General features: G+C 35.2%; 36 protein-coding genes and 1 riboswitch (1 of these 37 cut by a window edge). Of the genes, 24 read left to right on the forward strand and 12 right to left on the reverse strand.

Annotation, left to right across the window (positions count from 1 at the left end):
- A protein-coding gene (locus J3U13_RS08700; RefSeq protein ID WP_038517432.1) for a helix-turn-helix domain-containing protein crosses the window boundary here: on the reverse strand, positions 1 to 107 show its 5' end (the start). It extends 118 nt beyond the left edge of the window; the window shows 107 of its 225 coding nt (coding positions 1–107); its start codon is at positions 105 to 107; its stop codon lies beyond the left edge, outside the window.
- A gap of 146 nt (positions 108 to 253) precedes the next feature.
- Here J3U13_RS08700 and J3U13_RS08705 point away from each other — a divergent pair, with 146 nt between their 5' ends.
- From J3U13_RS08705 to J3U13_RS08740, 8 genes are all read left to right on the forward strand, one after another.
- Complete coding sequence (locus J3U13_RS08705; protein WP_267341507.1) at positions 254 to 940, forward strand: LexA family transcriptional regulator; 687 nt, start codon at positions 254 to 256, stop codon at positions 938 to 940.
- Positions 941 to 1,196: 256 nt separating this feature from the next.
- Positions 1,197 to 2,315, forward strand: a complete 1,119-nt coding sequence (mnmA, locus tag J3U13_RS08710; protein WP_267341508.1) for a tRNA 2-thiouridine(34) synthase MnmA — start codon at positions 1,197 to 1,199, stop codon at positions 2,313 to 2,315.
- Position 2,316: 1 nt separating this feature from the next.
- On the forward strand, positions 2,317 to 2,964 hold the full coding sequence (gene hflD, locus J3U13_RS08715; RefSeq protein WP_267341509.1) for a high frequency lysogenization protein HflD: 648 nt from the start codon (positions 2,317 to 2,319) through the stop codon (positions 2,962 to 2,964).
- A 47-nt stretch (positions 2,965 to 3,011) separates the two neighbouring features.
- Positions 3,012 to 4,379: an adenylosuccinate lyase gene (gene purB / locus J3U13_RS08720; RefSeq protein ID WP_267341511.1), complete on the forward strand. Its 1,368-nt coding sequence runs from the start codon at positions 3,012 to 3,014 to the stop codon at positions 4,377 to 4,379.
- A gap of 124 nt (positions 4,380 to 4,503) precedes the next feature.
- Positions 4,504 to 5,427 (forward strand): hydroxymethylbilane synthase, encoded by a 924-nt coding sequence (hemC, locus tag J3U13_RS08725; protein WP_267341512.1) that lies wholly within the window; start codon positions 4,504 to 4,506, stop codon positions 5,425 to 5,427.
- Positions 5,424 to 6,152 carry a uroporphyrinogen-III synthase gene (locus tag J3U13_RS08730; RefSeq protein WP_267341514.1) on the forward strand — a complete coding sequence of 243 codons (729 nt, stop codon included), beginning with the start codon at positions 5,424 to 5,426 and terminating at the stop codon, positions 6,150 to 6,152. Before hemC ends, J3U13_RS08730 begins: the two co-directional genes overlap by 4 nt.
- Before the next feature lie 226 nt (positions 6,153 to 6,378).
- Positions 6,379 to 7,815, forward strand: a complete 1,437-nt coding sequence (locus J3U13_RS08735; protein WP_267341515.1) for a uroporphyrinogen-III C-methyltransferase — start codon at positions 6,379 to 6,381, stop codon at positions 7,813 to 7,815.
- A gap of 7 nt (positions 7,816 to 7,822) precedes the next feature.
- On the forward strand, positions 7,823 to 8,725 hold the full coding sequence (locus tag J3U13_RS08740) for a heme biosynthesis HemY N-terminal domain-containing protein (RefSeq protein ID WP_267341516.1): 903 nt from the start codon (positions 7,823 to 7,825) through the stop codon (positions 8,723 to 8,725).
- Between the two features lie 47 nt (positions 8,726 to 8,772).
- On the opposite strand, the gene J3U13_RS08745 is transcribed toward J3U13_RS08740, so the two are convergent.
- Both J3U13_RS08745 and J3U13_RS08750 read right to left on the reverse strand, forming a co-directional pair.
- Entirely contained in the window at positions 8,773 to 9,096 is a 324-nt protein-coding gene (locus J3U13_RS08745; RefSeq protein ID WP_267341517.1) for an AzlD domain-containing protein, read from the reverse strand.
- On the reverse strand, positions 9,093 to 9,788 hold the full coding sequence (locus tag J3U13_RS08750; RefSeq protein ID WP_267341519.1) for an AzlC family ABC transporter permease: 696 nt from the start codon (positions 9,786 to 9,788) through the stop codon (positions 9,093 to 9,095). Before J3U13_RS08750 ends, J3U13_RS08745 begins: the two co-directional genes overlap by 4 nt.
- A 245-nt stretch (positions 9,789 to 10,033) precedes the next feature.
- Here J3U13_RS08750 and gmk point away from each other — a divergent pair, with 245 nt between their 5' ends.
- Positions 10,034 to 10,657: a guanylate kinase gene (gmk, locus tag J3U13_RS08755; protein ID WP_267341520.1), complete on the forward strand. Its 624-nt coding sequence runs from the start codon at positions 10,034 to 10,036 to the stop codon at positions 10,655 to 10,657.
- 156 nt (positions 10,658 to 10,813) lie between these two features.
- On the opposite strand, the gene gloA is transcribed toward gmk, so the two are convergent.
- Entirely contained in the window at positions 10,814 to 11,221 is a 408-nt protein-coding gene (gene gloA, locus J3U13_RS08760) for a lactoylglutathione lyase (RefSeq protein ID WP_267341521.1), read from the reverse strand.
- A gap of 236 nt (positions 11,222 to 11,457) precedes the next feature.
- Positions 11,458 to 11,958, reverse strand: coding sequence for a glycine zipper 2TM domain-containing protein (locus J3U13_RS08765; RefSeq protein ID WP_267341554.1), 501 nt, complete (start codon positions 11,956 to 11,958; stop codon positions 11,458 to 11,460).
- A gap of 377 nt (positions 11,959 to 12,335) precedes the next feature.
- On the opposite strand from J3U13_RS08765, the gene J3U13_RS08770 reads away from it, so the two are divergent.
- Positions 12,336 to 12,848 (forward strand): hypothetical protein, encoded by a 513-nt coding sequence (locus J3U13_RS08770; RefSeq protein ID WP_267341523.1) that lies wholly within the window; start codon positions 12,336 to 12,338, stop codon positions 12,846 to 12,848.
- 101 nt (positions 12,849 to 12,949) lie between these two features.
- Positions 12,950 to 14,587 carry a phosphoglucomutase (alpha-D-glucose-1,6-bisphosphate-dependent) gene (gene pgm, locus J3U13_RS08775; protein WP_267341525.1) on the forward strand — a complete coding sequence of 546 codons (1,638 nt, stop codon included), beginning with the start codon at positions 12,950 to 12,952 and terminating at the stop codon, positions 14,585 to 14,587.
- Between the two features lie 410 nt (positions 14,588 to 14,997).
- On the opposite strand, the gene J3U13_RS08780 is transcribed toward pgm, so the two are convergent.
- The 4 genes from J3U13_RS08780 to ubiG form a co-directional block, all read right to left on the reverse strand.
- Positions 14,998 to 15,303 carry a DUF6694 family lipoprotein gene (locus tag J3U13_RS08780; RefSeq protein WP_267341526.1) on the reverse strand — a complete coding sequence of 102 codons (306 nt, stop codon included), beginning with the start codon at positions 15,301 to 15,303 and terminating at the stop codon, positions 14,998 to 15,000.
- Between the two features lie 555 nt (positions 15,304 to 15,858).
- Positions 15,859 to 17,325, reverse strand: coding sequence for an IMP dehydrogenase (gene guaB, locus J3U13_RS08785; RefSeq protein ID WP_267341528.1), 1,467 nt, complete (start codon positions 17,323 to 17,325; stop codon positions 15,859 to 15,861).
- A 139-nt stretch (positions 17,326 to 17,464) separates the two neighbouring features.
- Complete coding sequence (gene gntT, locus J3U13_RS08790) at positions 17,465 to 18,787, reverse strand: gluconate transporter (protein ID WP_267341529.1); 1,323 nt, start codon at positions 18,785 to 18,787, stop codon at positions 17,465 to 17,467.
- A 102-nt stretch (positions 18,788 to 18,889) separates the two neighbouring features.
- Positions 18,890 to 19,606: a bifunctional 2-polyprenyl-6-hydroxyphenol methylase/3-demethylubiquinol 3-O-methyltransferase UbiG gene (gene ubiG / locus J3U13_RS08795; RefSeq protein ID WP_267341530.1), complete on the reverse strand. Its 717-nt coding sequence runs from the start codon at positions 19,604 to 19,606 to the stop codon at positions 18,890 to 18,892.
- 334 nt (positions 19,607 to 19,940) lie between these two features.
- On the opposite strand from ubiG, the gene J3U13_RS08800 reads away from it, so the two are divergent.
- The 8 genes from J3U13_RS08800 (at position 19,941) to J3U13_RS08835 (ending at position 31,272) form a co-directional block, all read left to right on the forward strand.
- Entirely contained in the window at positions 19,941 to 21,302 is a 1,362-nt protein-coding gene (locus tag J3U13_RS08800) for a sodium-dependent transporter (protein WP_267341531.1), read from the forward strand.
- Between the two features lie 310 nt (positions 21,303 to 21,612).
- Positions 21,613 to 23,490, forward strand: a complete 1,878-nt coding sequence (gene htpG, locus J3U13_RS08805; RefSeq protein WP_267341532.1) for a molecular chaperone HtpG — start codon at positions 21,613 to 21,615, stop codon at positions 23,488 to 23,490.
- 221 nt (positions 23,491 to 23,711) lie between these two features.
- On the forward strand, positions 23,712 to 24,560 hold the full coding sequence (gene licT, locus J3U13_RS08810; protein ID WP_267341533.1) for a BglG family transcription antiterminator LicT: 849 nt from the start codon (positions 23,712 to 23,714) through the stop codon (positions 24,558 to 24,560).
- 200 nt (positions 24,561 to 24,760) lie between these two features.
- Positions 24,761 to 26,665: a beta-glucoside-specific PTS transporter subunit IIABC gene (locus J3U13_RS08815; RefSeq protein WP_267341534.1), complete on the forward strand. Its 1,905-nt coding sequence runs from the start codon at positions 24,761 to 24,763 to the stop codon at positions 26,663 to 26,665.
- A gap of 3 nt (positions 26,666 to 26,668) precedes the next feature.
- Entirely contained in the window at positions 26,669 to 28,060 is a 1,392-nt protein-coding gene (locus J3U13_RS08820; RefSeq protein WP_267341535.1) for a glycoside hydrolase family 1 protein, read from the forward strand.
- Positions 28,061 to 28,150: 90 nt separating this feature from the next.
- Complete coding sequence (locus J3U13_RS08825; RefSeq protein WP_267341536.1) at positions 28,151 to 28,978, forward strand: histidine phosphatase family protein; 828 nt, start codon at positions 28,151 to 28,153, stop codon at positions 28,976 to 28,978.
- A 166-nt stretch (positions 28,979 to 29,144) separates the two neighbouring features.
- Positions 29,145 to 30,485 (forward strand): OprD family outer membrane porin, encoded by a 1,341-nt coding sequence (locus J3U13_RS08830; RefSeq protein WP_267341538.1) that lies wholly within the window; start codon positions 29,145 to 29,147, stop codon positions 30,483 to 30,485.
- Positions 30,486 to 30,501: 16 nt separating this feature from the next.
- Complete coding sequence (locus tag J3U13_RS08835) at positions 30,502 to 31,272, forward strand: histidine phosphatase family protein (protein ID WP_267341540.1); 771 nt, start codon at positions 30,502 to 30,504, stop codon at positions 31,270 to 31,272.
- Positions 31,273 to 31,345: 73 nt separating this feature from the next.
- Here the strand turns inward: J3U13_RS08835 and J3U13_RS08840 are convergent, their stop codons facing one another.
- Positions 31,346 to 32,632, reverse strand: a complete 1,287-nt coding sequence (locus J3U13_RS08840) for an MFS transporter (protein WP_267341541.1) — start codon at positions 32,630 to 32,632, stop codon at positions 31,346 to 31,348.
- Positions 32,633 to 32,794: 162 nt separating this feature from the next.
- On the opposite strand from J3U13_RS08840, the gene J3U13_RS08845 reads away from it, so the two are divergent.
- The 3 genes from J3U13_RS08845 to J3U13_RS08855 all read left to right on the forward strand — a co-directional run bounded on the left by J3U13_RS08845 (position 32,795) and on the right by J3U13_RS08855 (position 35,512).
- Positions 32,795 to 33,334, forward strand: coding sequence for a methylated-DNA--[protein]-cysteine S-methyltransferase (locus J3U13_RS08845; RefSeq protein ID WP_267341543.1), 540 nt, complete (start codon positions 32,795 to 32,797; stop codon positions 33,332 to 33,334).
- A gap of 311 nt (positions 33,335 to 33,645) precedes the next feature.
- Complete coding sequence (locus tag J3U13_RS08850; RefSeq protein ID WP_267341545.1) at positions 33,646 to 34,758, forward strand: hypothetical protein; 1,113 nt, start codon at positions 33,646 to 33,648, stop codon at positions 34,756 to 34,758.
- Complete coding sequence (locus J3U13_RS08855) at positions 34,751 to 35,512, forward strand: DeoR/GlpR family DNA-binding transcription regulator (RefSeq protein WP_267341547.1); 762 nt, start codon at positions 34,751 to 34,753, stop codon at positions 35,510 to 35,512. Before J3U13_RS08850 ends, J3U13_RS08855 begins: the two co-directional genes overlap by 8 nt.
- Before the next feature lie 37 nt (positions 35,513 to 35,549).
- Here the strand turns inward: J3U13_RS08855 and J3U13_RS08860 are convergent, their stop codons facing one another.
- Both J3U13_RS08860 and clpB read right to left on the reverse strand, forming a co-directional pair.
- A complete protein-coding gene (locus J3U13_RS08860) occupies positions 35,550 to 36,353 on the reverse strand; it encodes a Cof-type HAD-IIB family hydrolase (protein ID WP_267341549.1) in 804 nt (267 codons plus the stop codon).
- 553 nt (positions 36,354 to 36,906) lie between these two features.
- Positions 36,907 to 39,480 carry an ATP-dependent chaperone ClpB gene (gene clpB / locus J3U13_RS08865; RefSeq protein ID WP_267341551.1) on the reverse strand — a complete coding sequence of 858 codons (2,574 nt, stop codon included), beginning with the start codon at positions 39,478 to 39,480 and terminating at the stop codon, positions 36,907 to 36,909.
- A 284-nt stretch (positions 39,481 to 39,764) separates the two neighbouring features.
- Positions 39,765 to 39,810, forward strand: a riboswitch (PreQ1 riboswitch).
- A 3-nt stretch (positions 39,811 to 39,813) separates the two neighbouring features.
- Here clpB and queD point away from each other — a divergent pair.
- Positions 39,814 to 40,242 (forward strand): 6-carboxytetrahydropterin synthase QueD, encoded by a 429-nt coding sequence (queD, locus tag J3U13_RS08870; RefSeq protein ID WP_267341552.1) that lies wholly within the window; start codon positions 39,814 to 39,816, stop codon positions 40,240 to 40,242.
- Positions 40,239 to 40,853, forward strand: coding sequence for a 7-carboxy-7-deazaguanine synthase QueE (locus J3U13_RS08875; RefSeq protein ID WP_267341553.1), 615 nt, complete (start codon positions 40,239 to 40,241; stop codon positions 40,851 to 40,853). The genes queD and J3U13_RS08875 overlap by 4 nt, the downstream gene beginning before the upstream one ends.
- Positions 40,854 to 42,033 lie beyond the last annotated feature (1,180 nt).

A 42,033-nucleotide genomic window follows, 5' to 3' on the forward strand; every position in this document is an offset into this window, starting at 1 on the left:
TCAGCTTGTAAGCCACTTGATCTTGATAGCGCTCTTAAGTTTCCACCTCTAATTTTAATTTCACCTACAACTCTTGATGGTGACCAATCTTGATCTTGTTCGCTCATTATGAGATCCTCTTCAGGTTAATTCTTTGCTATTGTAATGATTATCGGCATTACAATGATGGTAAAGTGTTACCGCAAAAAGAATAACACATAAAAAAACGAAACAAAACTATAAAAACGAAAAAATTTATAAAATGGAATAAAAAATGAATGAAAACAATTTTAAAACGCTAAATGAGCACGAAAAAACGAGCATTTTAACGAAAACGGGCGTAATTAACTTTAAAAATAGATTAACTTTATTATTAGAAGGACTATCCGGTAACGCTTTTGCCAAAAAAGTTGGCATGTCAGAAGCTGTAATTCGTGATTATTTATCAGGCAAAACCTATCCATCTTTAAATCGATTAGCAATCATTGCACAAAAATGTGATGTACCCATTGAGTGGTTAGCGACAGGAAAAGGAGAATGTCGTTTACTTACCAATTCTATAGGTACAGAATTAATTCGTATTCCTTTTCATGATCTAACTAAAAATGTTAATCCATTATCACGAATTGAATCCATTCCTTTTGAAATAAATTTGATAAAAAATCAAGGTTGTAAAAGTGAAGATTTAACTGCAGTTTGGGCTAAAGGTGACAGTATGGATCCGACTATATCCAACCATGATATTTTGATCATCAATAAAGCATATTGCAAACCAATAGATGGTTATCTTTACGCGGTACAATATGATGATCAAATTTGTGTAAAGCGAATTCAAAATCAAGGAACTAACTTAGCATTATTATGTGATAATTCTAAGTATCCAACAATATTGGTTGATAAAAACTCACCACAAAATTTTGAAATTATTGGGCATGTTATCTATTTATTAAAGGATTTTTAATAAAAGCCTTCAGATGATATCTTAATAACTCTGTCGTTAAATCATTCGACAGAGTTATTAAACAAATATTAATGCTTTTTTTCTTTTCTCATCAACTTTAAAATCAGTTACAAAAAATATGAAAAAGTTTAAGGCTAACCCTATGTTTTAGTGAAAAACACTCATGTTCAAACATACTGCCATGGGTATAACTTTATGCTTTTTTAGTGAGGTATGATAAAATTATCGTAATTCTTAAGCCTATTATTTTGTTATTATGTCAAAGATAAATACATCTAAAAAAGTTGTTGTCGGCATGTCCGGCGGCGTTGACTCATCTGTTTCAGCTTATTTATTACAGCAACAAGGTTACCATGTTGTTGGCTTGTTTATGAAAAATTGGGAAGAAGATGATACCGAAGAGTATTGTTCTGCGTCCGTCGATTTAGCCGATGCTCAAGCTGTTTGTGATAAATTGAATATCAAATTACACACTATTAACTTTGCAGCTGAATATTGGGATAATGTATTTGAACATTTTTTATCTGAATATAAAGCAGGCAGAACACCAAATCCTGATATTTTATGTAATAAAGAAATTAAATTTAAAGCCTTTCTTGAATATGCTGCAGAAGATCTCGGCGCAGATTACATTGCAACCGGTCATTATGTGCGCAAACGAGAAAGTAATGGTAAAGTTGAATTATTACGTGGTGTCGATAACAATAAAGACCAAAGTTATTTTCTTTACACACTTAGTGAAGCCCAAATTAAGCAAAGCCTATTTCCAGTGGGTGAGCTGGAAAAGCCAAAAGTACGAGAAATTGCCCAACAATTGGGTTTGGCGACGGCAGCTAAAAAAGATTCAACGGGTATCTGTTTTATTGGAGAACGAAAATTTAGCGACTTTTTAGCGCGCTATCTACCGGCAAAAGCAGGCGCAATTCGCACTGTCGATGGTGAAATAATTGGTAAACACCAAGGGCTTATGTATCATACATTAGGGCAGCGTAAAGGCTTAGGCATCGGTGGTTTAAAGCAAGCTGATGATACTCCTTGGTATGTAGTAGATAAAGATTTACACAATAATGAATTAATTGTTGCACAAGGACACGACCATCCTGCTTTATTTTCTGATGGATTAATTGCTAGCCAATTGCATTGGGTTGATCGTCAAGTTATCAGCAAACCATTTACATGTACCGTAAAAACACGTTATCGCCAACAAGATATCGCTTGCCAGGTTACTCCTTTATCCGAAAATAAAATTGAAGTGATATTCACCCATCCTGTTGCTGCGATAACACCAGGACAATCAGCCGTCTTTTATCAAGGAGAAGTATGTCTTGGTGGTGGCATCATTGAAGAGCGAATTATAGGCAGAAAGGAGTCATAGAATGGACAGCAAATATCATCATATTGCAATTGCTCTTGCCGGCATTGCGCAAAGTGCAATATTAATTCCGCAATTAGCAAATTCAGGAATTTGTAATACAACATTATATGAACGCTCGATCAGAAGTGTATTTATAACCTCACCAAAAACAACATTAGAGGTTTATGGTGGCATTAGTAACATTAAAATTGGGTTACAAACACTTATTGAGCTACTTTCATCTGGACAAAAAGAACAGATGGAGATAATGCGTTATATTTTTAGTTCCTTAAATATTACCAATAAATTGCTTAAAAAGCATGATTCATTAAGTAAGATATCTCAAAGATTAACACACATTACTAGTCTTTATCCCGATTTGAATGATGAAATAATTGGTAGTAGTATTGAAGATTTATCCTATTCATTGGCTGGAATCTATTCTGATATTGTAAGCCCTATTTCCACCAAAATACAGATAACAGGTAAAGCCAAATTTTTACAAAATGCTTTTGTTCAGGCTAAAGTGAGAACGGCACTTTTAGGTTGTATTCGATCGGCCATTTTATGGTATCAAGTCGGTGGAAGCCGTTTACAATTTTTGTTTCATCGCAAACGTATTTGTGATGCAGCACAGCAATTATTACAAACAATGAATACAGCTTATTAACGTATATCTTATATTTGATATTTCAAAATAGTCACGGAGTTAAACCGATGGAATTATCCGCACTTACTGCTCTTTCGCCTATTGATGGCCGTTATGGAGAGAAAATAACACAATTACGTACCATTTTTAGCGAATATGGTTTATTAAAATATCGCGTTCAAGTTGAAGTCCGTTGGTTACAAAAATTAGCATCTCAAGAAAATATTCCTGAAGTCCCAGCATTAAGCCAATTAGCGATTGAACACCTTAATCAAATTATTGAAAACTTTAATGAGCAAGATGCATTGCGAATTAAAGAAATTGAAAGAATCACCAATCACGATGTGAAAGCGGTTGAATATTTTTTAAAAGAAAAAGTCAGCAGTAACGAAGAACTACATGCTATCAATGAGTTTATCCATTTTGCCTGTACATCCGAAGATATTAACAATTTATCCTATGCTCTGATGCTAAATATAGCCAAAGAAACGGTTTTAGTACCATATTGGCAACAACTTATTGATAAAATTATTTCGCAAGCAAAGGAGTATCGAGATTTACCATTACTTTCCAGAACGCATGGGCAACCAGCGACACCATCAACAATTGGTAAAGAGTTTGCCAATGTGGCTTATCGACTGCAACGTCAATTAAAACAACTCCAATCTGTTGAGGTATTAGGTAAAATCAATGGTGCAACAGGGAATTACAATGCACATATGGTTGCTTATCCACAAGTGGACTGGCATAAACTGAGTGAAGAATTTGTTTGTTCATTGGGATTAAAATGGAATCCTTATACTACTCAAATTGAACCGCATGATTATATTGCTGAATTTTTCGATTGTGTTGCCCGCTTTAATACCATTATGATTGACTTCGACCGTGATGTATGGGGTTATATTTCATTAAATCATTTTAAACAGAAAACCATTGCAGGTGAAATTGGCTCATCAACCATGCCACATAAAGTCAATCCAATAGATTTTGAAAATTCTGAAGGCAACTTAGGCATTGCTAACGCGATCATGAACCATTTAGGCAGTAAATTACCTATTTCTCGTTGGCAACGTGATCTCACCGACTCAACCGTGTTACGTAATTTAGGTGTTGGTATTGGTTATGCCGTTATTGCTTATCAATCAACGTTAAAAGGATTAAACAAACTTGAAGTTAATCAAACCTATTTGCTTGAAGAACTGAATCGTAATTGGGAAGTGTTAGCCGAACCAATACAAACTGTTATGCGCCGTTATGGAATTGAACAACCATACGAAAAATTAAAAGAATTAACTCGTGGCAAACGTGTAGATGCTCAAGGAATGCAACAATTTATTGAATCATTAGATTTACCAGAACACGAAAAAACACGTTTAAAACAGTTAACACCTGCTAATTATCTTGGCTTCGCTGCCAGTTTTGTCGATAAACTATAATATCTGCTGAACAGCAGTTGAAACAGCTTCGCTAAGGATTGATGATCACAAATCATCCTTAGCCCTATAAAAATAACCGAGTTAACCCAACAAAAAGCACTATTTGTCGAATTAGGAAAATGAATTGAAGATTCGTATTGCAACACGAAAAAGCCCATTAGCATTATGGCAAGCTAATTTTGTTAAACAAAATCTATTACTAGCGCATAAGAACTTAACGGTTGAACTTATACCAATGGTGACTCAAGGTGATATTATACTTGATAGTCCATTATCAAAAATTGGTGGTAAAGGTCTTTTTGTTAAGCAGTTAGAACAGGCAATATTAAATAACGAAGCAGATATTGCGGTTCATTCAATTAAAGACATTCCTGCTCAATTCCCGGATGGTTTAATGCTAGCAACAATTTGCCAAAGAGATGATGTACGAGATGCATTTGTCGCTAATCGATACTCAAGTCTAAATGAGTTACCTGCTGGTGCGATTATTGGTACTTCAAGTTTACGGCGTCAGTGTCAATTGCGAAATCATTATCCCCATTTAATCATTAAAGATCTTCGTGGTAATGTAGGCACACGTCTAAAAAAATTGGATGATGAACAATATGATGCCTTAATTCTAGCGTCCGTCGGATTAAAACGTCTATCTTTAGAACACAGAATTACTCAATACATAGATACCAACATAGTTTTGCCCGCTGTTGGTCAAGGTGCTATTGGTATTGAGAGTCGAGCTGACGACAAACAAACATTGGACATTATTTCTGTTCTTGACGATAAAAGGAGTCGAGCCTGTATCCAAGCTGAAAGAGCAATGAATAATGCCCTACAAGGTGGATGCCAAGTTCCCATTGCCGGTTATTGTCAACTGAAAGATGATGATGAATTAGTCTTACAGGGTCTGGTTGGTCGAGTTAACGGTTCGAAAATAATTAAACATCAACTCATAGGTTCTATAAACGAAGCTGAATCATTAGGTGAAAAACTTGCTAAATGGTTATTAAATAAAGGTGCAAGTTCAATTTTAACGGAATTATTGGGCGCATGATTTTTGTAACCAGACCATCACCAGAGGGTGAAAAATTGACTGAGTTGTTTAATCAAGCCGGTCTATATGCACAACATTTACCTTTTTTTAAAATTTCACAAGGTCGTGACATTCTTAAATTACAGTATCAGTTAAACCAGCTATTACCCAATGATATAGTGATAGTGGTTTCACCCCAAGTAACTCATGCCATTAATCATAATGTTACTAAATTGATCTTGCCAGCGGGCATTCGTTATTTTGCAATAGGCAAAAAATCAGCACAATTATTTATGCAATTTGCTCAAGTTGACGTTTTTTATCCTGATAGAGAAGACAGTGAAGGATTATTAGCGTTACTTCAAAATCATCCTGTAAATCAACGTACAGTTCTAATCTTATGTGGTAATTCTGGTCGAAAATTATTGGAACAAACTTTAATGCGTCGCCAAGCCAAAGTAAAATTAATTGAATGCTATACTCGAATTCCCATGAGTTATCGAAAAGATGTTTTATCAAAGCACATCTCAAAACAACTTATTATCATTACCAGTCTAGAACACCTAAATCAACTGGAATCCTATAGTAGTAATGTACACAAAACGGTGAGTCATTTAATCGTAACCAGCCAAAGAATTTTTACAAAAGCTAGAGAGTTACAATGGCGCAATGTTTTATTAATAAAAAGTGCCGACAATCAAACCATCTTTAATGCAGTAAAACAAAACTTCTCTTTCCCTTTGTAATAAAATCAACCGATTATTAAAACACTCATGCTTAAATAATGAGCGCATTTTTTTATCTTATGGTGTTTTAATATGTAAATTTTTAATTTATTAAAAGTAATAAAAAAGCTGGGCTAAAAAAAGTTATTATGCAAGTTTGATAATTCAAACAGCAAATTTTATTTAAAACTAAGATAACTCTATGTCATAATATTATTAATTATATCAACGCTAAATGAGATCAGTTATGCCATTACGATATTATGGTGCCAATGCCACACTTTCAACGATTAGCACCTCCTCATTTAGTCATTCATCCACGATCACTACTTTAGATAAAGCGAACAAAACTATGAAAGAAGATAATAAAACATCAATAACCGCCCAATCTAGTCCAACAGTTGAAAAAAAAGTCACATCATCTAATGTCAATAAAGCACCTGTATCAAAACTGTCTCTGTTAGCAATAGCATTAGCCATTGGTCTTGGAGGTTTTGTTTTTTATCATGGTCATAAACAAGTTGAAAACCAAAAAAAGACTATTGCTCATTTGCAAACAGAACTGAATAATTTAAAACAAACTACCAAAGATAGTATTATTCATGACATCCAAAATAATATTATTGAAGCAGTGAATAAACAGAATCAAAAAATCAAAACATTTGAACAGAGTGTTGAAGATCAATTGAATGAACAACAAAAATCACAACAACAGTTATCAAATAAAATCAATGATGTATCAAAAATCAGTGAGCAAAACATACATAATATAAATGAGCGTTTAACGTCCATGTCAGCCACAAACTATAGTGTATGGCTAATTTCACAAGCTAATTATTTAGTGCATTTGGCTGGCAGAAAAATCTGGAATGAACACGATTACGCAACCGCTCGGTTATTATTAAAAAATGCAGATGTAAGTCTAGCACAAGCAAATGATCCAAGTTTAATACCAGCAAGACAAGCGATTAATGAAGACATTAATTCACTCTCTAAGGTAAGTCTTATTGATTATGATGGCATTATCATGCAGTTAGTTGGGCTTTCAGAGTCATTGAATAAATTACCCTTAGTAGGAAATTATAAGCAAATAAATTTAGGCATGACACAACATGATGGCGCAGTTACCCCAACCCAAACAGCACCGTCCGATACCGATATAACCCGTGCGCAAAACATAAATTCAGAATCTGATCTTGATAAGCAAGGTATTACTTCATCCATTTCAGATTGGTCAAGTAATTTTCTTACCAGTACAAAAGCCTTTCTGGCTAAATTTTTTACCATTGAAAAAATGGATGAAAAAGACAATAACTTTAAAACCTGTTTATCTAAAGCAGGTTTAGATGAAAAACAAATGCTGAGATGCCAAATTTTAAAAGATCCATTGAGTTTAGAACAATCACTTTATCTACGTGAAAACATTCGTTTTCGACTTTTAATTGCTGCTCAAGCAGTACCTCGACATCAAGAGTTAATTTATCAAAGGGCGCTAAGTGATGCTGCACTTTGGGTGAATGCTTATTTTGATGATAAAGCACCAAGTGTTAAAACTTTTTTAGATGACCTTAACACGCTATTAAACCAATCAATTAGCGACCAATCTGTACCTAATCAATTAGAAAGTACAAATGAGTTAGAAAAATTGATGCGAACTCGTGTTCATTCAATGTTGGCAAAATAGGAGAATAATGATGCTTAAAATATTAATTATTTTCTTAGTGCTAGTGGGTGGATTTTTTCTGGGTCCATTATTACAAGGTCATCAAGGATCAGCCATTTTTGAAGTTGCCAATTATAAGATCAGTATGTCGTTTAATTCCTTCATGATATTAGAATTACTGGGGCTACTTTGTTTATACGTCGTCTATTGGTTTTTTAAAAAAGTCTTTAATTCTAAAACAATGTTAGGTAATTGGTTACGCTCAAAATCGCCTAAAAAATCGGCCAAACGGCTCGAACAAGCTCAAATTTCACTGCTTGAAGGTGATTATAAGCAAGCAAGTAAATTTTTTATGAAAAGTGCTAAAGCCTCAACCAATACAGCGTTATCGTTCTTACTTGCTGCACAGACTCAAATTGACAACGACGAATTGATTCCTGCGAATCAATCTCTAGAACAAGCGGCCAAACGTTGTCAGCCTAATGAATTATTAGCTTATCAATTAGTAAAAACACGTTTACAAATTAAAAACCGTGAATACAGTGCAGCAAAAGCAACAATTGAAAAGTTATTGAATGAGAAACCACGTAATGCGGAAGTATTAAGGCTTGCTGATCAAATCTATTATAATACACAAGATTATCAAGCAATAATTGATCTTATGCCAGCTATGTATAAAGCAGAGGCGTTTAGTGAATCGCAATTAGAACAATTCAAACAAGTTGCCTATGTAAGTCGTATCAAGCAACTATCAACCGATAGTGATCCATTAGCATTAATAAAATGGTGGAATTCACAACCTAAGGCAATTGTTAATAACGTTACTTACAAAAGAGCGATGGTAAATTATCTAAATCAATTAGGTCAAACGGTTGAGGCAGATAAAATTCTTGGATCAATTGCCAAATTAGAACCAAAAGAAAGAACATAAAAATACAGGGCTCTTGCCCTGCTTCTTTCTATCTGAAACAATCATCTTTAAACCAAAAAATACCGAATAGCCGCCATAGAGCACATGCCAACAATTACAATCCACATTAAATTTTTAGTCAAAATAGCAATAAAAATAGTTGGAATAGCTGCTAAACAATACTCAACATTAAGTTCTGGAAACTCGTCCTGTTTTGCAATAAAAAGATTTTGAACAAAAAGAGCCGTTAGTATGCACAAAGGTATATAAGATAAAAACTGGATAACAATTTCGGGCAATTGTATTTTGCGTACCAGTATAAATGGAATCACTCTAAGTAACCAAGTAACCAGACCACACCCTAAAATAATCAATAAGCTATATGTAGTCATGCTTTACGCTCCATTGTAATGCCCATAAAACAACCAGCAAAAGTGCTAATCAGAATTGCCATTTCAGAGGATACAAATCGTAATAACAGAATCAATAAAACGCCAACGGTTAACATCGCAATAAGTCGATTTCTCAAACTTTTGGTTTTATCACTGATTAACTGTAAATACAAAAGTCCGATGAACATTGCAACTAAAGCATAATCTAAACCAAACTTTGTAGGATCGGGCAACCACTCACCAATTAAGGCGCCAATAAAGCAAGATAAAATCCAAGTAATATAAGCAGTTAAATTCAGTCCATGCATCCATGCAGCATCAATAGGTTTTTTGTTAGCGATTGCGTTCATTGCCACAGCAAAGCTTTCATCTGTTAATAGGCTACCAATTCCAATATTGTTGATTAATGAGGACTTTCGGAAAGTCGGTGCGGTCGCCATACTCATTAAAAAATGGCGAGCATTGACTAAAAACACTGTAAAAATAATAGCTGAAATAGGTGTAGCAACTAACATCAATCCGGAAATAATAAATTGTGCTGCCCCTGCATAAATAATCACGGCCAATAAAGTGATTTCTAATACAGATAAATGTGCTGATTTGCCAACAACGCCAGCCGCAATACCAATACCAATGTAACCTAACAAAGTTGGGATACAAGCGTAGACGCCCTCTTTAAAAGTTAATGACATGTTCTTTCCTTAAGAATATAACGATACAACAGATAATAATTATAATTTTTGTAAAAAAAATTCAGGTTAAGCATACATTTCAGTATATTTTTAAAAAATATACTAACTTAGCATAAACTTATATCAACTAAACAACCCTCATAATAATATGAGACAAACTAACGTTAAATTTTGCTATAATATCGCCAAACAGGTTTTTATGGCAATACACTAACTTAATATTAATTAAAGTGGCAATCAAAGATATGTATACTGGAACGCTATTTATTATTTCAGCGCCAAGTGGTGCTGGTAAATCAAGTTTAATTCGAGCTTATTTAGAACAAAAGGATCATCATCCTGCTAAAGTTTCAATTTCTCATACCACGCGGAATCCAAGACCTGGTGAATTACATGGTAAACATTACTATTTTGTTGATCATAAACATTTTGAGTCATTAATTGATGAGCAAGCTTTTGTAGAGTACGCTCATGTTTTTGAAAACTATTATGGTACGTCTAAAGCTGAGATTGAAAAGAGCTTATCGCAAGGCATTAATGTTTTTTTGGATATTGATTGGCAAGGTGCTCAGCAAGTAAGAAAAAAAATGCCACAAGCAAAAAGCATATTTATTTTACCACCATCACTCAAAGAGCTTGAAAATCGCTTGACTAAACGAGGTCAAGATGATGCGACTGTTATTAATAAAAGAATGCAAAAAGCTCAATCTGAAATTTCTCATTATAATGAATATGATTACATTATCATCAATGAAGATTTTGAATGTTCTTTGAATGCTTTAAATTCTATTATTAACGCAGCCAGTTTAGAACAAAAAAAGCAAGCCTTAATAAATCAACAATTACTCAAAGAATTGCTTACTAAATAACTTATTATTAATCCTAAATAAATAAAAATAATTGAGTATTTGCATAAAAGGATTAAAAAGTTGCAGTTCAATACCAATAGCAAATCTACAAAGCTTAGTTTATGCAATAAATGAATGAATCGCCGATATGATTCGGCGATTTAATGAATAACTTAATTAGTTACCCAATGCTTTATCAGCTTGATCATTTTGGATCAATTCAATTTTATAGCCATCAGGATCTTCAATAAAAGCGATAACAGTTTTACCCCCTTTAACTGGCCCTGCTTCACGCGTAACTTTGCCACCTGCTTGTATCACATCATTGCACATTTTAGCTACATCATCCACACCAATGGCAATATGCCCAAAAGCGTCTCCATGATTATACTGTTCTGTACCCCAATTGTAGGTAAGTTCAATAACCGAACTGGATGTTTCATCACCATAACCCACAAATGCAAGTGAATATTGATATTCTGTATTTTCACTGGTTCTTAATAATTTCATTCCCATCACTCGAGTATAAAAATCGATGGCACGTTGTAAATCTCCAACTCGAATCATAGTATGTAATATACGCATTGCTGATTGTTCCTTTTAACAGTTAATGACACGAACTGATTTTATCTTTTAGCGGTTATGCAGGCAATTTTTTTATATTAAGATTAACGTCAGAATTGGTATTGAAAATAGGAAGATTTTCTAGAAGTAATCAATTATTCACTTGAAATGATGAATATGAAAGTTTTATAAATGAGACTTAAATTTCAACTTTCGCTCACCAATCAAGTAAGCGAAAGTTAATGGTTTTATAATTCTTATTTGTTATAAGCACGACCATAGCGTGGTGATGCACTTATTTGTTTACCATTTGTTACTAAACGTACATGTTGACCTGCGTAAAATTCATTAGCAGAACCTTTTTGTACAATGACAATATTACCGCCGTTTTCTCGCTCAATTTCCAATTCGACAGCATTTGTTTGACTAGTTTTATCTTCAATTGCACTGCCAAGGACCGCACCACCAATAGCACCAGTGGCAATGGCTAAAGCTCTACCTGTTCCATTACCAATGGTATTACCTAACACACCGCCAATCACAGCGCCACCTAGTGAGCCTACAACGTTTTCATTTTTACCATTTGAAGCATTGGTTTGAATTTTTACTGGACGGACCGATACGACAGTACCGTAACTAACTTGTTGAACTTGTTTTGCTTGATCAGTCGTATAAACATCACCCGAATATATATCACTGTTGCTACAACCAGATAGCAGGGTAACTAATAGAGCTGCTGTGACAATTTTTTTCATAATTTATTCCTCATATATATTGAGCATGAGCAAGCTCATACTATTTTAATCTTAATATTCTTTGACAAAAACGACAATATACTTTTCATTATTTTATCAATTGATAATACTATTTATTATCAAGTTGGGGTATACTCAGCTCAATAGTTTATCTACCATACAATTAGTATATGAAACGGTTATTTTTTCATTTAATATTATCAGTTATGATATCCGCCTGTCATAATATAAACTAAGAACTACAGACAACCGAAAAGCAATAACCTAATCAATAAATGATGGTTGCTTGTCTGATAAAGTAAACAACAATTTACATTAACCCGACAACATTGCAACGCAAGTGTGTCCAGTAAATTAATTTAATAGGCATAACTAACATAATGAAAACTATCGAAATTGACGAAGAATTATACCATTTTATCGCATCACAAACAAAACATATTGGTGAAGATGCATCCAGTATTTTGCGACGTTTATTAAAAATCAATCAGCCAGTTAAAGCTAAAATTAACGTTGTTTCCCAACCTGAAACCCAATACACATTATTTAATGATTTGTTAGATAGTGATATTTTTATTAACGAAAAATCAATCATCAGCCGTTTTATATTATTACTTGGCGCACTTTATAACTATAATCCAGCCCTTTTTTCGATAGCGGCCACATCATTACATGGCAGTAAGCGACAATATTTAGCTAAAGATAAAAAGTCTTTAGAAATATCAGGTAAAAATACCAAGCCACGTGAAGTGATAGGAACACCTTATTGGGTTATAAGTAATACTAATACTGCTAGAAAAATGTATATATTAGAATCAATAATGAGTGATATGGGCATTTCGGAAAGCATGATAAACCAAGTCATCAATATTTTTTCAGCACAAACAAAATAATGCACTGGCTATACGTGTATTAAATAGTCAACATAATTGCTAAGATAGATAGAGATGTGCATTAAGATATAAATATTCAATTTTGGAAAAAGGAGTATAAAATGGCAAATCATAGCCGGGCAGGATTATTAGCTAAGCCAGCCGATTTGATTAACGTTGAAATGTTGAAAAATAATTACTATCAAATCAACCCTGATCCAGAAAATGCCAGTCAATTAGTGATCTTTGGCACATCGGGTCATCGAGGTAGTGCTAATAAAGGTACATTTAACGAAGCGCATATTTTAGCTGTGGCTCAAGCAATAGCCGAATACCGAAAAGCAAATAATGTCACTGGTCCGTGTTTTATTGGTCAAGATACTCATGCCCTTTCTGAATTAGCATTAAAATCTGTACTTGAAGTTTTTGTTGCAAACGAGCAAACCGTCGTTATCGCGCGTGATTGGGGATATACTCCTACTCCTGTCATTTCACATGCCATATTAACATTTAATCAAGATAAACAATCACAACTTGCCGATGGTATTGTCATTACTCCTTCGCATAATCCCCCTGAAGATGGTGGCATAAAATATAATCCAACTAATGGTGGACCCGCTGATACGGATATTACCAAACAGATTGAAAATCGTGCAAATGAACTACTTAAAAATCATCTTAATGGTGTAAAACGGGTTTCTTTAGAAAAAGCAATCAACTCTTCTTATATTCATACCAAAGAATATGAAACGGATTATATTAATGATTTGGAAAATATTTTAGATTTAGCATTAATTAAATCCTCAAATTTAAAGATAGGTGTAGATCCATTAGGTGGTGCAGCTATCACTTATTGGCCGCGTATTGCTGAAAAATATGGCATTAACCTCAATATGGTGAACAATAAAATTGACCCAACTTTTAGCTTTATGCATTTGGATCATGATGAAGTAATTAGAATGGATTGCTCCAGCCAATGGGCAATGGCCGGTTTATTGCAATTAAAAGATAAATTTGATTTAGCATTTGGCAACGATACGGATTCTGACCGTCATGGTATTGTAACGCCTAAAGGTTTAATGAACCCTAATGCTTATCTTTCAGCTTGTGTTAACTATCTTTTTCAAAATCGCCCTCAATGGCATAAAGATATCGCTATTGGTAAAACTTTAGTTACCAGTTCAATGATAGATCGTGTAGCAAGCAACCTTCATAAAACATATTTAGAGTATCCAGTTGGTTTTAAATGGTATGCAGAGGGGCTTTATAACGGTAAGTTGGGATTTGCTGGGGAAGAGAGTGCTGGTGCATCCTTCTTAAGAACGAATGGCAAAGTTTGGACAACCGATAAAGATGGTATTATTCTCTGTTTGCTTGCAGCTGAAATGACTGCCAAAACTGGCAAAAATCCTCAAGAACAATATCAAGAACTTGAAGCCAAATTTGGGGTATCTTATTACGGACGAATTCAAGCACCTGCAACCTTTGATGAAAAACAAAAATTATCTAAACTTGATGCCAGTCAACTTACTACTGACAACCTTGGCGGCGAAAAGATCAGCCAATGTCTAACCAAAGCTCCTGCTAATAATGCACCAATTGGGGGGCTGAAAGTAATTACCGAAAATGGTTGGTTTGCTGCTCGTCCTTCTGGTACTGAAGATGCATATAAAATCTATGCTGAAAGCTTTATCGATAGTGATCATTTAGCAACTTTACAAAAAGAAGCACAAGAAATCGTTGCCAAAGCAATAAAATAACCCTGCAAATTAGGCTTTTATGCCTAAAAAATAGCAGTCATTACGGCTGCTATTTTGTTTTTCTAAAAACATTTTTAATCTTTTTTCAGTAAAAAAATTAAAATTCTCATAATGAAAGATAGCATTATAAAAAAGAATGCTGAACCTTATAATGAGTTACTTTTTGAAGTGGAATAAAGAGGTATCTATTGATGTTCAAGATCCTGACTAAGAATTGGGATAGCTTCAGAGATTGCAACTTTTAAAAATTGATACCATTATCCTATTATTTATAATAGAACTGTAACATTAATCTAACAAATTATTTTAAACAATTGTTATAAATACAATTGTTAAAAAATAAATGCCTATACATTAAATGTCCTGTTAACAGGTAATTAAATATTGCAATCTTAAAGTTTAAAAAAAATTCAGTTCGCTTCTCCTGGTAATTTTTCATTTTTTCCAATTTTAATTATTTCAGCAGCTGTTTTACCATTAATTTTGTTTTTGATAATCTCTTGTTTCTTTTTCGCGTCGCCAGCTGCTTCAATAGCTGAATTAATCATAATTCTACCGATTGAGATATTAAATGATTGTAGCTGATTGTCTTGAAGTTTATTTGCCATTTCAGAAATCGATTTTTTTAGGTTTTCTGCTGATGACGCATCAATGGTTTTATCACCACAACCTGTCAATAGTACCAACGAAATTAATGCAATTGATAATTTCTTCATTTCCTTTTTCCATTTATCCTTATAAAGTACTGAATATTAGTAATATGTTATAGGTAAATTCAATACAGATCAATTTTTTTTACGCAAAAAAATATTTACCAAAAACATTAATTTTGTTAATTTTTTTAAACAAATTTCGAAAAGGATTTACTATCAATATTGAAACAAATTTTTTAACCAACCACGTGCTCGAGCAACTCATTAAACTGGTCATTTTGAAATAAATAATGCGGCATAGGTAACCAATCTATCAAAAATGCTCAATATCAGATGAAAAAAAGAATTTTTTAAATAATGGCGATTTTATGCTCTAAAAATACCTTATGTAAAAAATATTTAGGAGTCTATACCGTTTAATTTTATTTATTAATCCAGAATTTTCTCGCAAACATTAATTATAGTTAACATCAACAAAAGTAAATGTATGATGATAAAGTATCATTGATTAAAGGGACATGATCAGCCCCTTTAATTTCAATAAATTTTTGAAATGATAAAGTAACCTATTTGAAAATACCTTAAATCAAACAAGGCTGGAAAAGAGATATAATGAAATTATACCCCAGCTCGATAGTTAGGCGGCTCTTTAGTAATTAAAACATCATGCACATGGCTTTCTTTCATACCTGCACCCGTGATGCGATAAAATTTCGATTTAGTACGCAATTCATCGATCGTTGCACATCCAGTTAATCCCATACAAGAACGTAATCCGCCCATTTGTTGGTGAATGATTTCTTTTAACAAACCTTTATAGGCAATACGCCCTTCAATACCTTCAGGTACAAGTTTGTCAGCAGCATTGTCTGTTTGAAAATAGCGATCGGAAGATCCTTTTGCCATTGCACCAAGCGAACCCATTCCACGGTAGGATTTATATGCACGACCTTGGAACAATTCAATCTCACCTGGGGCTTCTTCTGTGCCAGCAAACAAAGAACCAACCATAACACAAGCCGCACCAGCAGCTATGGCTTTAGCAATATCCCCAGAAAAACGAATGCCACCATCTGCAATAACTGGAATATTGTGTTTTTGAGCCATCTCAACTGCATCCATAATCGCACTTATTTGAGGTACACCAACGCCAGTAACGATACGAGTTGTACAGATTGAACCAGGACCTATACCCACTTTAACGGCATTAACACCAGCATCAATGAGTGCTTTAGCACCTTCGGCTGTAGCAACATTTCCTCCGATGATTTGTAAATCAGGATAGGCTTTACGCGCTTGTCGAATACGCTCTAATACTCCCTCAGAGTGACCATGAGAAGAATCAATTAATAATACATCAACACCAGCTTCAACTAATGCTGCAATGCGCTCCTCATTTCCTGCACCAGCTCCCACTGCTGCCCCCACTCGCAAACGCCCTTTTTCGTCTTTACATGCATTAGGTTTTTGTTCAGCTTTATTGTAATCTTTGACAGTGATCATACCTTTTAGATGGAATTTCGAATCAACAACTAACACTTTTTCGATGCGATGTTCATGCATTTGTTTTAGGACGATCTCACGCTGTTCACCTTCTCTTACCGTCACTAAACGTTCTTTCGGTGTCATTACCGCAGTAACGGGCAGTGATAAATCAGTTGCAAATCGAACATCTCGTGCAGTAATTATCCCCACTAATTCTTGTGACTCTGTCACAACTGGAAAACCAGCAAAGCCATATTCTTTTGCTAAATCGATCACTTGTTTGATCGTGGCTGTTGGTAAAACAGTTACCGGATCTTGTACTATACCGCTTTCGTGTTTTTTTACTCGTCTAACATGATTAGCTTGATTTTCAATCGACATATTTTTATGGATAAAACCAATACCACCTTCTTGCGCTAACGCAATGGCTAAATCAGATTCAGTAACGGTATCCATTGCGGCTGAAAGCATTGGAATATTTAGTTTAATGGTTTGGGTAAGTTGCGTACTAATATCAGCGGTGTTAGGTAAAACAGTGGAATGGGCTGGCACTAATAACACGTCGTCAAACGTGAGGGCTTCTTTTACTATACGAGACATGACAATATTCACCATTGAGTTTTATTGTTGATAAAATATTGCCGATGTATTCTACTTACTTTTGTGCAAAAAGACCAGTGGTATTTTAGAAAGATTCCTGAGTAGTTAATCCAATAAGGAAAAATAAAAATGCAGTAAATTAGATAAATGTATTGATTGCTAAACACCCCACCAACCCACAAACTGAAATAACGGTTTCGAGTAATGACCACGATTTCATCGTTTCGGTAATGCTAAGGTTAAAATACTCTTTAAATAACCAAAATCCAGGATCATTTACATGAGAAAATACCACGCTACCGGCTCCAGTTGCAATGACCATCAATTCCGGACTCACGCCTGTAGAAGCAATTAATGGAAACACGATGCCACCGGTCGTTAAAGCCGCAACTGTTGCTGAACCAAGAGCTAAACGCAATAAGGCAGCAATTAACCAAGCCATAATAAGTGGAGAGATATTGGACGCATGCATCATCTCTTCAATATAAACTTTAACGCCGCTATCAACCAAAACTTGTTTAAACGCTCCACCACCACCAATAATTAATAACATCATCGCAATGATTTTAATTGAATCGGCTAAAGTCGTATTAATTTGGACCATCGAACGACCACGGAAAATCCCAAAAGTAAACACCGCAACAATAACTGAAATCAATGTAGCGATAATTGGGTCACCAAAAAATTCTACATAAGGAAGTACCAAATGCCCTTTTGGTAATGTCATTTCACATACCGCTCGAATGGACATGAGTACAACTGGCATTAAAGCCGTCAATACACTAACAATAAAGCTTGGCATCTGTTCTTCAGTGAATTGTTTAGAATTATACAATCCCTCTTCAATAGGATGATTAATGGCTTGTATAAATGGTATTTTAGCAAGTACTGGACCTGCTAAGATGACAGTTGGAATACCTATGATAGTGCCATAAAGCAAAGTGCGTCCCATGTCAGCTTTAAATATTTCAGCAATGGCCGTTGGTCCAGGGTGAGGCGGTAAAAAACCATGGGTAACAGATAATGCGGCAGCCATAGGAATACCAATATATAATGGTGATATACGAAGCGTTGCGGCAATAGTTAATATTAACGGAAGCAATAAAACAAAGCCGACTTCATAAAATAATGCAAATCCAACAATAAAACCAGTAAGAGTAACAGCCCATTGTATTTTTTTATCGCCAAAAGTATTAATTAACGTTGTTGCAATACGCTGAGCACCACCACAATCCGCCAATAGTTTTCCTAGCATAGCACCAAAACCCATTATTAGTGCTAAGCTACCAAGTGTTCCCCCTACTCCATTTTTTATGGATTGAACCACCTCCATTACAGGCATACCTTCCATGATACCTACACTTAAGGCGACAAGAATTAACGCAATAAAACCATTGACGCGCAGCGGCAACATTAAAACAAGCAATAACGCTACGCCTATTGCAATAATGATTAATGGCATGAATATTTCCTCTAAAATAATCTAATATGTTATCGGTAACATTAGGAATTATAGAGGAAAATAAAAAAAATAATGGAAAAAATATTTAAAATGAGAATCAGATCACATTTTACAAATTTGTTTTTTTTGCGCCATCAAAATATAATTAACATCAAGGTTAGGTCCTAACTTAAACTCATTTTTAAGTAGGTGATATTCCATGCCAATGATATCTTCAACAACCAAATTAGCTTGTTCAACCCAATGCATTAATTCTGAAGGACGAATGAATCTGTTAAAATCATGAGTCCCTTTTGGAACCAATCGAGCAATATATTCTGCGCCATAAATCAAAAGTAATTTTGCCTTGTGATTACGATTTATTGTCGATAAAAAGAGTTTGCCATTCGGTTTAAGTAACGTTGCGCAAGCTTGGATTATCGAAAAGGGATCTGGGACGTGTTCTAATAACTCCATACAGGTAATCACATCATAAGAAGCGGGATATTCCTTAGCATGATCTTCAACGGTTTGCTTTTGGTAATTAATGACCAAGTTATTTTCTTTTGCATGCAACCGAGCAACTGCCAGGGATTCATCAGCCAGATCTATCGCTGTGACAGCAGCGCCTAATTTTGCAAGACTTTCGGATAAAATGCCGCCACCACATCCGACATCTAACACTCGCTTATCTTCTAAACAACCTACTTCCTGTTTAATAAAATCCACACGTAACGGATTGATAATGTGTAAAGGTCTGCATTTGCCATTTGGATCCCACCACTGAGCTGCTAACTGAGAAAACTTGCTTATTTCTTTGAAATCAATATTTTGCGTCATGGGATCTCTTCTATCCAAAAATCTTTCCTATAAAATACTATTTTATGTCATGGTAAGTATGAATAAAAGACTAAAATTGAATGCAATATAAAAAAATATGAGTGAATAATAGGTATAAACACAGGAAAACTTATAAAAAGTCAAAATAATAAGGTTAATAAGAATAAATAATTCTAATTTTAAAATAAACAGTTAGATTAAAATTGATAATGAATTCTTGTTTCCCCTTGTATTTCATGGCATGATTTGTAATTTTATGCTTCTAATATAGTAATGGTTAGGCATTAATTAAAGCTACAATTAAATAATTATTTTGAGGACAAGGTAAAAATTCATGAGTACAGGTACTATGAAAAAAAGTCACTCTCAGTGGAGCTCACGCATGGGGTTCATGCTTGCTGCTGCGGGTTCCGCTGTTGGGTTAGGAAACATTTGGAAGTTTCCGTATATGGCAGGAGAAATGGGCGGTTCAGCATTTGTGTTGACCTATTTACTGTTTATGTTTTTAATCGGCCTACCTATTTTGGTTTTAGAATGGTTAATTGGTCGTCGTGGACAAAAAAATCCAATTCACACAATGGAAGATGTTGCGATTTCAGAAGGACGTTCTAAGTCTTGGAAATGGGTAGGCATTATTGGCGTGCTCGGCTCATTTTTAATTCTTTCATTTTATAGTGTCATTGGTGGCTGGGCGACAGATTATATCGTGCTTGCAGCTCATGGGGCATTCAAAGGCGCCAATGGTGAAATTACAGGCCAATTATTCAGTGACTTTCTAGGTAATGTAAACAGTTTACTCATATGGCACACGGTATTTATGTTTGCTACCGCCTTTATTGTGGCATTAGGTGTTGGTGCAGGTTTAGAACGTGGCTGTAAAGTGATGATGCCAGGATTAGGCATATTACTATTGGTATTAGTGGGCTATGCTGCTTATGTAAGTGGTCCATACTTTGGTCAAGCTTTTAAATTCTTATTTACCCCAAATTGGTCAGCAATTAGTGGCACAGCGGTGTTAGCAGCGTTAGGGCATGCGTTCTTCAGTTTATCCTTAGGAATGGGCATAATGATGGCATACGGATCTTACCTTGGTAAGGATGTAAATTTACTATCAACTGCACGTACTGTGGTAATCTTAGACGTAATCGTCGCTATGTTATCGGGTATGGCGATATTCCCATTAGTTTTTGCCAACGGTTTACAACCAGGTGAAGGTCCTGGCCTTATCTTTGTTACACTTCCCATTGCCTTTGGTAATATGGCTGGCGGAACCATTTTAGGTATCCTATTTTTTATCTTCTTAACTTTTGCGGCGTTAACGTCTTCCATTTCATTGCTTGAACCAACCGTCGAGCTATTAGAAGAAAAAACCCATATGGGACGTAAAACTGCAACCGTAGTAAGCAGTATTATTATCTGGGCATTAGGTATTGCTTGCATATTATCATTTAATGAATGGTCAGGCGTAAAATTATTTGATAAAAACATTTTTGATTTACTGGATTATTTAACCAGTAAAATCATGTTACCTGTTACGGGATTAGGAACTGTAGTGTTTGGAGCATGGATGATGAATCAAAAACGTATCCGTGAAGAATTAAACTTAAATGAATTTTGGTTTAGTGTCTGGACATTAGTATCTCGATTTATTGTTCCTGTTGCGGTCATCTTAATTCTTATTTACGGATTTATTTAAATAATAACAAATTGATATAATCTTTATGTTACAAGCCTTGATATCCATCAAGGCTTTTTTTTACATCTCTTATTTAACAAAAAACAGACAAACAATTAATAAATTTTACTAACTTGTATTGAAATATTATTTTTTATTCCCATATAGCAATACAATAAGAAATCAAACCGTTACATTAATATTATTCAGTAAATATTAACGACTAAAGCATCATAAAACATTGACAAAAATTATAAAAATTTGTCGATAATAAAGTAATGTGGCATATAACGTTAATTGAAATAACTAAATATAGTAGAGGAACTAGTTAATGAGTAAGCAAGGCACTGAAACTCGTGGATTTCAATCTGAAGTTAAACAAATTCTACATTTAATGATTCACTCTTTATATTCCAATAAAGAGATATTTTTAAGAGAGCTCATTTCCAATGCCTCTGATGCAGCCGATAAACTTCGCTTTAAAGCATTAGAAAATCCTGATCTGTATGCTGGGGATGGTGAACTTGGTGTGCGCATTTGGGTAAATAAAGAAGCGGGAACTTTATCCATTTCTGATAATGGTATTGGTATGACGCGTGATGAAGTCATTGAAAATTTAGGTACGATTGCAAAATCAGGCACCAAAGCATTTTTAGAATCCATTGGAAGTGATCAAGCGAAAGACAGCCAATTAATTGGTCAATTCGGTGTGGGTTTTTATTCTGCCTTTATTGTTGCCGATAAAGTAACAGTAAGAACACGTGCTGCAACTGCTAAAGCAGATGAAGCAGTGATGTGGGAATCTGCTGGTGAAGGTGAATATACCATTTCAGATGATAATAAAGAAACTCGCGGTACCGAAATTACCTTACATTTAAAAGATGATGAGAAAGAGTTCTTAGATGATTGGCGCTTACGTACCATTATCAGCAAATATTCTGATCACATTTCATTACCTGTAGAAGTGCAAACTACAGACGAAGAAAGTAAAGAAGTCAAATGGGAAAAGGTCAACAAAGCACAAGCACTTTGGACTCGCAACAAATCAGACATTACTGATGAAGAATATAAAGAGTTTTATAAACATCTTTCGCACGATTTCGCTGATCCATTAAGTTGGAGTCATAATCGTGTAGAAGGTAAACAAGAGTATACCAGTTTACTTTATATTCCAGCTAAAGCACCGTGGGATATGTGGAATCGCGATAATAAACACGGCTTAAAATTGTATGTGCAACGTGTATTTATTATGGACGATGCTGAACAATTCATGCCAAACTATTTACGTTTTGTGAAAGGATTAATTGATTCAAATGATCTACCATTAAATGTATCGCGTGAAATTCTGCAAGACAATAAAATCACCCAAAGTCTACGTAATGCATGTACTAAACGTGTACTACAAATGCTTGAAAAATTGGCTAAAGATGACAAAGAACAATATCAGCAATTCTGGAACGAATTTGGTTTAGTATTAAAAGAAGGCACCGGTGAAGACTTTGCTAACCGCGAAGCAATAGCAAAATTACTGCGTTTTTCTTCAACTCATACGGATAGTAATGCACAAACGGTATCGTTGGAAGATTACATCAGCCGTATGCAAGACGGTCAAGAAAAGATTTACTACATAACAGCAGACAGCTATGGTGCTGCAAATTACAGTCCTCATCTAGAGCTATTCCGTAAAAAAGGCATTGAGGTGTTGTTATTATCCGATCGTATTGATGAATGGATGATGAGCAACTTAACTGAATTTGATGGTAAACAATTCCAATCAGTCAGTAAATCAGATGAATCTATTGAAAAACTGGCTGATCAAGATACTGAAGAACAAAAACAAGTTGAAAAAGAACTTGAGCCATTTATTGAAAGAGTAAAAACGATATTAGGTGATAAAGTTAAAGAAGTTAAAATAACTCATCGTTTAACTAACACACCTGCTGTTGTCACAACCGCTGCTGACGAAATGAGCACACAAATGGCCAAATTATTTGCCGCAGCTGGACAAAAAGCGCCTGACATAAAATACACGTTTGAAATCAATCCAGATCATAAACTGGTTAAACGTATAGCTGATACCCAAGATGAAAGTGCATTTACCGATTGGGTTGAGTTATTACTTGATCAAGCATTACTGGCTGAAAAAGGTTCATTAAGTGACCCAAGTAAATTTATTCAAACTATGAATAAATTATTAGCGCAAGAATAAACTTACGTTAACCAAAAGCAGCTCCGATAGGTTTGACTAATTGGGGCTGTTTTATATCCGATCTTCTGTTTTTTGTTTTATGGATCCATTATAGCAAAGAATTTATTAGCAACTAATTTCTAGCAAAAATTTGATATTAATCACATTTTTTTGTTTTTCTTCTTTTCATTTTTATTTAGCAATTCATAATAAAAAGATTTAAAAATCAACCCCCCAATTCAATGAAAGTTCATAAAATATTAAATAATAATGTAATTGTTACCCTTGATGATAAAGGAAAAGAGTTAATCCTGACCGGTCGCGGTATTGGTTTTAAAAAACGAGAAGGTGATTTAATCGATATTAATCTTATTGAAAAACAGTTTTCGCTAAATAATAAAGAAATATTGCCAAAATTTAATGAATTACTTTCTGAAATTCCATTAGAAGTGTTAACCTGTTCTCAAATTATAATTAATTATGCTAAAGAAGTTGTAGAAAGTAAACTTCAAGACAGTATTTACATTTCACTGACCGATCATATTCATTCTGCTATTGAGCGCCATAAACAAGGGTTTGATATTCCAAATGGTTTTTTATGGGAAATCAAAAAGTTCTATCCGAAAGAATTCCAAATTAGTCTTTATGCATTGTCCGTTATAAAAGAACGCCTTGGAATAGAATTACCAGAAGATGAAGCAGGATTTATCACATTTCATATTATCAATGCACAACTCAATGGCACCATGCCCAATATTGTGAACATGACCAAAATTATGCGCGAAATACTTAATATTGTAAAATATCATTTTAAGTTTGAATATGACGAAGATTGCCTATCTTATCAACGCTTTGTAACGCATTTAAAATTTTTTGCACAACGAATTTTAAATAAAGGAACACCAACGCAACAAGATTCCTCATTGTATGAAATTATTCGCCAAAAATATGAACAAGCTTACTTATGCACGAAGCAAATTGATTTACATCTTATTCAACAGTATCAGCATCCACTTACCGATGACGAAAGCTTATACTTAACCATTCATATAGAACGGTTGAGAACCGAACTAAAAAAAGCATTAATGTGAGATATATCACAATTTATCAATCACATTTTGAGAAGTCATACCATGCCATAAAAAATTATGCTAACCTACAAACCTCATTTACTGGATTGTTATTGCATGGCAAATTAATTTACTATGCAAGCAAAACCTAGATCGCTTGATAACAAGGGATCTAGGTTTTTTTTTGCGCGGTAAAAGCGTTAAACAAATAAGGATAAGGAATGAAAAACAAAGAACTTGCCGAATCAATCATTAACAACGTGGGTGGAAAAGACAATATCACCAGTCTAGTTCATTGTGCTACTCGTTTACGTTTTGTATTGAAAGATGACAGTAAAGCGGATGCGCAGTCACTGAAAAAACAAAAAGGGGTGATTACCATTGTACAAAGCGGTGGGCAATTTCAAGTAGTAATTGGAAATCATGTAGCCGATGTATTTAATGACATAATGCAACTCACCAATCTTAATGAAAATAATACAACCAATGTTCCCTCTGATAAAAAAATGGGTGTATTTTCAAAATTAATTGATTTAGTTTCGGGTATTTTTATTCCAGCATTGGTTGTCATCGTCGCTGGTGGTATTTTTAAAGGAATAATCTCATTATTGCAAGTGTTAGAGATTGTTCATGCAAACACCTCTACATATAACTTCTTGTTCGCAATTGCGGATGCGCCATTTTATTATTTACCAATCATTTTAGGTTTTTCAGCTGTTAAAAAATTTGGAGGGAATCCTTATGTAGGGATGGCATTAGGTGGAGCACTTGTACATCCTAACATTGTTAGCATGCTAGGCGGAGCATTTGAATTACAAACTTCTTTATTTAATATACCAATTCAGTTAATTCCTTATGCATCATCCGTATTTCCTATTATCATTGCTAGCTGGTTCTATTCGTTACTCGAACGTAACTTTAACAAGATTATGCATGATTCATTCAAAAAATTTATTGCACCATTACTCGGCATTATCATTACCGTTCCATTAACGTTTGCGGTGATAGGTCCAGTAGTAGCATTTTTAAGTGATATTGTGGCTACAGGCATCATCTACGTTTATCAACTGAACTCCATAATTGCATCAATGATTTTAGCAGGACTTTGGCAAGTTATGGTTATCTTTGGTATTCATTGGGGAATGGTGCCATTTGCAATGAACAATTTTAATCTTTACAACGAAGATTTTATGATGCCTATCTTATTCCCAGCGGTATTTGCACAAGTCGGTGCAGTATTGGCGATCATGTTACGCAGTAAAGATCAACAAACGAAAGCATTAGCCAGTTCGTCGGTATTATCCGGTATTTTTGGGGTCACTGAACCGGCTATTTATGGAATTAACCTACCATTAAAACGCCCATTTGTGATTGGCTGTATATCAGCAATGATTGGAGGCAGTATTGTTGGTTATTACCATTCAGTAATCTATTCATTCAGTTTTATAAGTATTTTTTCCTTCTTACAATTAATTCCTCCAACAGGAATTGATGAAAAATTCTATGCGGTGGTATTTGGCTCCCTCATTTCATTTAGCGTCGCAACACTCGTAACTTACCTGTTTGGTATTCCTAAGGATAAAAAAGCAAACAAAGAAGATCAGCCTCAAAACAGCAATGTAGAAAAACAAATCAATGAAGTTCAACAAATGCATACCACGACTATTTCAAGCCCAATGACCGGTAAAGTGATCCCATTAAGTCATGTTAATGACGCTACATTTGCAAGTGAACTGATGGGTAAAGGTTCAGCAATCATTCCAACCATTGGTCAAGCATTGGCACCTGAAGATGGTGAAGTTGTATCATTATTTAGAACCAAACATGCTATTGGATTTCTTACTGATTCCGGTGCTGAAATACTTATCCATATTGGTATAGATACCGTAAAATTAGATGGTCAATATTTTGAAGCTCATGTCGAAGCGGGGAGTAAAGTTAAAAAAGGTGATCGATTAGTCAGCTTTGATATTGACGCCATTAAACAAGCTGGTTTTGAAATCTCGACTCCAATAATTATCACCAATAGTGATAACTATAAAGATGTGAAGACCATTTTCATGCAAGGCGATATTCAAGCTGGCGATGCATTACTAGCATTAAACAAATCCGAAGATAAGGAGTAATACATGTCTAAACTGTTTCCTAGTGATTTTTTATGGGGTGGCGCAATTGCAGCCAACCAAGTTGAAGGGGCTTACCGAGAAGACGGTAAAGGTTTGTCCACATCCGACTGTACGCCCAACGGACTATTTGGCGATATTGTTGACCGTAATAAGAATAATATTACCAGTATAAAAGATCGCGCTATTGATTTTTATCATCGCTACCCGGAAGACATTTCTTTATTTGCCGAAATGGGTTTTACCTGTTTACGTACCTCCATTGCATGGACACGTATTTTTCCGAATGGTGATGAACTTGAACCAAATGAAGCGGGGCTTGCTTTCTATGACAAATTATTTGATGAAATGCTCAAACATCACATCACACCATTAGTCACATTATCTCATTATGAAATGCCCTATCACTTAGTAACTCAATATGGCGGTTGGGGTGATCGCAAAGTAATTGAATTCTTTACTCGTTATGCTAAAACAGTATTTGAACGCTACAAAAATAAAGTAAAACATTGGTTAACATTTAATGAAATCAACATGTCGTTGCACGAGCCATTTACGGGTGTCGGTCTGGAAAGAAACAGCACCAAAGCACAAATCTATCAAGCGATTCATCATCAACTCGTTGCTAGTAGTCAAGCTGTAAAATTGTGTCATCAAATCATTCCGGATGCCAAAATTGGGAATATGCTACTTGGTGCTGTGGCATATCCACTCACACCAAAACCAGAAGATGTCTGGGCAACCTTACAAGAAAATCATGGTTGGCTGTTCTTTGGTGATGTGCAAGCACGCGGTTATTATCCAACTTACATGACGCGTTTTTTCAAAGAGAATAATATTGAGTTAGAGATTACCGATCAAGACCGGGAAGATCTAAAAGAAACCATTGATTTTATCTCATTTAGTTATTATATGAGTTGTTGTGGTACCGCTGATGATTCTTTACGACAAAAAGGAAATATTTTGGATATGGTACCAAATCCACATCTAAAAGCCTCGGAATGGGGTTGGCAAATCGATCCGATCGGCATCCGTTATCTACTTAACATGCTTTATGAGCGTTTCCAAAAACCGTTATTTATTGTTGAAAATGGCCTTGGCGCTAAAGATAAATTAGAAGCAGATGGTACTATCAATGATGATTATCGCATTAATTATATGAATGATCATCTTGTACAAGTGCGCGAAGCAATCAACGACGGTGTAGAAGTGATGGGTTATACCAGTTGGGGACCAATTGACTTAATCAGTGCTTCAAAAGCGGAAGTGACCAAACGTTATGGATTTATTTATGTCGATTTAAATCAAGATGGATCAGGTAGTTTAACTCGTTATAAAAAGAAAAGTTTTTATTGGTATAAATCGGTGATTTCATCCAAAGGGGCGAACTTAAAATAATCATGACACAGGTAAGTGATTAATTATCCTTACCTGCTAATTGATTTAGCCCATCCATAATATAATGCCATATGAGACTCAAGACTTAAGATGAAAAATAAAACAATAAAAATAGCACTAATCACAGGATCAATTGCTCTAACTGCACTAATAACAGGATGCTGCAACCCATCAAGTCAAGCATCAAATAATAACGAGCACAATCATAATGATGAGATCACCATCTATTTTGCGCGTCACGGTAAAACGTTATTTAATACCTATGATTTAGTACAAGGTTGGGCGGATTCCCCATTAACGGATAAAGGTATTGAAGTTGCACGTTATTTAGGAGAAGGATTTAAAAACAAGCAAATTCAATTTGATGCCTATTACACCAGTGATGCCGGTCGTCAACGTGAAACAATGCAGGTATTGTTACGTCAAAAAGGCATTCAAGAGTACCAAATTCAAGAACTCAAAGAACTACGTGAAGTCTTTTATGGAGGATTTGAAGGCGGATCCAATACTAAAATGGTGTCCGCTTCAATGAAGGATCTTGGCTACAAATCGGTTAACAACTTCTATAAAAGCTATGCAGAAGGACAAATTCCAGTGGCAACGCTGACCGATGCAATAGCGAAAAGTGATCCCAAACACGAAGCAGAAAACTTTGAACAAGTTAAAGAACGGACTCAAAATGCCCTCAAAAGTATTATAAAAACTGCACAAGAGAAACATCAAAAAAACGTTTTAGCGATTTCATCCGGCATGTCAATGCAAGTTATGATATCCGATCTCACCGACGATCCAATTAAAAACAAACCTCTATCAAATGCCACCGTTGTTAAAATCGTTTACCAAAATGGTAAATACCGTGTAGTTGAAATTGGCAATATGGACTATGTTAATTTAGGTAAATCATCCCTAAATAAGTAATGAGAAAGGAGAAAACCATCAATAACCTAAAACATAATTAAAACAATTAAAGTGGAATAATAGGATTGTCATTGCTTTTGCAATAAAACCTAAATGTTTAGTAAAAGTAAAAAGCTCATCAATACCAAACATTTTTAATTCAGGATAAACAGTTAGGAAAACAACAATGAAAATGAAATATCTAACATTGGTACTTTTTAGCATAAACAGTTATGCCGTATTTGCTAATGAATCCTCCCAGCATTATGAACCAAAAACCCTATGGGATAATGCCTTTTTTAAAGAGACCAAATTAGAACTCTCTACACGCAACCACTGGAAATATCTAAAAGAAAACGCATCCCAACCAAAAGAAGTGCATAGTGCATGGGGGCAAGCATTTACGTTTAATTACAAATCGGGTTATTGGTTCGATACTCTTGGTTTTGACTTAACTTACGATAATATAATAAAACTTGGTGCTAGTGACTACTTCGCTACACGTAATTTACTCTATAACGATGGTAAACAGCCGAACAAACACAATGCCCATGGTTTTAATAAATTTACCCAACGCTATGCAAAAATCAAACTCGGCAATGAACAATTAAATTTTAATGGTAAAGCCGGTTGGCATAGTTTAAAAGATATGGGCGTTATTAGTTCCTCACAACACTTAACTCGTAATAGTTATTTAGGTTACAGTGGTATACTCAAATATTCTAATTTAGCGTTATCATTAGCCTATATTGACAGCACCTTACCGCGAGAGTCATCCAAAAAAGTGCATTTTTATAGCTTAGACAAAAAGCACAAAATTGATAACATCAAATCAGCCGGCATTGCCTATAAAAACAAAATTATTAAACTGGATTACTCCTATGGCGAGGCAAAAGATTACATCAAACGTCATGCCATTGAATTTTCTTATAAACCAACCGAAAAACTTATCTTAGCTTCACAGATTTACGGCAGCACTGCGCTAAAAAATCATAATAAAATGAAAGCAAATGTTCGAGATTTTGATGATTCAGCTTGGCATTATGCAACGGACATTGAATGGAAAGAATCCAAATGGAGTGCCAAGTTTGGGATTGCTTATACGGATGCTAATCGTAAAGGCGCGATAGGTTATTATGGACGTCATCTAGGTAAAAACAATCGTGGACGCTATAACGGCATGGCAGCGACAGGGGCCGACTATATGCGTGATGGCGAAGTAGTAGTATCAAGCATATTAAGTTATGATTTATTTGAAGATAACACCGTAGGTTTATACTTCAACTATGGTGAATTTAATTATAAACATGAAACTCTAAAAAATGGAGAAATCAATGTGTTCAACATCTGGAAACCTGCCAGTGGAACATTAAAGAATCTCTCGATTCTGTCAAAATTAGGTTATGGTTGGTCTTATAAAACTTTGAGCAGTAAAGACATTACGCCTAAATTAAGAGATGGTCGTGCTCAGCGTTCACCAACATTATCAGCAGAAACCATTGTTGATTATCGATTTAATTTGTTATAACAAAAAGGACGAAACTATGAAAATCAAAAAATTTATCAAACTTGCCAGCTTATCGATAATTCTTACCGCCTCAATTGCCCAAACGTTTGCTGCGGAAGTGAATTTGTATGTAACTCGTCATGGTAAAACTATGTTCAATAACGTTCATCGTGCTCAAGGTTGGTCAGATACTCCATTAACCCAACCAGGTATCGAAGTTGCCGAGCAGCTAGGACGTGGTCTAAAAGATGTCAACTTTATTGCAGCTTATTCAAGCGATTTGGGACGTGCTCGCCAAACTGCCCGCATTGTTTTAGACGCAAAAGGACAATCATTACCAATTAACGAAATGAAAGCACTTCGCGAAACATGTTTTGGTGTTTTTGAAGGTGATTTTGATCCTAATATGTGGGGACCTGCGGCTAAACATTTAGGCTATTCAGACGACAAGGCGTTAATGGAAGAATTCTGGAAAGGCAAAATCAGATTAAACAAAATAATGGATGCCATTGCTGCTGTCGAAAAATCAGGTGAAGCAGAAAACTACAAAAAAGTTAAAACGCGTATGCAAGCTGCATTAAAAGTCATTGCTGAGTCAGCTAAAGCTCATGGTGGTGGTAATGTGCTAGTAGTATCCCACGGCATGGCCATCACAGCCATGGTTGAAGAATGGCTTGATACACCAGTCAAAGGAGGATTGGGTAATGCAAGTGTAACTAAAATTCGTTATACCGATGACGGTAAATTTATTGTCGAAAGTTTAGGTGATATGAGCTATGTTGAAAAAGGAAAAGCTCTCGAAAAATAAATGCAACAAGAAATAAATGCGATTAATGCGATTAAAAAGACTCACTTTAGTGAGTCTTTTTTACTTTGCATCATTATTGAGTAAAATCACTGTTTAACGTTTCTTTTATGAGCAGTGTTGCACAAATACTGATGAGTGACGCAACGGCAACATAATACCCTACCCAAGATAAATTCCCATTTGATACCAAATAATTGGCAATAATTGGCGCAATGGATGCCCCTAAAATGCCACCAATACTGTAAGCGACAGAAGATCCTGTATAACGAACATGGGTTGGAAAAATTTCAGGTAAAAAAGCGCCCATAGGAGCAAATACGATGCCCATTAAAAACAGCTCTAAAGATAGATAGCTCAAAACGAATCGATCTGAACCACTTGCCATAAACTGCGTCATAACTGTGCCAGATAAGGCGACACACAACAAGCCAACAACCAGTACAGGTTTACGCCCATATTTATCACTTAAACGAGCAGAGATTGGCGTCGCTATCGCCATAAAGACAATTGCAATACATAAAAAACCTAAAAAATTACCTTTAGTAATACCTAAATATTGGGTGCCATATTGTAATAAAAATGCAGTAGTGATATAGAATAAAGTATAACAACCAATCATTGAAAACGAACCTAAAGCCAATGTTTTCCAATGATGAACCAAAATGTCAATCGCTGGTATTTTAACTTGCTCTTTGCAGCGCAATGCTTTGGTAAAAATGGGGCTTTCAACCAATTTCAAACGCACATACAATCCAATAATCACCAATACTGCGCTTAATAAAAATGGTATACGCCATCCCCATTGTAAAAATTGTTCATTAGACAATGATAATGTAACCAACAAAAACACACCATTAGATAATAAAAAACCCACTGATGGTCCTAACTGTGGAAACATACCAAACAATGCTCGCTTATTTTGGGGGGCATTTTCCGTTGCCAGCAAAGCTGCGCCACCCCACTCACCACCAAGCCCTAACCCTTGTGCAAGTCTTAAAATGCACAGTAAAAACGGCGCCCAAAAACCAATAGCGCTATAGCCCGGTAATAATCCAATTCCGGTCGTGGCAACACCCATTAAAATAAGGGAAAACACTAAGGTTGATTTGCGCCCTATTTTGTCACCGAAATGCCCAAATAAAAAGGCGCCAATTGGACGAGCAACAAAGGCAATACCAAATGTGGCAAAAGATTGTAACGCCTGAGCAGATGGGGAACTGTCAGGGAAAAATACCGGTCCAATGACCAAAGCAGCCGCTGTTGCATAGATATAAAAATCATAAAACTCAATAGCTGTACCGATAAAACTGGCCAAAGCAACTCGAGACATTGAATTAGCAGATGTAATGTTTGAATCCATAATCCTATTCCCTTCAATATAGTTGTAATTTTAAGATAAATAAAGACATTATAATCAGAGTTAATGCTTTTACCATGTAAAATAAAAAAAATTATAACCATATCCATAATATAAGAAGTCGATATAATAGATCGCGTGCATCTTTACTCAATAAGGATATTTATGTTTTATCTCTGCACCTATTGCTCGCCAATGGGTTTAATCACGCTTGCTAGTGAGCAAAATAAATTGGTTGGTGTCTGGATCGAAGGGCAAAAATATTTCGGACAGATAGAACATGCTCAAAAACACCATCAGCCTAATTTACCCATCTTCAATACGACCAAGAAATGGCTTGACGACTACTTTAACGGTAAAAAACCAACAATTGAAACATTACCCTTAGCGCCACAAGGAACACCTTTTCGACATTTGGTCTGGGATATTTTATGCCAAATTCCTTATGGTCAAGTCATTACTTATGGCGACATCGCCAAACAAATCAAGAAAAAAACCAATACAGCAAGCATGTCAAGCCAAGCAGTGGGTGGGGCTGTTGGTCATAACCCAATATCCATTATCATTCCATGTCATCGCGTCATTGGCGCTAAAGGTAATTTAACCGGTTATGCAGGTGGAATTGATAAAAAAATTGCCTTACTCAAACTGGAAAATGTAGATACGTCTCAATTTGTTATTCCAACCAAAGGGACCGCACTTTAACGAATTGAAACATCAATATGCCTAGCTGTATGTGAGGAAAACAGGTATCATTGCTGATTAAACAATGAATTATATCATTAATCTTATGAATATGAGAAATTTTTAGGCGTCGTGTTAAGTTGCTGTTATCAACCATGCAAATGTATCATAAGATAGATAACGCAATAATCATCATTATGCTAAAAAAGAGGCACCCCACTGGGGTGATCCCATTATAATTTATATGTTCGAATTTATCTGTACAAAATCCTTTAAGGCATTATACTGTGCAATCATTAAAAAATAGAATAATCAATCAATAAACAAATAAAATGAGAAATGTACTGCTCAGCTTATTGTTAATCATATCTTTCCCCGCATTCAGTTCCATTTATGCTTATAAAGGTTATATTGCCGACAACCCAATTATGTTGTATATAGAAACCTATTTAAATCACATTAATAAAGGTTTTTGGGTTTATCAAAATGACTTTCAACAACACCTGAATACACTATCTAATGAATGTGAATTCATCCGTTCATGCCCTGAAAATAGAACCCGTTTAGTTCTGTACGATGAGCAAGATATCTATATTGATGAAATCTCTAAAAAAATAAAAGTGAAGGATTCAAGTCATTATTTTAAATTTATCAACCTGCACTTTGAACACGCTGACACTCAAAAGTTTTTACCTGAAACATTAAAGGGTTATTGGTTCGATGGAAAAGTACATCAACAATACTCTGTAGTATTACAAAAACAGTTTGTCATAAATGACCAGTCCACTGCCGAATTAAATCGCATTGAATTATTACAATCCACTTCCTTGAGCAAAGTCTATTTTACGGCCGTTTTATCAAAACAGAAAAACAATCACATCAAATTAGTAGGTATTAATGTTTACGATAAAAAACATCATAACTTGCTGCAACAAATCCAAAATTTAGATTACAGTTACAACGGTTTTAACAGTATTAGTCTTGAAGATATCAACTTTGATGGTAAAGCGGATTTAGCCATTAAAAAGTATCGCTCAAATGCCAGATTAGGCGATAACTACGACTATTATCTCAATGACAACGGTAAATTTATCGCAACAAACTTATGGGGAAGTAACATCAACTTTAACAAAAAAGACAAATCAGCAACTGGCACAAAAACATGTTATGATTATGACGAAAAAGAGCAAAAAATCCTGATTCAAATCGATAGCGTTTATCACTACAAAAATAAACACTATATTCATAAATCAAATCATTGCCAGATACATTTTTTTAATGCTCAAATAAGCCGTCAATGTACCGAAATGGAATACAATGCTTGTTTATTAAAACGAAATAATATCAATACTGAAAATCCACACTATTTAGGTGAAGATAATATTTTGCACAAAAACATGGTGTGGGATAAAGGTAAATTAATTGATGGAGTTATAGATGATTGATTATGATGCTTTTCCTGAACAACGACAATCTTACATTCAACAGTTATTGAAAGACAAAGGTCGAGTCGTTAATGCTGACTTAATTAAATTACTCGGTGTTTCAGAACACACGATTCGCCGCGATTTACAAAAACTTACGCGCGATGGAATCTGCAAACGTGTTTATGGAGGCGCGGTCAGTCAGTTAAAACAATCAGCCAGCTTCGAAACAAGAATGACGCAAAGCGTTAGTGAAAAATCATCGGTTGCCAAACGATGCGCTGAACTGATCAAAGACAATTCCTGTATATTTATTGACGCAGGCTCAACCTATTTGACCATGGCAAGCTATATCCCCACCGATATGAATTTAACCATTGTGACAAATTCTCCTCAAATTGCTTCACTTCTCAGTAGTCGAACTCAGGGGGAGCTTATTTTACTTGGTGGAAGAGTTAACCCTCAAACAGGCAGTACCATGGGTTCAGATACGGTAAATCAAATTCGTAACATGGTCTTTGATCAAACATTTATTGGTGTCTGTGGACTCGATCCACAAGCCGGATTAAGTGCCGTTTATTATGAAGACGCTTGTTTTAAAAAGGAAGTGATTGCCCAAAGTAATGAAGTTGTCGCCGCTGTAATTGCCGATAAAATGTTACAGATAGCCCGTTATAAAGTAGCAACGTGTGAAGATATCGATATTGTTGTAGTCAGTCAAGAAACGAAAATTGAAGGTTTTGAGAATTTTGATCTAACAATAGAAGTCGCCTAATGGATTCGCATCAAGGTCGAGCGAATCTATTTTTTAGCTACGTTGATTGTAAAGTTAATATCAATTGAATGGTTTTTAGAACGGCACTATCACGGTTATAGCCAGTAATAAACTTAGCTTTCGCTTTCGTTTCTTCAAAAGCATTACGCATGGCAAAACTGTATTGGGCTTGTTCTAATAATTCAATATCGTTATAACCATCGCCAAATGCCATAGTTTCCTGAGCCGTTACTTTAAGCATTTCTTGTAATTTCTTGATAGTAGTACCTTTATGCACATCATAATCAGTGATATCAATCCAAGTTGCCTCTGATACAACAATATACACCTTATCCTCATAAGGGGTTAAATGCAAACGCGTTTGTGGACATTGCCCCGTTTCATCATAGACCGTGATTTTAATAAAATCATCGGAAATTGAACTGAGTTCATCAACTTCAATAATAGCAGCATAAGATCCACGAACTTTTTGTTTCAATCTTACTGGTAAATCGGAACGAATCACTGCCCCTTTTGCTGTACAGGCAATGATGACATGATCGGTACTGACTTGTTCCAATGTTTTGATAATACGTTGTCCTACCTCATTGGGTAAAAAAGAACGATAGATAAATTCTCCATTAAATTTAATTGTTGTAGCACTGTCACCAACGATCCAAATCCGTTTACTCTCATCACCAAACAACTCTTCTACCCGCTCACACTGTTTGCCTGTACAAGCAACAAAATGGACATTCTCATTTGTCATTTGTGCATAAACTTTTGCAAACAGTTCACGATCATAATCGCCTTGTTCGTTTAAAAAAGTTCCGTCTAAATCACTGATAATTAATTTAATCATTTATTTTTCCTCTCACTCACTAATGGATATTTTATTAATATGATTTAGTATGATGCTTTATGATGGATTTAGCAATATTTTATTACTTTCTGTTGTTGATTTTTATTTTATCTTAACGTAATTTAAAGCCAAGTGTTGAATATAATGTTACATTATAAGTTAATGGATAATATTAACATTAATAAATTTTACCTAGTTCATTAAAAGAAGATTAAAGATTTAATTTTAGTCATAAATGAAGAAAAGGCATCAACATCGAGCATGTTAATTAGGTGAAATCCCTACCAATAATAAATGAACGGTATTACAGAAAAGATCCTATTCTTCTTAACTATAATTGCTTTTATGACCCATTAATGGAATTAAGTAGAAAGATTGATGATTGAATTCTGACATTAGACAGTAATTTAAAATAGACGGGACATCAGTTTGCACTCTCTGAAAATAACCGATTAAAAACATATTGTTTTGTATCATTTAATCGATGAAGATAAGTAATAAAAAAGCCTGAAAACATATTGTTTTCAGGCTTTTAATTTAAAAAATCAGGATATTAGGATTGTTTGGCTTCAATGTTATCACCCACTAATTCCAAATGAATGGTTTTACCTGGCACAAGTTTACCTGATAAGATTTGTTGTGCTAATGGGTTTTCAATCTCTTGTTGAATTGCACGTTTTAATGGTCTTGCTCCATAAATTGGGTCAAAACCAACTTTGGCAAGTTGCTCCAACGCTGCATCAGAGATGTCCAATTGATAACCGCGTTCATCCAAACGTTTTTCCACATGAGCCAATTGAATTCTGGCTATTGCTTTGATATTTTCTTGACCAAGTGGATGGAATACCACAGTTTCATCAATACGATTGATAAATTCTGGTCTAAAGTGTTTCGTTACCACAGTCATTACTAACGCTTTCATCTCATCATAACTTAATTCAACATGACCTTGTATCAAGTCTGAACCTAAATTAGATGTCATAATAATCACTGTGTTTCGGAAATCAACGGTACGCCCTTGTCCATCAGTTAAGCGTCCATCATCCAATACTTGTAATAAAATATTAAAGACATCCGGATGTGCTTTTTCCACTTCATCCAATAAAATGACGGAATAAGGACGACGTCGCACTGCTTCAGTCAAATAACCGCCTTCTTCATACCCTACATAACCCGGAGGTGCACCAATTAAACGTGCCACTGAGTGTTTTTCCATAAATTCAGACATATCGATTCTGACCATGGCATCTTCGCTATCAAACATAAAGTTAGCCAAAGCTTTACAAAGTTCGGTTTTACCTACACCCGTTGGTCCCAAAAATAAGAAAGAACCAATTGGTTTGTTTGGATCAGAAAGTCCTGCTCGACTACGACGAATCGCATTAGCTACCGCAACTACGGCTTCTTCTTGACCTATCACACGTTTATGTAACGCATCTTCCATATGCAATAATTTATCTTTTTCACTTTCCAGCATTCTTGAAACAGGAATACCCGTAGCTTTAGATAAAACTTCGGCAATTTCGTTATCGGTAACTTTATTACGCAATAACCTCATGGTTTTGCCTTCTAGCTGTGTTGCCGATGCCAGTTTTTTCTCAAGTTCGGGGATTTTGCCATATTGAAGCTCCGACATTTTATTGAGATCACCAGCACGTCGAGCTTGTTCTATTTCAGTGCGTGCTTTTTCCAACTCTGCTTTGATTGTCTGAGTACCCGAAACAGCAGCCTTCTCTGACTTCCACTCTTCTTCAAGTGACGCATACTCTTTTTCTTTCTCAGAAAGTTCATCATTTAGCATCTCAAGTCGTTTCTTACTCGCATCATCAGACTCTTTCTTAAGCGCTTGTTGCTCAAGTTTCAACTGAATAATACGGCGTTCAAGTCTATCTAATGATTCCGGTTTTGAATCCATTTGCATACGTATACTTGACGCAGCTTCATCAATTAAATCTATGGCCTTATCTGGAAGCATACGATCGGAAATATAACGATGCGATAACGTAGCAGCAGCCACAATTGCGGGATCCGTGATTTGGACATGGTGATGCAATTCATAACGCTCTTTCAAACCACGCAATATAGCAATCGTATCTTCAACAGTAGGTTCAGCCACATACACTTTTTGGAATCGACGTTCTAAAGCGGGATCTTTTTCAATATATTGACGATACTCATCCAACGTTGTAGCACCAACACAATGTAATTCACCGCGGGCTAATGCGGGTTTTAACATATTACCTGCATCCATTGCCCCATCGCTTTTACCTGCACCAACCATGGTATGGATTTCATCAATGAATAAAATAATGCGCCCTTCTTCTTTGGCTAAATCTTTTAAAACGGCTTTTAAACGTTCTTCAAATTCACCGCGATATTTTGCGCCAGCAATTAACGCCCCCATATCTAAAGACAGTACTCGTTTATTCCGTAATCCCTCAGGCACTTCACGATTAACAATGCGTTGCGCAAGTCCTTCAACAATGGCTGTTTTACCCACACCTGGTTCACCAATTAACACTGGATTGTTTTTAGTACGACGTTGTAATACTTGGATTGTACGGCGAATTTCTTCATCACGCCCAATGACTGGATCAAGCTTACCTTGTTCAGCACGCTCGGTTAAATCAATGGTATATTTTTTCAACGCACCACGTTGATCTTCGGCATTAGCATCGTTCACGTTATCACTTCCTCTTATTTGACTTACTGCCTGATTCAATCTTTCTTTGGTCACACCGGCTTTTTTAAGAATATCACCTAAACTGCCTTTTTCTTCTAACGCTGCTAATATAAAGAGTTCGGATGAGATATAACTGTCGCCATTTTTTTGCGCTAACTTGTCACAAAGATTGAATACACGTACAAAATCTTGAGATGGAATGACTTCTCCTCCCACACCTTGTACTTGTGGCAATCGATCAATTGCTTGATTGAGTTCTTGTTGTAACATTGTCACATTTGCCCCCGCTGCTGCCAGTAACGGCTTGATACTGCTGCCTTCTTGATTCAGCATGGCGGTTAAAACATGAACAGGCTCAATATACTGATTATCTTTACCTAATGCTAATGATTGTGCATCAGCTAAAGCTTGTTGAAACTTATTAGTGAGTTTATCTAACCTCATATTAATTATCTCCTGAGCAATAGATTTGGCTTAAATGCTTTAAGCAGATAAACCATTTGCATGGTTACTAAATGAGTGTGGAAAGATAAATTTCAAGAGTTTTTTATGAAATTTTTTACAAAAAATCGACAATAAAATGAATTTATATTCAGTTACTGAAATAAGCAAAATATAAATGTTCAATTTTACAACATTAGTGTAATGAATATTGCTCGTAATAACAATTGTAAGATGACATTTAGCCGCTAATCGATTATATTAGCCGCTCTATTTTGTTAGATGGTCTAACCGTGGTTCGTGATCCATCCCACGAAAAAAAACTAGGAATAATACATGTTCAAAATTGCTAAAGAATTTCAATTCGATGCTTGTCATATGTTAGACGGGCACAACAAAAAATGTCATAACCTTCACGGACATACTTATCGCTTATTGGTCGAAATTAAAGGTGATCTGATAGCTACGGGTTCCAGTGCAGATATGGTCATGGATTACGCTGATTTAAAAGCGATTGTTAAACAGCACATTGTGGATCCGCTTGATCATGCTTACCTTTATAATCAAAATAATGCTAATGAATGCCGTATCGCTTCACTATTGCAAGAGATGGATCGAAAAATTTTTGCCTTTCCTTGTCGCACCACTGCCGAAGGGATGAGTAAATTTATTTTTGATTGCCTGTCACAATACTTACCTATCTCGATGATCAAACTTTGGGAAACCCCCACATCTTACTGTGAGTACCATCGGAGCGAAAAATGACGGAATTTCGTATTGTTGAAATCTTCGAATCATTACAAGGCGAAGGTTATAATACAGGCATGCCTGCCATTTTTATTCGTTTTGCTGGGTGTAATTTAAATTGCGTTTGGTGTGATACTAATTTTCGCCGATTTACCCGTTTTACACGAGATCAGTTATTGACTAAAGTGAAACAATATACCAGCAAAAACATCATTATTACTGGGGGTGAACCAACGATGGTTACCGCCCTACCAGAATTACTTTTCCCCCTAAAACAAGCCGGCTACTTTGTTGCTATTGAAAGTAATGGATTAGGTAAAGTCGATCCTTTAATTGACTATATCGCCCTTAGCCCTAAATTTTGTTATCAAGCACGATACCAAAAAATCGCTCAACCGACTGCAAACGAAGTGCGAATTGTTGCTGAAAATCATGCAGACTTTCTCCCTTTTTGCCAATATATCGAACACCAGATTCAAGCCAAACGATATTATCTATCTCCTTGCGAAAAAAAGGGGGAATTTAATATGCTTGAAACAATTGAATTACTTGGCAAAATCAACCAAAACCGCATCGACAACAAATGGTTACTAAGCATTCAAACGCATAAGTTTGCTCATATTGAGTAATCGTTTAATTCTTTGCTATTAGTTAACTGAATAAAAAACAGATTTAGGCACTAAAATTTAATCAGTCAGCTCTACTGTTCAGCGCTATTTAATTTGGTAATGATGATGTTTTATCAAATTTTAGTAAGTTTGTTTTGTCATTCACCTTATTCATTCTGCTAATGTCAATAAGGCGTTTGACTTGCCAAATGATGAGTGTTGGTAAGGTAATAATTCTGATGAAAAAATTCTTGATTAGATAGTCCGCTCTCAATACTACTTAAACATAAATTGAATTTGAATCGACTAATTTTATGTTTATCTTGTAAAAAAGATTTAGGAGTGTATACCATTACAATTTTTCGCTTATTTACGTTGAACAACAAAATACCCCTCTTAACCCAAAAGGAAGGTGACAATAAAAAGTCATTTTTTTATCATGATTTATCCATCACCAATCCCCATTGAGATAACATCATGACACATCCCCACGTTACCAGAGCTTCCCCCCCTCCCTCTCAATTCGTCCTTAATCGTTCAATGTAAGACAAAAAAACAACGAAACGGCATACACTCCTAAATATTTTTTACAAAGCACATTATCACTTATTCATAAAACTCGACTTTCAAAGAATCATTACCCTTACCTTTAAACCACACGAAAATTTCATTGATTGGCTTATCTTAATGGTCGGTAAAACCCATTTTTTATCACTTTGCGTCCGTTATTTTGCCAAACGGTTTGAGGAAAGAGCGATGTTTCAGTATAAATGTTAACTCCACGATAAAACTTATCAACATTCTGTGCAAAAGACTAATAAAACAATCAGCCAAAGCCAAATCTGTTAATCCTTTTTTGATCAGGTTTAGACGACAGATTGTTACAAGAGTTTCAGTTATTTATGAATAATATCATTAAGTTATCCAGCTAGTTTAAAATTAAAGTATTTTTCAAAAAAAAGTTGCAAAATACATGAAACCGTGTATTTTATATTCACTCTTCAATGATTTTTTGACGTTAATCAATTCCGGATGTTCAATGATGTTGATATCTAAAAAATAATCAAATTGCAGCAAAGCTAAATCATTACTCATAACAATAGCAACAACAATAATAACAATAATCTATATTTCGTAAGCATGAAATACTAAAAGAGGATAACATGGATAAAGGATTAACCCATCTGATCAATCCATTGGA

Source organism: Gilliamella sp. B2887, assembly GCF_026537015.1.
Taxonomy (GTDB): Bacteria; Pseudomonadota; Gammaproteobacteria; order Enterobacterales; family Orbaceae; genus Gilliamella.

What these genes read in the sequence shown, in the direction of transcription:
- J3U13_RS08705 (WP_267341507.1), top strand. Translation starts at nt 254, where the DNA reads ATGAATGAAAACAATTTTAAAACGCTAAATGAGCACGAAAAAACGAGC.
- mnmA (WP_267341508.1), top strand. Translation starts at nt 1,197, where the DNA reads ATGTCAAAGATAAATACATCTAAAAAAGTTGTTGTCGGCATGTCCGGC.
- hflD (WP_267341509.1), top strand. Translation starts at nt 2,317, where the DNA reads ATGGACAGCAAATATCATCATATTGCAATTGCTCTTGCCGGCATTGCG.
- purB (WP_267341511.1), top strand. Translation starts at nt 3,012, where the DNA reads ATGGAATTATCCGCACTTACTGCTCTTTCGCCTATTGATGGCCGTTAT.
- J3U13_RS08730 (WP_267341514.1), top strand. Translation starts at nt 5,424, where the DNA reads ATGATTTTTGTAACCAGACCATCACCAGAGGGTGAAAAATTGACTGAG.
- J3U13_RS08735 (WP_267341515.1), top strand. Translation starts at nt 6,379, where the DNA reads ATGCCATTACGATATTATGGTGCCAATGCCACACTTTCAACGATTAGC.
- J3U13_RS08740 (WP_267341516.1), top strand. Translation starts at nt 7,823, where the DNA reads ATGATGCTTAAAATATTAATTATTTTCTTAGTGCTAGTGGGTGGATTT.
- J3U13_RS08745 (WP_267341517.1), bottom strand. Translation starts at nt 9,096, where the DNA reads ATGACTACATATAGCTTATTGATTATTTTAGGGTGTGGTCTGGTTACT.
- J3U13_RS08750 (WP_267341519.1), bottom strand. Translation starts at nt 9,788, where the DNA reads ATGTCATTAACTTTTAAAGAGGGCGTCTACGCTTGTATCCCAACTTTG.
- gmk (WP_267341520.1), top strand. Translation starts at nt 10,034, where the DNA reads ATGTATACTGGAACGCTATTTATTATTTCAGCGCCAAGTGGTGCTGGT.
- gloA (WP_267341521.1), bottom strand. Translation starts at nt 11,221, where the DNA reads ATGCGTATATTACATACTATGATTCGAGTTGGAGATTTACAACGTGCC.
- J3U13_RS08770 (WP_267341523.1), top strand. Translation starts at nt 12,336, where the DNA reads ATGAAAACTATCGAAATTGACGAAGAATTATACCATTTTATCGCATCA.
- pgm (WP_267341525.1), top strand. Translation starts at nt 12,950, where the DNA reads ATGGCAAATCATAGCCGGGCAGGATTATTAGCTAAGCCAGCCGATTTG.
- J3U13_RS08780 (WP_267341526.1), bottom strand. Translation starts at nt 15,303, where the DNA reads ATGAAGAAATTATCAATTGCATTAATTTCGTTGGTACTATTGACAGGT.
- guaB (WP_267341528.1), bottom strand. Translation starts at nt 17,325, where the DNA reads ATGTCTCGTATAGTAAAAGAAGCCCTCACGTTTGACGACGTGTTATTA.
- gntT (WP_267341529.1), bottom strand. Translation starts at nt 18,787, where the DNA reads ATGCCATTAATCATTATTGCAATAGGCGTAGCGTTATTGCTTGTTTTA.
- ubiG (WP_267341530.1), bottom strand. Translation starts at nt 19,606, where the DNA reads ATGACGCAAAATATTGATTTCAAAGAAATAAGCAAGTTTTCTCAGTTA.
- J3U13_RS08800 (WP_267341531.1), top strand. Translation starts at nt 19,941, where the DNA reads ATGAGTACAGGTACTATGAAAAAAAGTCACTCTCAGTGGAGCTCACGC.
- htpG (WP_267341532.1), top strand. Translation starts at nt 21,613, where the DNA reads ATGAGTAAGCAAGGCACTGAAACTCGTGGATTTCAATCTGAAGTTAAA.
- licT (WP_267341533.1), top strand. Translation starts at nt 23,712, where the DNA reads ATGAAAGTTCATAAAATATTAAATAATAATGTAATTGTTACCCTTGAT.
- J3U13_RS08815 (WP_267341534.1), top strand. Translation starts at nt 24,761, where the DNA reads ATGAAAAACAAAGAACTTGCCGAATCAATCATTAACAACGTGGGTGGA.
- J3U13_RS08820 (WP_267341535.1), top strand. Translation starts at nt 26,669, where the DNA reads ATGTCTAAACTGTTTCCTAGTGATTTTTTATGGGGTGGCGCAATTGCA.
- J3U13_RS08825 (WP_267341536.1), top strand. Translation starts at nt 28,151, where the DNA reads ATGAAAAATAAAACAATAAAAATAGCACTAATCACAGGATCAATTGCT.
- J3U13_RS08830 (WP_267341538.1), top strand. Translation starts at nt 29,145, where the DNA reads ATGAAAATGAAATATCTAACATTGGTACTTTTTAGCATAAACAGTTAT.
- J3U13_RS08835 (WP_267341540.1), top strand. Translation starts at nt 30,502, where the DNA reads ATGAAAATCAAAAAATTTATCAAACTTGCCAGCTTATCGATAATTCTT.
- J3U13_RS08840 (WP_267341541.1), bottom strand. Translation starts at nt 32,632, where the DNA reads ATGGATTCAAACATTACATCTGCTAATTCAATGTCTCGAGTTGCTTTG.
- J3U13_RS08845 (WP_267341543.1), top strand. Translation starts at nt 32,795, where the DNA reads ATGTTTTATCTCTGCACCTATTGCTCGCCAATGGGTTTAATCACGCTT.
- J3U13_RS08850 (WP_267341545.1), top strand. Translation starts at nt 33,646, where the DNA reads ATGAGAAATGTACTGCTCAGCTTATTGTTAATCATATCTTTCCCCGCA.
- J3U13_RS08855 (WP_267341547.1), top strand. Translation starts at nt 34,751, where the DNA reads ATGATTGATTATGATGCTTTTCCTGAACAACGACAATCTTACATTCAA.
- J3U13_RS08860 (WP_267341549.1), bottom strand. Translation starts at nt 36,353, where the DNA reads ATGATTAAATTAATTATCAGTGATTTAGACGGAACTTTTTTAAACGAA.
- clpB (WP_267341551.1), bottom strand. Translation starts at nt 39,480, where the DNA reads ATGAGGTTAGATAAACTCACTAATAAGTTTCAACAAGCTTTAGCTGAT.
- queD (WP_267341552.1), top strand. Translation starts at nt 39,814, where the DNA reads ATGTTCAAAATTGCTAAAGAATTTCAATTCGATGCTTGTCATATGTTA.
- J3U13_RS08875 (WP_267341553.1), top strand. Translation starts at nt 40,239, where the DNA reads ATGACGGAATTTCGTATTGTTGAAATCTTCGAATCATTACAAGGCGAA.